Origin of the sequence: Gilliamella sp. B2887 (assembly GCF_026537015.1) — a bacterium.
GTDB lineage: Bacteria > Pseudomonadota > Gammaproteobacteria > Enterobacterales > Orbaceae > Gilliamella.
Genome location: NZ_JAFNMX010000015.1, coordinates 1 through 44,713, shown reverse-complemented (window position 1 = coordinate 44,713; position 44,713 = coordinate 1). Strand labels below are relative to the sequence as shown.

Sequence of the window (44,713 nt, the reverse complement as noted above, 5' to 3'; positions counted from 1 at the left end):
GCAATGGCAGAAGGCTTACGCTTTGCTATCCGTGAAGGTGGTCGTACTGTTGGTGCTGGTGTTGTTGCTAAGGTTATTAAATAATCTTACTAACTATTTAGAGCATTATCCTTAATGCTCTTGATCAGTATAAAAGGCGCGTATAATACGCGCCTTTTTTAGGTTTATCAGAATTCCTTTTAAAAACCAATTTGCCATTTTAATTTGAATGTACTTTACTTGTTCTTTGTAGAACAATTTTCCTAAATACCAACAGCTTTTTTGAATAAACGTTGATAAGGAGAAATCCGTTCTTTCAAATAAAATACTTTTAGTATATTAACTCAATGAGTTTCAACTTAAATAATTTTTTGCTTTCGATAGTGCCACATCAATCAACTTAACGATTCATAACCAATACCTAACTTTGTTGCTAAAAGATCACGAGCGCTAGACAATATAAATTGATGAGCGTTATCCGAACATAATATCAATAAACAAATAACCAAATGCTATTGTAAGGCGCTTAATATTAAATACCTAATATTATTATCTATTTGTTCCTATACAGTTAGTACTGAAGCATATTAATAAACCGTCGCATAATAATGGGATGAGTTTTATAAAATTGATGTAAACTCGGTTTTTCAATCAATCGTACCCAATAACCTATTTTGGCTTTAATCGACATTGGAAAACGATAATGAGGCAAAAGATAGCAGCAATTACTACTAAATGATAATGATTTAAAATACCAAACATCGTTTCATCACCTAAATGAGTACTGCGATACACATGAACCTCCCTCTGTTAAAATAAAGATGTGATTCATGGCGGATCATTTTGTCTTTAACCAATTTTTTATCGCTAGTGCTTCTATGGAATAATTTGACGGCCTCTTTAACGCTACCTAAAATAGGAATACCATGACTTAACACCGTTTTTTTGCTATAGTAAACGCCATTTTATTTAATTTGGATTAATCATACCCATGGAATCTATACCTAACTGCCCTGTTTGCCAGTCTGAACATACTTATCATGATGGTTCGTTTTATGTTTGCCCTGAATGTGCCCACGAATGGGATCCGAATGATGTTGCTTCAACAAATGAAGGTTTACAAGTGAAAGACAGTAATGGTAATTTACTTGCTGATGGCGACGATATTATTTTAATTAAAGATCTTAAATTAAAAGGATCTTCTACTGTTTTGAAAAAAGGGGCTAAAGCAAAAGGGATTCGTTTAGTCGAAGGTGATCATGAGATTGATTGTAAAATTGATGGCATGAAAATCATGCTTAAAGCCTGTTTTGTAAAAAAAGCTTAATTGATATAAATAAAATGCTGATTATATCAGCATTCCTTTCTTATTGAGTTTCCACTAATATTTTTTAATTTACGTTTAGTGGAATTCAGCCAATTTTTATATTCAAACGTATCGTTAACCTCAAATTTTTTTACAAAAAGACCTATTTGAAGGAAGGTTAGTAAGCAGACTAATTCAGATAAGAATAAAATTGATAAATTATCCAGTCATATAATCAAAATTACACTACTGAACATCACTCAAAAACCATAAAATAGCTGAAATGTGATTGAATATTTGTTCAAAAATAAACTCTGTAAATGCTGGCAACATCGAAATTAAATAGCTTAACATGATTAATCCTAACAATAGTGTTAAAGGATAACCAACAACAAAAATGGATAATTGTGGTGTAATCCTATTTAATAAGCCCAATGATATATTAATGATTAACAATAAAGTCATTAAAGGAAGAGCTAACATAATACCATTAATAAAGAGTTGGTTACTGACATCAATTAAAGATAAATAGCCATTTGCAGGCAGTGGCATAAGTCGAATTGGAACAATATCAAAGCTATTAGAAATACCATATAGTAACCATAGATGACCATCTAAACTCAGAAAAATCAGTAAAGCTATAATATTAATTAAGCGTGACAAAACTGATGTAGAAGGTCCTCCAATTGGATCAAAAAATGTAGCCATACCCAGCCCCATTTGCATGCCAATTAATTCACCCGAAATTCTGACTGTTATAAACGCCAATTGCATAGTAAAACCGATCAACACTCCAATCATTATTTGCTGAGCAAGAACCCATATCCCCGTTAGAGAATAAAGTTCTATATTCTCATCAAGATTAGGAAGAGGTAGAGGTAGAAGCATAACAATTACTAACGCTAAACCAATTTTTATGCGATTTGGCACTTCTTTTTCACCAAAAATTGGCGCGACCATAATTAATGCTAAAATGCGCACAAACGGGAAAAAGATATCTTTAACCCAAGCAAAGAAATCAATATTAAATAGACTGTTAATATTAATATCCATTACATTTAATGAGTTAAATTAGGAATATCGGTAATCACAATTTGAATGTAGTCAATCATCGTTGACAACATAGAGGGACCCAAAATAATTAAAACCACAATGACCATTAAAATTTTAGGAATAAATGATAATGTCATTTCATTAATTTGCGTAGCCGCTTGCAATAAACTAATGACCAAACCAGTAAATAAAGCGGCTAACAATAAAGGACCTGCAAGGGATGCTGCAACTTTTATGGCTTGCATTGCCAAAGTACTAATATACTCAGGTGACATACTGTTCCTAAACTAAAATTTCTTAACTAAAAAAGCTTTGTGCTAATGAACCTAGTAATAAGTGCCAACCATCGGCCAATACAAACAACATTAACTTAAATGGTAATGAAACGGTTGCCGGTGGAACCATCATCATCCCTAATGCCATAAGTGTACTAGCCACCACTAAATCAATAATTAAAAAAGGAATAAAAATCGTAAAACCTATTTGAAAAGCGGTTTTTAACTCGCTAACCACAAAAGCCGGTACCAAAACTTTCAAGGGAATATCTTCACGGCTTTGGATTTCGTTTTGATGAGACATATTCACAAATAACGCTAAATCATTTTCTCGGGTTTGAGTAAGCATGAACGCCTGTAATGGTTTAGTTGCTGTGGATAAGGCTTCTTGCATGGTGATTTGATTTTGTGAATAAGGTATATAAGCATCTTGATAAATTTTATCAGTCACCGGTGACATAATAAAAAATGTCATAAAAAGGGCAATACCTAAAATAACTTGGTTAGGGGGAGCAGATTGTGTTCCTAGAGCATTACGCAATAAACCCAACACAATAATAATGCGGGTAAAGCTGGTCATTAATAGTAATATTGCAGGAATAAACGTAAGTAAGGTTAAAAAGACCAAAGTCTCAACCGGTAACGACCAGCTTTGTTCATTATCCAAAGTAGTACGGGTAATGATAGATAACGGTGAAATTTCAGCAAAGCTATATTGGCTAATCGACAATAAGCCTAGCAAAATAACAGATTTTAACCGCACTACCAATTACTCCTTTCTCAATTTCAAAATGGACTGTAACATTTGCTCAAATAACTTATTTTTTGAAAGGTCTTTTTCTGCTGATGGTTCTGCTAGCAACATATCGGTTCGTTGTTCATTTATGGTATGCAGTAGGGTCATCTGCTGTCCAGTCACACCAACAACTAATAATTGATGATCGACATGAACCAAAACGATTCTTTCTTTAGGGTTTATATTATAAGTTGCTTTGACTTCAATTAATTGTTTATTAGGACTCTTCCAATTGAAGCGTTTTACTATCCATCCTAACAATAAGATCAGGACAATCACACCAATAAGCGATATCCCAATTGATGTAGCCATTTGTGTGTTTACTTTGAATTCCGGTGATATAGAAGTTAGCGAAATTGTATCTGTTGTTGACGAAGGCTGAGCCTTATTTTCGTGTTTTATATCCATTAACGACTCAACCTACGTACACGCTCTGATGGAGTGATAATATCGGTAATGCGTACGCCATAATTATCACCGACAACCACGATTTCGCCTTGGGCAATTAAATAACCATTAATTAATATATCTAAAGGTTCACCAGCAAGACCATCCAATGCAATGACCGATCCTTGAGTTAGATTCAATAAATCTTTAATTGCCATCTTAGTTCGACCAAGTTCGACACTCAAATCAATTGGAATATCTAAAATAAGATTAATATCTTGCTTTTGTTCTTCAGTTTGTTGCGGTGATAATGTTTCAAAAATAACGTCCTTAGTGGATAATTCATCACTTTTTACATCGACTTTTGGGATATCTTCACTATCTTGTTTGATATCAGTCATTTTGCATTCCCTCATTTAATTGTTCAATTACAGGATTAATAACCTGTTCAACTTGAATTGCATATTGTTTATTAACTTTACCGTAATGACCTTTTAATACTGGCACTCCACCAACAGTAACATCTAAATTTGTCGGTTTGTCGATGACTAAAATATCATTCGTTTTTAATGCTAATAGTTTAGAGACAGTCGTATGAATACGAGTAAAGTTAGCGACTAATTCGACAGTTGATTGTTTGATGCCAGAGGTTAATGAACTCATCCAGATATTATCATCTTGATAAGTTTGCTGCTCGATAGGTGGTTTTATTAATAATTCTTTGATTGGCTCAACCATGGCATAAGGAATACAAATATAAAACGTCGCTTTAAAACTACCAATTTCAATCTTAAATTTGGTGGTTAAAACTACATCATCAGGCGAAGTAGTAATATTAGTAAACTTACTTTGTATTTCAGAGCGGATATACTCAGTTTCAACTGAATATATATCTGCCCAAGCACTTTGATAAATGTTTAATGCTAACTCTAGTACTCGTTTTATGATTTGTTGCTCTGTATGAGTAAACTCACGATCTTCTGTTTCAACTTTGTTTGTATGCCCATCCCCACCAAATAAAGTATCAACCACAATAAATACTAATTCGGGTGAAAAGGAAAATAAGCAAGAGCCTCTTAAAGGATTGAGATGCACTAAATTCAAATGATATGTAGATGAAATATTAGAAAATTCTTTGAAAGTTTGTGTGCCAATTGGGGAAGCAATTACATCTGTATTACGACGTAATAGATTAAATAATCCTATTCTGAACTGACGAGCAAAACGTTCATTTATGATTTCTAATGCCGTTAAACGTTCAGGAATAAAGCTATGTTTGACCGATAAATCGTAAGGTTTAACATCGGCTTTTTTCCCTGATGGTAATGAGATAACATTAGTATCAAAAACGTTACCCTCAGTGGCAATGGAGCTTTCTGATACTGGCAAAGTATCATTGTCGGCATTAATGTCTGTTATCGGTTCACGCTTATCAGACATAACAATCACCGTATAATAAAATCAGTAAAGAGTACTTCGTCAATTTTTACTGAGTGTTTAATATCATATTGACGTGATAATGTATTTTTTATCTGCTCTTGTAATTCAAATTTACCTGATTCTTGTTTTAATTTATTAACATATTGTTTAGATAATAAAAGAAGTATATCACTTCTAACTTCAGGTAAGTATTCTAATAACGCAATTTTTTGGGCTTCATCGGCAACACGCAGTACCATACCAACATAAAGAATTTTATTAATATCACCATTATCTTCTGATGTAGGTAACGACACAGTAAACGGCTTTAAAGTTAAAAAAACTGGCGATACGATAGTTATTTCATCATGCTTTTTAGCCGTGGTTTTTGATTGATTTTGGAACCATAAATAAACAGCTGTACCTGATGCGAACAGCGTGATGAGAATAAGTATTAAGTTCAAAATATTCACTTTTTTAGGGGTAGTTGGCATATTTATTCTTATCTCAATAAAAAATTTATAACCATTAAATGGTAATAATAAGAAGAATAATAAATCAAACTCGCAGAATTGATTTGAAGAATAGGCAACAAAAATATTACCTATTTAACGTTTTCAATTTGTTTTTAAGATACTTGCTGACAATAAATCACAAATTAAATTTTAAGCAAATACACTCAATCCTGATTGAACAAAATGTTTTTGGTTGTTTGACTGCTCATTAATTTTGTCTACTGTTTTTGATACAACTGCATTCGATTGGTGACGGTGATTATTTTGATGATGCATCGCTGAGTGATCACCATCACTCATCATCGAAAAATCACTGATATCGGTTTGTTGTAAGTTAAAACCTTGTTCTTGCAGCGAAGTTCGTAAAAATGGTAATGCCGATTCTAACAATCCTTTTACCATATTGTGTGCAGCCATCATATGCAGATTGATATTATCATCGGTCATAGCAAGTTTAATATGTAACGAACCTAATTCTTGAGGATGTAATTTAATTTCGGCTGTTTGTATACCTTGACGATTAAACATCATGATGTGCTGAGTTAACGATTGTTGCCATTGCACAACATCAACAGGCGTAGATAAATCCATTGTGTAAGAAGAAACAGTCGAATTAGCTGGCGTTATCAAGTTGGGGTCATGGGTTATTGATGGCAAAGATGAGATTTGATGGATAGGCACCATCACATGGTGACTTCCTAAATTCATCGTAAAATCAGTTTGAGAAGGGGTCACTTTTGACATAACATCACCAATACTGGATAAATGAGTGGATGAATTAGAAAAATAATTGCTAACGTTATGACTAATATCAGAGATTTTTCGATGAATCAGTGTTGTGTTTGCTTGACGTTTTTCTTCAAATAACGACATAAAATCATTTTGTTGCATTATCGAATTAATGACCTTCCCTTCGTTATTAATGACTTCGTGAGTTGGCTTACTGTCTAATGGATTTGCGGGTAAATTGAGCAAAAAATTGGCTTCGAATATGTCAGAATTTATGTTATTCGTTGGCAGTGAATAATGGTTAATTGGTATATTTCTGTTTTCTGTAGCGTTTATTTCTGTCGCACTGATAATAGTCCACTTTTCCTGTTCAAAATATTCAATAGCACCTGGATAACAGCCGACAGTTAACTCATCATCAACAGATTTATCATCATCTAATTCTCCATTACCCCTATCACTCAATTTCGTCGAATCTGACTTATTAGCAATGTGGCTATGCTGTTCACTTTGTAACAGCAATTGCCCAAATAAATCACCATCATTATCGATAGTATCATTAGAAACAAACTCTGATTGATGCACTGGCATTAAGTTTACATTACCAATCAAATTAATACTCACTCAATATTCTCCTTGCTAATTGCTGTTGGGCAAATTCATCGGTCAGTTTTTGTTGCAAACGATTTTGCTGTTGTAAATATTTGTTATATTGCTTATTTAATAATGTTGTATAGGTATTCAAACTTTTTTGTGATTGATTAAGCTGGTTAGTAATCTGCTTTTGTTGGATATCCAAGGTTAATAACAGTTTTTTTTGCTGTTCTATTCCTTGCTCAATAGTGGCAATAAAAGCATTAAAATTATTTAATTCATATCCTTTTATGCCACCAGATAAAGCATCATTCAATTTTTGTTGATACTCAACATAGTAATCATGTAAGACATTAAGTTGTGACTGTGCTTTACCCTTATTTTCATTTGCTTTTTTTAACCTAACTAAGTTATCGTCAACAGATTTTTGCGCTAGCTTTTTTAATGTTAAAAAGGCTAATTGTGAAGGATTTTTTTTCATTAGTACTTTCCTAACCGTTTAATGTTGGCTCACAATCGCAGCCAATTGTTGACACGCCTCTTGATATCCACAGTGTTCGTAAATACCTTGTTGCAAAAATTTCTGCATAGCTGGATATAAAGTTATTGCCTTATCTAACAAAGGATCGGTACCTGACACATAGGCGCCAACATTAATTAAATCGCGATTACGTTGAAAACTGGAAAATAGCTGTTTAAATAAACGTGATTTCTTTTCATCTTCCGGTGCGGTAAGATCGGTCATTACTCGACTAATGGATGCTTCAATATCAATAGCAGGATAATGACCTGACTCAGCAAGTGCACGTGACAAAACAATGTGCCCATCTAAAATTGCTCTGGCCGAATCAGCTATCGGATCTTGTTGATCATCACCTTCGGTTAAAACCGTATAAAAAGCAGTAATAGATCCTTTACCATGTTCATCATTGCCCGCCCTTTCTACAAGTGCTGGTAATTTTGCAAATACCGAAGGAGGATAACCTTTAGTTGCTGGAGGTTCTCCAATTGCTAAGGCAATTTCTCGTTGTGCCATAGCATAGCGAGTTAAAGAGTCCATGATTAATAACACATTAAAACCTTGATCGCGAAAACTTTCAGCAATTCTTGTTGCATAGGCAGCACCTTGCAAACGTAATAATGGTGATACATCAGCGGGGGCAGCGACCACAACAGCACGTGCTAAACCGTCTTCGCCTAAAATATTTTCGATAAAATCTTTAACTTCTCGACCTCGTTCACCAATCAAGCCTACCACAATAATATCTGCTTGTGTATAACGAGCCATCATACCGAGTAAAACACTTTTACCAACGCCCGAACCAGCAAATAACCCCATTCGTTGTCCTTGTCCGACCGTTAATAACGCATTGATGGCTCTTACACCAACATCAAGAACCTGATGAATGGGAGTGCGATTGAGTGGGTTGAGTGTTTTATTAATTAAACCAGCATTTTCAATATTTTCTGGTAATGGCTTACCATCTAAAGGTTTACCCATGGCATCAACCACTCGACCTAATAACGCCATACCTACCGGTAATAATTTATGGCTAAAATGAGCTAAATCATACTGTGAGGTATAAACACGAGCGCCTAATAAAATGCCATCGGTTGCCTCAAATGGCATCAAAAACAACGTCTGACCATTGAATCCAACCACTTCACACTCAACTGCATCAAGTTGACCATGAGATTGTCGTTCAACAAAACAGTTTGAACCCAATGGTAATTTCAATCCCACAGCTTCAAGTACTAATCCCGATGCCTTAACTAACCGTCCATATTGGCGTATTAAGGACAAGGATTGAAGTTGCTGTGTAGCTTGGCTAATTTTATTGATCCATTGGGATGAGTATGTCATGTTAATGCTCACCTATCATGTAAAAAATCAGACATAATTTGCCACTGGTCCGTAACATTAGTATCAATTTCATTGGTTTCTGTAAAAATTTTACAGCCACCACTTTCAATATTGGGATCCGCAATAAGCTGCCAATGATATTGCTTAATCTCTTCATTGATTATTGGCTCTAACCACAGCAAATCATCAGGGTTAAAATGCACAGAAATCGGTTCTGATAACATTGAACATTGCTCAATAAGCCTCTGCACAGTAAAAACCAACTGCTTTTGTTTGACCTTAGAAAGTGTGCCAACGGTTTTTTGTGCAGCTAGCAATGCTAAATCAACTAATTTAGGTACTATCAATTCATCTATTTCACTAATTGACTGCTGAAAATTTTGGATTAGATCAGCTATGCTCTCAACAGCTTTTAACTTCTCATCACTCAGTTGCTGCTCTATCTTTTGACGTCCTTCTTGCTGTCCTAAAGCAAATCCCTGCTCATAGCCCGACTGTTTACCGACATCAAAACCTTCAGTTTGACCTATAGAAAACCCTTCTTGATAAGCTTGTGCTTTAACCTCTTGCTTTAACTGATCAAGTATTTCTTGATCAATATCCGGTTCTTCATTTGATTCAATTAACTCTACCTCTTGTTCAGGCTGGCAAATATCACTTTCTTGTGTACTGCTGTTGGTACTTAATTGTGGTAATCTTGCCGAAGTTAAATCCTGAAAACTAAGTGGTTTCCAGTTTAATCTACTGAGTTGATTATACATACTCATCATCACCACTACTTAAGATCACCTCACCACTTTCGGCTAAGCGACGCGCAATAACCAAAATTTTCTTCTGTTCAGTTTCAACTTGTGATAAGCGCACTGGCGGTCTATTTTCCAGATCTTCACGTAAAATAGAGGCGGCACGTTGTGACATATTACTTAACAACTTATCACGTAATGTGCTTGAGGCACCTTTCAAGGCGATAATTAATGTTTCATTATCAACATCTTTAAGTAGACGTTGGATACTTCTGTCATCGACTTCAACCAGATTTTCAAATAAGAACATTTCATCAATAATTTTTTGAGCAAGTTCGTTGTCATAATCACGCAACGCACTAATAACAAGCTCTTCTTGCTGAGATTTCATTAAGTTAATGATTTCAGCAGCAGTACGAATGCCACCCATATTATTAAGTTTAAGATTTTGTCCATGTAATAATGTTGATAATGATGTCGATAAAACTTGTAATGCTGATGGTTCAACGCCTCCAAATGTTGCAATACGTAACATAACATCATTACGTAATTCATCATCAAAAAGATTTAAAATGTCAGCAGCCAAATCCCGATTCAAATGAATTAAAATAGTAGCAATAATTTGTGGGTGTTCTTTTTTAACCAGATCAACCGCCCTTGCAGCATCAACAAAGTTAAGCATTTCAAGACCATCGGTGGCTTCTTCGCGATCCGTTTCTAATAACTCATCAAGTAAACGTTCAGTTTTTTCGCTACCAATAGATTTTTCGAGAACTGAACGTAAATAACTATCTGTATCGGAAGTTAAAACAGCACAATTTTCAAGTGTAAATTGACATTCATTAAGGACATTTTTTAATTGCTCTTGCGAAAGCTGTGGTAATGACATCATCGCACTACTGATGTGCTGCACCTCTTTAGAACTAAGATATTGCATCACCTTTGCAGCAAGATTTTCACCCAATATCATCAATACTGTGGCGGCTTTTTGAGATTCACTTAAATTCATTATTCTGTGTCCTCCTTATTAATCCAACCACGAATAATTAAGGCCATTACCCGAGGGTCTTTCTCGACAATTTTGCGAATATATTGTTGTTGCTGCATATTATCTTCAAATATTTTCTGCTGCTGCTTACTGTGTGCTTTATAATCTAATTTCTCATCCAGCGTGATTTGAGAATCAGCCGTTTTATTATTAACACTCAAGTACTGTCGTTGTAGTTTTAGCCATACTGAACGCAATGCTTTTCGCCAAATAATCCAAATGATGAAAATATAGATTAAATATTTACCGCCTGTTTTAATAGAATCGTAAAATTCAGGCGTTTTCCAAAACGCGATACCACTATTGTCATCAAATTCTTGATCGGTAAATTTCAAATTGGCAACAGTCAAACTGTCGCCGCGTAATTGAGAAAACCCCATAGCTTGACGAGCTAATAATTCGATATTAGTTAATTCATTACTATCCAGTTTTACCCATTGTTCCGTTGGAAGTAACGACTTATTTTCACCATCACTTTCATCTGCTTCATTATTTTCTAATGCATTGGTCACAAACTTATAGTTAACTAGCACCGCGACAGATAAGCGTTTAATACGCCCCTCCGGTATCTTGCTGTGTACAACTTGCCGATTAACTTCATAATTTAAAGTATTATTAGATTGCCAGTTGCTCGGCTGCTGTTTATCAGCAATGTTTGTGTCTTCATTCTTTTCATCAATAGGTGCACTCGATGTAGGTACAGGTTGATTGGATAAAGCTCCTGGCACACCACCTATTCCATAACTTTTAATCAATTGCCGATTTTCCGTTAACTGCTTACTGCGAATAGTTTGTTTAGCAATATCACTATTAGGATCATAAATTTCTGAAGTTGATTCTTGTCGACTAAAATCAACCTCAGCATTAACTTGTACCCGAACATTATGTTTACCCAAAATAGGAATAATAATTTTTTCAACTCGTTCACGAACGCTGTTTTCGATGCGCTCACTAAATTCTAATTGCGCCACATTGGCGTTTCGGTCACGATAATTTTCACCCGTTAATAGGTGACCGTGTTGATCAATAATCGTTACTTTATCCGACTGTAATTCTGGTACGCTACTCGAAATTAAATGGATAATGGCATCAATTTGACCTTGTGACAAACTGCGGCCAGGTAATAACGTTAATGCCACCGATGCGGAAGGAAATTTTCTTTCTCTGACAAATAAGGATGGTTTAGGCATCGCCAGATGCACTCTAGCATCATCAATACTACTGATAATCGAGATTGTTCTGGATAGTTCGCCCTCCAAAGCACGTTGGTAATTGATTTGCTCGTTGAATTGACTCATACCAAAACTTTCTTTATCAAGCAATTCAAAACCTACAGCGCCACCTTTAGGCAGTCCTTGTTGTGCAATACGCAAACGCGTATCATAAACTTTATCTTCAGGAATTAAGATAGTAGAGCCGGACGATGAAAATTTATAAGGGATATTCATCTTATCGAGTTGGCTGATAATCTCGCCACCATCTTTATCATTTAAATTACTAAATAAAACACTATAAGAGTCATCTTTAGCCCATAAATAGATAATACTGATAATAGCAATAGCAATAACAGCTGCAATTGACCATGCCATTTTGGCATTTTGTTTTATTTGATTTATAAAAGGTAACTTATTTAATATTGATTCGCCTTTACCATCGACTGTTTGGCTAGCCATAAATATCCTAATGCTAAACTGATTAGATAAATTCTATGGTCTATTATCTTTGTATTAATAAAAATCAATAGCTAAAAAAACACAGCATTTGTCCCTTACTTACGCCATTTAGTTTTTACTTTGTATGATAAATTGCACCTTAAAGTAATAAAATAAAACCAATAACCAAACCTTTATGACAACCATCAATACATTAAATACAAACGAACTTATGCATTTAAATGCATCATATGCAACAAAGCCTCAATTAACAACTGAGAATAATTTTATTGATGAGCTCAAAACCGCATTAGATAATATTAGCCAATTGCAAATAAAAGCCAGTAATTCTGCAAAAGCTTTTGAAATGGGAGAACCGAATGTTTCTCTAAATGAAGTAATGGTTAATATGCAAAAATCGACGGTTTCATTGCAATTTGGCATTCAAGTTCGGAATAAATTCGTTTCAGCATATCAAGAAATCATGAATATGAATGTTTAACTAATTGATAATGATGTAATTCTAAATTTGTCCTCAATGACAGTCTATCCTTTATAATAAATTGTTAGACTAAGGTAACTATGCCCAGTTTCCCAGCAACTTTTTCTAATAAAAAAGTGAATAAACAATTTATTAGCTTGTTAAAACAGTTAAATAACCTGTTTCAACACTCGTTATTTAACTGATTGTGTTATAACTTGCTTATCAGCAAATCTAATTTAAAAGCATTAAATTACCAACTTATACCAAATTAGCAACGTTTTGATAGCTGTTTATCTTTGTTTGATAATCAACTTGTTTACCAATAAGCTGGCTTAGCTCACTCCGCCGTGCTTGAATTAATTGGGTTAATTGCTGATGATAGCTAATTATATTGTTGAAATACATTTTAATAATATCTTGATATTGTAAAGGCATTTTTTTAATAACAGTAAACCCCTCAGAGAGTTTAAGTTCCTGCGTTAATTGGTGATATTTTGGTTGCCAACGAATTAAAGATTCCCAATCTTCTTTTTGAGTATCAATTAGCATTTGTTCAACAACATAATTAAGTTGTTCATATTGTTCTAATAAAAAATCAGTATTCACAGCATTCGTCCTCTAAGCTATCTCTCGCCAAGCTTGTGCAATATTATCAAGCAAATCAAAACAGGTTTGCAGTTTTTCCTTATCATTATGTAAGTTAGCTAAAACCAATTGCTGGCTAATGTAGTGATACAGCTGGTCTAAGTTTTCTGCAATTTCACCACCTTGCTCTAAATCAAGGCAACTTTTCAGTCCATTATCAATGATATTAATCGCTTTTGAGATTGCTTTTCCTTTACCGGCAATATCACCTTTTTGTATGTATAAATCAGCGAGTCGAATGGCATTAAGAGCTCCATCAAATAACAAAACAATAAGCTGATGTGGTGATGCCTGACTGACACTGGTTTCTAAATTAACTTGCCTATACGCTTGAGATCCCATTTTATACATTGTTATCCCTTATTTTTTTAAATTAGCCATCATTTCAAATTGGGTGGTTAAATAGTTGCTCATACCATTTAATTCATTGATCAAGATATCCAATTTGGTAAATTGCGTTCGATATCGCTCAATGGTTTGGTCAATGGAATTACTGACTTGGTCATAGCGTTTATCTAATGATTTTAACGTTGAATTTAAACCGTTAGTTGCAGTATCAATCATGCCATCACTATCAATAAAGCTATTGACTTTGGTAAACACTTCGTTAGCAATGCCTGTCGTTTCACCATCACCAGTAAATAGCATGGCGACTGCTTCACTGTTTTCTTTGAGGGCTTTTTCTAATTCATTTTCTTTAATTACCAGTTTGCCATTGCTGTCCATATTGATACCAATTTGTGACAATACCGATAATTCGCCTTCTTGACCTTTCGAAAAGATAGAGCGAATGCTCTGATCAATATTACGCAGTGTTGAATCTCCAATCAGTGGTCCATTATTACTATTTAATTCATCTGAGTTGGCATCACTAGCGGTGAATTGAGTTAAAGTTGATATCATTGATTGCAATTGATTAAATGCGTCCACCCACTCTTTAAGTGCTTCTTGACTTTTTTCATTATCGGCACCGATAGTTAAATTTTGTGATGTGGTTGTTACAGCTTTTAAAGTAATATCAACACCAGGAATAACATCTTTAACCGTGTTTGATTCACTATTGATTGTAATACCATTGAAACTAAATTTAGCATCTTGCGCTTTAGCCACTTCACTCATTGCCGATGATTCTGCTTGATGAATATCAAAACCAATAAATGAATTAAGCTTTTCATCATCAGATGAAATTGAAGTAATGGTTTGTTGCTCACCGGTTTCTTTTGATGTAATAACCAGCTGATAATTATCGGTTCCTGAACGCACAATTGTTGCATTGACGGTTGACTCACTGGTTGAACCATCTTCATTAACCACCTTCGCTTGATTAATCGCATTGGCAATCGACTCTAAAGACGTCTCATCTTTGGATAAAGTAACATTTAACTTTTGCCCATTGGCTTGTTCAATAGTGACGGTTCGAGTTTCATTATCGTTGCCTAACACTGCTTTTTTATCGTTTACAGCGTTGGTTGCAAGGCTGTGTGCATTAGCAAGCTGTTCCACACTAACGGCATAATTACCCAGTTGAGCATTACTTCTTACATTAGTCGTAAAATAATTATCATGACTTAATACTGTACGAGCATGAAAGAGTTCTTTTTTTTGCAGTTTTGCTGTCGCACTATTAAATGTGGATAAGGCACTTTTTAACTTACCAAAACCACTTATTTTATTATTTATTGCTTTTTGCTGAGCTTTTATTGGGGTAAGACGATTTTTTTCAACGGCTTCTAATTGATCTAATACTTCATTTAAATCAATACCAGAACCAATACCTAAAATACTCATTGCCATGATTGATTATCCTAATATAAATTCTTTCATATCTTGTTTTATCGGCCGATGTAACAAAAAGTTTAGTATTGATAATCAATTCATAGATTAAAAGTGAAAATCTGAGGTTATTTAATACAGTAGGATATATTTTGTGGAAATAATATTGATATAACCAATTGAAATATAAACATAATGTTGTATATTTTTTAAATAATTTTTTTTAAAACCAATATTCGTGGAAAAAATACTAAAGTTTCTTTTTTTAAAACCGATAACTAAATCATCAGCAAACGTTTTGAATTATTTTTCAATTTCGTGTTGATGAAACTTATCATATTAAAGGAGATAAAAATGGCACAAGTAATTAATACTAATACTATGTCTTTAATGGCAAGAAACAATCTTAATCATTCTCAAAGCGTTCTTGGAACAGCAATTGAACGTTTATCATCAGGTATGCGTATCAACAGTGCTAAAGATGATGCAGCAGGTCAAGCAATTGCCAATCGTTTTTCTTCAAGTATTCGAGGTTTAACTCAAGCAGCACGTAATGCAAATGATGGTATTTCAATTGCACAAACTACTGAAGGTGCATTGAACGAAATCAACAATAACGTACAACGTATTCGTGAGTTAACTGTTCAAGCGGCTAACGGCACTAACTCTGAAAGCGATCTTGTATCAATTCAAAACGAAATCGATCAACGTTTACAAGAGATCGACCGTGTATCAGCACAAACTGATTTTAATGGAACAAAAGTATTATCAGAAGATAAAGTTCTTAACATTCAAGTAGGTGCAAATGATGGTGAAGTCATTACTATCAACTTAAAACAAATTGATAGCAAAAAATTAGGTTTAGATGCTTTCAATGTATCAGATACTCCAACAGCAACTCCATTAAAAACCATTGATGCGGCATTATCAAAAATTGATGAATTACGTGGTGAGCTTGGTGCGGTACAAAATCGTTTTGAGTCAACGGTAACTAATATCAACAATACTGTAAATAATCTAAGTTCAGCGCGTAGCCGTATTGAAGATGCAGATTATGCAGAAGAAGTATCTAATATGACTCGTGGTCAAATCTTACAACAAGCAGGTACTTCAGTTTTAGCACAAGCAAATCAAGTACCTCAATCAGTACTTTCTTTATTACAATAAGGTATACAATTAGAATTCATGGTCACTCTAATTTGTACTATAGCAATAATGGTATTTTTTAATACCATTATTGCTAATAAGGTTAATTACCAATTTTTTTTATCTTATTCTAGCCATTAACTTAATCAATTATCGTCATAATACTTATTAGCATTTTTTTACATTGGTTCAAAAAATGAGTGATAGCCTGTATAACTCTCAAGGTATAGTGAATCAAATTGATTGGCAACAATATATCTATTTAGTTCGTAATGAAGCACTTAAATTAGCGGTTCGTTTGCCAACAACTATCGAACTTGATGACTTATTACAAGTCGGTTATATCGGTTTGTTAGAAACCATAAAACGGTATGATGCTTCCCAAGGTTATTCTTTTACCACATTTGCTGTTCCTCGAATAAAAGGTGCTATGCTAGATGAACTGCGTAGTCGAGATTGGTTGCCGAGACAAACGCGGAAAAAAATTAAAGAAGTGACAAATGCAATAAATGAGTTAGAAAAAAAACTAGGCGTCACTCCCAATGATCACCAAATAGCGGCATATTTGCAATTATCCCTGACTGAATATCGCAAAGTATTATTAGATACAAATTACAGTCAGATATTGTCCTATGATGAAATACAAAAAAAATCAGGCGATAATTTTGATGCATTAATTGAATCAGGTACGGACAATAATCCCTTTTCATCAATTATTAGTGATGAAATTCGCCATATTATTATTCAACAAATTGATAAATTACCAGAAAAAGAAAAAATGGTTTTAGCACTTTATTACCAAGAAGAATTGAATTTAAAAGAGATTGGTAACGTGATGAATATTAGCGAATCTCGAGTTAGCCAGTTACATAGTCAAGCAATTAAACGAATACAAAGTAAAATTACCTTATAACAAAACAGAATTAAAACAGTAAAACACAAAAAAATAAATTGAAAATAAATTGAAATGATTTTTTTATTGACCTTTTCCATTTAAAAATGTAATTTTAAGTACAAAAAAATTATTTTTGTTTTATTTTATTAATTATTCGTTTTTTTATACGAACATAAATGGATATGAATGGGTGATTAAATTGGGAAATATACTCGATGACGATATTTTGAAATGTATACATCATTTGAATCTTTCAACACTCTTGTTAAGTCAAAAGATGCTTGAAAAAGATAAAGTGATGGCAATGTATCGACTAGGCATTGATGAAGAAACAGCCGACATACTTAGCAGTTTAAATACTTCACAAATGTTGGTTTTATCAGAAACGAATCAATTAACATTTCAATTGCGATTTGAAAACGCAGAAATGATGAAAAAACTCACAGAAGATTCCCGCATAAGTGATATAAAACAAATGCATACGGGTATACTTTTATCAAGTTTACTTTTGGATTCATTAAATAAGTAGCGAAAAGGAATCAGGATGAAGTGTTCAAGTATCATTCAAAAATATAAGGAAGTTCAATTAGCTACCCGATTAATTTCACTTGGCGCAAGAATTCAAATGCTAGAAAGTGAAACGAATTTAAGTCGAGGTAAACTAATAAAACTGTATAAAGAGATTCAAGGTTGCCCTCCACCCAAAGGCTTATTACCATTCTCCACCACGTGGTTTATGACGTGGGAACCCAATATTCATTCTAGTATATTTTACAATGCTTACCATTTTTTGGTGAAACATGGCACAAAGCCTGGTATACAAACGATTTTAAAAGCCTATCAACTTTATTTAGAGCAATGTTCATTCTCACATGAACACGAGCCCATTTTAGGAATAACCCGTGCTTGGATCTTAGTAAAATTTGTTGAAAGTAATATCATGCAACAATCATGTTGTAAAGAATGTCATGGACGATTTATTACGCATGCTTATCAGCCATACAACAGTTTTATTTGCAGTTTATGTCAGCCACCATCAAGGGCAGAAAAAAATAATAAAACACCGAAAGAAAACCATGCAAAGTGTTTACAGGTACTATCAGTACCAAACAATTTTCATTCAGCAATTGCTAAAAAAATGACAGTTTAAAATCAGTATTAGAAACATTAATTATGGAGAAAAAGGAAAACCAATGTTAATAATTATAGGATATATTGTTGTTATCGCTTCTGCTTTAGTTGGTTATGTGCTAAGTGGAGGGTATTTAGCAGTACTTTTTCAACCATTAGAATTTCTGATTATTGGTGGAACAGCAATAGGGGCTTTTATTGTCAGTAATGAAAAGAAAGTAATAAAAGCGACACTTAAAGCATTAGGCCAATTATTTAAATCATCCAAATATAATAAAACACTTTATCTAACACTGATTAATTTAATGTACACCATTCTTACTAAAATTCGACAAAATGGTACATTATCCATTGAATCTGATATTGATAATCCAAAAGAGAGCGAGTTATTCAAAAAGTATCCAATTATTTTAGCCAATCCTCAAATCTGTGATTTTATCACTGATTATTTGCGATTAATGATCAGTGGCAATATGGATGCATTTGAAATTGAAGCGCTGATGAATGAAGAGATCGAGACTTATACTCACGAATTAGAAAAACCGGCTGATGCAATTTCCAGTGTTGGGGATGGATTACCAGCTTTTGGTATTGTGGCAGCCGTTATGGGTGTCATTAATACTTTAGCACAAGCGGACAGACCAGCGAGTGAGTTGGGTGAACTTATTGCGCATGCCATGGTAGGAACTTTTTTAGGTATTTTATTGGCTTACGGATTTGTTTCCCCATTAGCCGCATTATTAAAGCAAAGAAACACCGGTGTGATCAAAACACTAGAGTGTACCAAAGTAATACTCATTGCTAGTATGCACGATTATGCCCCACAAATTTGTATTGAATTTGGGAGAAAAACGTTATTTTCTCATGAAAGACCATCCTTTTTTGAATTAGAAAAATACATACAAGATGTAAAAGATAAAAATGCCAACTCAAATGAAAATAACGAATAATGAAAGACAAATCTGTAAGAATAATCACTAAAAAAAAATCAGGGCATGGTGGCAGTCACCATGGTGGTTCGTGGAAAATCGCTTATGCTGACTTCATGACAGCGATGATGGCACTTTTTTTGGTTATGTGGTTAATTTCCAAATCGAGTCCACAAGAATTACAAGGTATCGCAGAATACTTTAGAACACCGATTATTTTGGGGCAAAATGGCGGTAAAAACCTAAGTGACAGTGAAAGCCCCATTCCAGGTGGTGGTGATGATGTTAGTAAAAAATTAGGCGAAGAAAAAAATACATTTTTAAGCCAAAACCTGACAGAATCAGAATCCAAACAAGTTGAAAAATTACAGCTGATAAAAGTAGCTCAAAAAATCTATGAAGTCTTCCAAATTGATCCTAGATTAAAAAAATTAGCCGCCAATTTGATCATTGAATTGACCGAAATGGGATTACGGATACAAATTCTGGCAACGGATGATAATCCCATGTTTGAAGTAGGAAGCGCCGTAATTCGTTCTGATATGCAAGATATTTTGCATGCGCTTGCGCCAATTTTAAATTCTTTGCCAAACAAAATGACTTTATCAGGTCACACTGATGAGCGTCAGTATATAACCGGTGATCGAGGGTACAGTAACTGGGAGTTATCTGCTGATAGAGCAAATTCATCAAGAAGAGAACTTATTGCTGGCGGATTAGATTCTGGCAAGATTATTCGCATTATTGCTCTTGCTGATACGGTAAGTCTCAATAATCAAAATTACAGCAAAGATGCCAATCGTCGAATTAGTATTTTGATTTTGAATAAGTCGGCACAACAATATATTGAAGATGAAAATACGATGACGGGAATCGATTTTTTAAAACAAGCACAACCAATTAAATCAGAGTAATGCCAATAAAAATAATTTGATTGAGTACGCTAAAAAATGAAAATTAGAAAAAATCCAATTTTATCTAAAAAAAACTAAAGTTTTACGATTTTAGTCCGATATAAAAGATAACCCTAGGGGTGGTAGTTTGGTTATTAACGGAAATTATATTTAGGAGCTATTATGTCAAATTCATTGATGAACACAGGTATTAGTGGATTAAATGCAGCACAAAATATGCTTAATGTGATAAGTAATAACATTAGTAATGCACATACCGTTGGTTATAATCGCCAACAGCAAATTTTGCGTCAGGCAAATGGTACTAAATATAATTATGGATTTGTTGGTAATGGCGTATCGGTTTCATCCGTTAATCGAGCATACAATAGTTTTGTAGTAGGACAGTTACGTCAAGCGCAATCACAAAATGGTTCGATAAAAGCTTACTACAATGAATTATCAAAAATCGATAATTTATTGGCTGAGAACGAAAACAGTATTTCTTCACAATTAAATAATTTATTTACTAGTTTAAATAAGCTCTCCTCTGATGCGGGCAATGCTGCATCCAAACAGACAGTCATTAATGATCTTAGCTCGTTAGTTAGTCAATTCAATAAAACAGAATTAAATTTAAAAAATCAGATTGCCAATATCAATACTGAAATCGTTAATAATGTTGATACGATTAACTCATACACTAAACAAATTGCCGATCTTAATCAAAAAATCGCAAGATTACAGGCAGTGAGCGGTGGTCATGAACCCAATGCACTACTCGATGAGCGAGATCAATTGGTGAATGAGTTAAGTGAAATGATCGGAATAACGGTTACAGAACAAAATGGAGAATATAATATTTCGCTCCCTAATGGGCTAAGTTTAGTGCAAGGGTCATCGGCAACGCAATTATCTGTGCAACCATCTAAGGATGATCCTGCATTAAATACCATTATCTACACACATAATTCTGGTGCAACTCAAGAACTGACAGGCCAAAATATTGCATCAGGTCGATTAAATGGATTATTAGCTTTTCGTGATGGACAACTCGTTGAAGCACGTAATCAGCTAGGTTTAATTGCATTAAACCTAGCTGAGCGCTTTAATGAAGTGCATATGTCGGGTGTAGATATTAATGGCGATGCTGGTGAAAAATTGTTTGACTATCAGTCTCCTAGTAGTATTGCTAGCACCAAAAATCAAGGCAATGCTACGGCTAAAATTAATTACAACTCAGTGACAGATATAAAAGCGTCTGATTATAAAATTGAGTTCAATGGTCGTGATTGGGTAGTAACCAGATTATCTGATAATAAGCAAATTACCCCACAATTTGAAGATGGTAAATTATTGTTTGATGGATTATCTATTGAAATAAATGGCAATCCAGTAGCAGGTGATAGCTTTTTACTCAAACCTGTTGCAGATGTTGCATCATCATTACAATTATTAGTGAAAGATGTGAATAAATTCGCAACAGGTATAAACGATGATGAAAATGGTAATGGTGACAACCGTAATGTTGCTAAAATGCTTGAGATTCAAAATGAAAAATTAATTAATGGTACAAAAACTTTAAAAAGTGCTTATAACGCGTTGATAAGTTATGTGGGAAGTGAAACACAAACTGCTAAAATTTCAGCACAATCCAGTAAGAATATTACCCAAGAAATTTATGAGCAAAATCAATCAATCTCGGGCGTGAATATTGAAGAAGAATACATTTCTATGCAAGTTTATATGCAGTATTATCAAGCTAATGCAAAGATTATTGATGCGGCAACTACAATATTTGATACCATTTTAGGTTTGGCTAAATGATAAAAGGATTAAAATATGCGTGTTAGTACGAATGCAATGTATCAAAAAAATTTAAATAGTATTTTAAATACCAATAATAAATGGCAAAAATCAGGATTACATTTAGCAACCGGTAAAAAAATCTTATCGCCGTCGGATGATCCAATGGGCTCATCACAAGCGTTAATATTAAAACAGGCCCAATCGAGAAATAACCAGTTTCAAGCTGCGCGTGAAAGTGCTAATAACTCGTTAAGTCGCCAAGATACCGTACTAAAAGAAGCCAATACCGTTATCCAATCAATTCAAGAAACTTTAGTTTATGCAGGTAATGAAACGCTAAATGACGAAAACAGACTTGATTTAGCCAACAAACTACAGGGATTAAAAGATCAACTCATTTCGTTAGCCAATGCCAAAGATACAAATGGAAACTATCTCTTTGCGGGTAATAAAAATGACACACCTCCTTTTATTGTCGATAAAAATGGAATTGTTAATTATGTTGGTGGCTCAACAACCATCAATATATTTATTGATGAAACGCGTGAAGTATCATTGAGTTTTACGGGCGAACAAATTTTTATGACCGGTGCCAATAGCGCTGCTGAAAGTGATGTGTTTGCCAGTCTTGATTATGCAATTGATGCATTACAAATTGGTTTAGACGACAATGATCCTGATTCGATTGCGCAATTTAGAAAAGGGTTATCCAAAGCCAGCCAAGGGGTTGATAACTCGTTTGAAAACATATCCACAGTGAGATCATCGGGCGGTAATGTACTCGCAGAAGTCGAAAGATTAACTGCTCTTGGTAAGACATTGGACATCGATTTTGAAACGCAAATTAGTCAAATTGAAGACGTTGATTGGTATGAGGCAATTTCAGATTATGTGATGTTACAAGCAAATTTACAAGCAGCACAATATACATTTATGAATATGCAAAGCATGTCGTTATTTCAAATGAAATAACTGATCACCACTAAACTTTACTTATACAAAACCTTCATACCTTATATTTTAAATATACATCCTAAAAAATAGGAGGCAAAAGCCTCCTAATCATCACTTTTTTTAAACTTAAAACAGTTTATTAAATACTATTTAAAGGCAATTTGACTGAAACCAGACATGGATTTTTGTGATGTATTTTTAGCTATTGTCTCAATACGATTGATAATTTGAATCAATTTTTCACTATAATTAGGATCGGTTGCATAATTAGCATCTTGTAATGCTTTGGCCGCTGTTCTTGCATCGGGTGCATTGACTACAGCACGATAACGTGGATTTTTAGTGAGTAAATTAAGGTAATCGGTGATCGCATGTTGTTTACTGTTATACACTCTAAAATCATCTTGAATTTTAACTTTATTATTATTGAGAAATTCTTGCGTCGTTAACCGAGTAGAATTGTCTCTCCATGATGAAGATGCTTTTATACCAAAATAGTTATAACTTGGCTGATTATCAGTTGTTTTTATCTGTTTTTTACCCCAACCTGTTTCTAATGCGGCTTGAGCAATAATAACCTCATAAGGAATACCTGAAACTTTGGCAGCCTGTTTAGCGGGTTCAAACCATTCAACCACAAATTGTGTAATAGGATCTTCATCAAGACGATTAAGTGATGTTGATAGTGACAATTTATTAACATTTTTTTGGGTTATTTCATGAGTTTTATGTTGCTGGTAGAGCATTTGACCTAATGCGGCTGGAGATAAATTAGAAGAATTATTACTGAATAAAGATTGTGCCAATTGCATATTAGCTTGTTGATGATTAGCTTGAGATTGTGCATTAATGCTAACCGTAGAACGAGACTGATTAATTAATTGTTTAGCAATAATATCGGCAAGTCCAAGCCCTTTTCCTGCTGTTTGTTGTGCAATTTGCTGATCAAACATTGAGGTAAATAACTGCATGGCAGATTGATTAAATAACCCACCATTAGGAACGGCTTTTCGCATTGATTGCATCATCATATTCACAAACAATGTTTCAAACTGATCGGCAACTTGTTTGATGCTTTCCCTTGATCCACTAACGGCATTGCGTCTTAATTGGCTAATGTTTGAAAAATCATAAGCAAAACGGTTAATAGACTGATTAATTTGATTCTTCATATTAATAATTCTGCTTTAAATCGTTTCCAATGAGGCATGTAAACAACCTGCGGTTTTTAATGCTTCAAGTATCGACATTAACTCTGTGGGATTTGCCCCTAATAAATTAAGTGAATGAATAACTCGGTTTAAGTCAGTTCCTGAAGTCAAATTATGTAATGCGCCACCATCTTGCTCGATGCTAACATCATTATCAGGAACAACTACGGTGTTGCCTCCCGCTAATGGTGTATTAGGTTGATTAACTTTTAATTTGTTATTGACTACAACCGACAAGTTACCATGAGCAACGGCACAATTGTCTAATTTAACTTTTTGATTCATCACCACAACACCAGTACGTGTATTTATTACCACTTTAGCTGAAATAGGTGTATGACCAATTTCAAGATTTTGTATGCGTGACAATAACTTTACTCGCGCCTGATTATCCTTAGGCATTGTTACAGTAATGGTTGTACCATCCATCGCAACAGCTATATTTTTTTGTAACTTATTAATTGCCTCAGATATTTTTAAGGCACGGGTAAAATCAAATTGGTTAAGATGTAGATGAATCGTATCTTCTTCATCTAAACGAGTAGCAAGCTCTCGTTCGATTGTTGCACCATTAGGAATGGTCGCTCCAGCAGTTTGATTAACACTGACACTTGAACCCTTGCTGCTTGCCCCCATTCCACCAACAAACAAATTACCTTGTGCAATAGCATATACTTGATTATCCGTGCCTTTTAGTGGAGTCATAATTAATGTTCCGCCACGCAAACTTTTCGCATTCCCAAGAGAGGAAACCACCACATCAATTTGTTGTCCAACTCGTGCATAAGAAGGTAATTTGGCGGTTACCATTACGGCTGCTACATTTTTCAATTGCATGTTACTGCCTGATGGCACCGTTATCCCTAATTGCGATAACATATTTGTGATACTTTGGATAGTAAAAGGTGTTTGTGAAGTTTGATCGCCTGTGCCATCAAGTCCAACCACAATACCATAACCCACTAAAGCATTTTCTCTTACCCCTTGAATGGTAACAAGATCACGAATGGGTTTTGCATAACAAACAGGAACAACCAACAATGTCATAACAAGTAAATTGATAAAAATGCGTAAATTATTTAGCATAATGATACTCATTAAAATGGTGAAAAATTTAAAAATAGGCGCTGTAACCAGCCCATAGTTTGTGCTTCATCAATGTAGCCGTTACCGACATACTCAATACGGGCATCAGCAACTTGCGTTGAAATAACAGTATTATTACCACTAATGGTTCTTGGATTTACTACACCCGAAAATCTTATAAATTCTGTACCTTGATTAATGGCAATCTGTTTTTCACCAATGACTTTCAAATTGCCATTAATCATGACATTTTGCACAGTGACGGTGATGGTGCCACTAAAGGTATTTTTTGCATTCGCACCACCTGATCCCTTAAAATCATTACTACCTGAGATATCCGTATCGGCTTTACCTCGGCCAACCAGTCCATCTAAAAAGTGAGGAACGGTTTTTACCCCTACATTTAAAGCCCCATTACGACCGGCATTAATTGATGAGCTTTTGCTTGCACTAACGTTTTCTTGTAAGACAATTGTTAAAACATCACCAATGTTGCGCGGCCTACGATCTTCAAACATGGGTTGATAGCCAAAACTGCTCGGTTGGGCTGCCTGATAGATTGAACCACTGGTATTGACAATATCAGGCATTCTCGGCACGATACTTGTTTGCCCTTCAACCAAGGCTTTTTTAGGCAACTGAGCACAACTAAAAAGAAAAAGTGCTATGAGAATATAAAGATATTTCACTATATTTATCATGCTATTAGATTTATAATTGGTTTAAACGTTGTAGCATTTGATCCGATGCAGAAATGGCTTTACTGTTAATTTCGTAAGCACGTTGTACTTGAATCATATTAACCAACTCTTCGGCAACATTAACGTTAGACGTTTCAGTATAACCTTGATAGAGCAATCCTGCTCCATTTAGTCCAGGAGTATTTTCAGTTGGTGCACCTGAGCTTTCGGTTTCTAAATACAAGTTTTCACCCATACTTTCTAGTCCTGTATCGTTAATAAACGTATGTAAGGTTAATTGCCCAACTTGGACTTGTGTTGATTGATTGGCTAAGGTCACATTGACCACACCATCACGTGCAACGGTCATTTTAATGGCATTAGATGGAATATTAATGGTTGGCTGAATTTCATAACCAGCAGCTGTAACCAATTGTCCATTTTGATTGACTTGAAACGCACCATTACGCGTATACGCTTGTGTACCATCGGGTAATAAAACTTGGAAAAAACCTTGTCCATTAATTGCCACATCACTGCTATTATCCGTTGCTTCCAAATTTCCCTGGCTATGAATACGTTCGGTCGCAACTGGACGAACACCTGTACCAATTTGCAACCCGGATGGTAATGTTGTTTGCTCAGATGATTGTGCCCCTGGTTGGCGAACCGTTTGATAAAGTAGATCTTCAAATACCGCTCTCTGTCTTTTAAAACCACTGGTACTAACATTGGCTAAATTATTAGAGATAATATCCATATTCATTTGTTGAGCAGTTAATCCTGTCTTAGCAATCCATAATGATTTAATCATGCTATTCCCTCCTAAGTAAGTGATAAAATTTGATTCGCTTTTTGAGCATTTTCATCAGCAGTAGTGATTTCTTTCATTTGTATTTCAAATTGACGAGCATGAGAGATTAAATCCACCATAGCGGTAACAGGATTCACATTACTGCCTTCTAATACCCCTGACATTAACTGAGCTTTTGGATTATCAGGCATTACCGCACCACGTTCATTTAATGTTGCCTGTGTTAAATGAAAAAAACCATCATCGCCACGTACCATTTCTTGTGGCAAAAGATGGACTTTTTTTATTTTACCGACTTGGGCTATAGTGGTCGGTTTATCTCCTGCGCCTAAAGCAGAAAGGGTACCATCACGACTAATACTTACTTGAGATTGTTGTGGTACAGTTAAAACACCATTATCCCCCATTAATGGATGGCCTTGGATATAAAGTCCACCGTTTTCATCAATCTCAATTGCACCATTACGGGTATAAGCCTCACTTCCATCTGCTAACTGTACTGCAAGCCAATCGTCTTGAGATAGTGCGACATCTAAATTTCGACCAGTATAATTAAATGCTCCCATTGTTGAATCGTAAGTAGGTGTTGTTGCAACAACCATCGTTCGTGTTGGCATATCATTGCCTACTATTGGCACAGCTTTCATTGCTGTTAATTGAGCTCGAAATCCCACCGTTGATACATTTGCCAGATTATGTGAAGTAACCGCCTGCTGATTAAGCGTTTGGCTTGCGCCCGACATTGCAGTATAAATAACCCGATCCATAAATAATCCTTAAACTAACGCAAATTAACCAATGTATTGAGTATTTGGTCTTGAGTTTTAATGGTTTGTGAATTCGATTGATAATTACGCTGAGCGACAATCATATTGACCAACTCTTGACTCATATCAACATTAGAAGCCTCTACCGCACCACTGGCTAGTGAACCAAACGTCCCACTGTTGGCGGTACCCAACACTTCTGATCCAGAATTAAGCGTTGATCGCCAATTATTATTGCCCGCTGATTCTAATCCATTAACATTGGCAAAATCTGCCATGGCAATTTGACCTAATAACATGGTTTGTTGATTAGAATAAACACCGAAAATTGTACCGTCATCATTAATACTATAGCCAACTAGATCACCAGCGGCATAACCATCAATAATAGGGGTTTTAATGCTACCGACTTCTTTACCCATATTTTGTTGGGTACTGCTTGCAAGTGATAATGTAAAGCTGTTATCTGCCGAACCATTTAGACCATTAATATTGATCGTCATTTCTGGATCACTAATTAATTTACCGGATGAATCAAATTCCATTTTCCCTAAGGTCTGAAGCGTTGCGTTAGGATCGCTGCTATCAAGATAATGAACATCCCATTGGTTATCTGCTGTTTTAACATAAAAAAGCTGAACATTACGTTGATTACCTAAGGAATCATAAGTGGTGATGGTGGTTGAATAATTAAATGTGTCAGCATCTGTTGCACTGATCGGTTGTTTTTCAGGAACTTTACTGTTTGAATTTAAATTTGTTTGCAAAGAGGCCTTACTGGTTGCTGAAGCATTTAACATCTCTTGCGAAATTTTTAATGGACCAGGCGCAGATCCCTGTTGGATTTGTGGTGGCGTACCTGTCGCTAAATAGCCCGTTAATTGTAATCCATCGGCAGAGATAATATTACGCTCAGCATCTAATTGGAACTGACCATTACGGGTATAATAGATTTGCCCACTGCTATCCACTAACCGAAAAAATCCATTACCAGAAATAGCAACATCCAAACTATTATTGGTAGAGGTTGTCGTGCCATCATTAAAATTTTGCATAACAGATGCAACTTTAACCCCCATTCCAACTTTTGAACCGGCATAGATATCAGCAAATGAGATACTAGCACTTTTGAAGCCAACTGTTGCAGAATTGGCAATATTATTACCAATAACATCTAATTGTTTTGAAGCGGCATTCATACCACTAATTGCTTGAGAAAACCCCATATGAACTTATTCCCCTTTAAAGAATTTGACGCACTTCGTCAATACTAATTGAACCCAGTATCCCTAAATCTAGTAATACTTTATTGTTAACTTTGCTATTAATTACTCCGTACACCACGGAATAAGATAATGGTGTTGAAGATACTTTTTGTCCATCGTAGCTGGCATTAACTGAAAACGTATAGCTACCATCAGGCGCAAGTGTTCCATCATTAAGTTCACCATCCCAAGTAAAAGAACTGACCCCAGCAGGAATCGAACCGAGATCAACCTCACGCACAACATTGCCGTTTTCATCTTTTATGGTAACAACCACTGAATCAGCATCACGCATAAGTTCAAAGCCAAATGGTGTGGTAATGGTCTCTTTTTCTGTTTCTGAGCCTTCGACTTCCGATGTGGCAACCAAAATTTTATTACCTGGAACCATGACACCTTTACCAATCATATTACTTGCATTCACTGACATACTGTCGTCAATCTGACCAGAAACCATACCTAATGTCGTATTAAGTCGTTCAATACCTGCTAACGTATTAATCTGAGCAAGTTGTGAAGTCAACTGACTGTTGTCCATGGGATTGGTGGGATCTTGATTCTTCATTTGGGCGATAAGTAATGTTAAAAAATTATCTTGTAATTCCTGACTAGAATTACCATCAGATGTCCCTTTTCTGACTGGACTCGTCATATTTGATGTTTCTGACACTGCTACATTCGAAATACCCATGAATTACATCCTTCTATTGCCCTAAGGTAAGGGTTTTAAGCATTAAACTTTTTGCTGTATTGATGACTTCTACATTTGCTTGATAACTACGAGATGCTGATATGGTATTGACCATCTCTGCCACTACATCAACATTTGGTTTTTGAATGTAACCTTTTTCGTCTGCTAAAGGATGATTCGGGTCATAGATTAAATTCATTGGCGCTGGATCTTCAATCACTTGTGACACCTTTACGCCTGCTACGCTATTTTGGTAACCATTATCATCAACTTGGAAAATAACTTGTTTAGCTCGATAAGCTTGACCTGTTGTGCTGGTAATACTTTCAGCATTGGCTAAATTACTGGCACTGATATTCATACGTTGGGTCTGTGCCATCAGTGCTGAACCGGAAATGGCAAAAATAGAAAAACTCATGACAATTATCCTTGCTGTAATACTGACATCACATTTTTAAATTGTTCACCTAAAAAAGTAAGATTACTTTGATAGTGAATAGTGTTATCCATAAACGCTGTACGCTCTTGATCCATCTCTACAGTGTTACCATCTGCTGAAGCTTGATAAGGTATTCGATACAATAGATTTTGATTTGTCATCATTGGCATTGACATTGGAATATGACCATTAGAAGTAATATGAAGTGCAATATTATTTGCATTACCTTCATTTTTTATGGCTTTAGTTAACTCTGCTTTAAAATCAATATCTCGAGCTTGATAATTAGGTGTATCACTATTAGCAATATTGGCGGCTAGAATATTTTGCCGCATTTCACGCACATTGAGTGCCTGACTGTGAAAATTAACCCAGTTATCCAATTTATCAAACATAAAATCACCCTAATTTTTTTTGATAGAAAGGATTTTAAGTGAAGCTAAAAAAAATCATCGTACAAATAACGGTTAAAATTGTCCTTATTTCAACATTCAGACTTTCTGAGCATAAAGTAAAATTTACATCATAAATAATATAGAAAAAATAAGCATGATTAGAATAGTGAAATTAATAATTGGTATGTTTATCTTATTTAGCTGCCATATCGTCTTAGCTAACTCGCTTAGCAAACAGATTAACGATCTCATTACTCAGCAATTTAGCCATAATCCTGAAGCTGTAACGATTAGTTATACCAATGATATGCCTAAATTGAATTGCGACAACCCCACCTTATCTTTACTTAATACCAAAAAACCGTGGGGCAATATGACCATCAGTGTACAGTGTGATAATAAAAAAAGGTTTATGCACATTTATGTTGCAGTTAGCGGACATTACCTTATCGCCAAACAACCAATCATGGCTGGCTCAGTTATCACAGAAGATTTGATAGATTTAAAATTTGGATGGTTAGATAAGCTCCCCTCCTCAGTTATTTTAAATAAATCCGATGCCCTTAATCATATTGCTACACGTAATATCAATCAGAGTGAAACCATAAAAAAAGCAATGCTACAAAAAAATTGGCAGGTTAAAGCTGGTCAAATCGTTAAAGTCATTATTGATGGCGAAAGTTATCAAATAACCACAAATGGTAAATCACTCAATAATGCCACATTAGATGAGAAAATTAGTGTTAAACTTAATTCAGGTAATGTTATTGATGGAGTATTAACAAATCAAGGTGTAATCATTTTCAACAAATAAAATTAATGATTTTTCTATTTTTGCCGATAATGGAACTAAACAAATTATACAAATCGTAAATATGATCAAAGGTACCTTATGAGTATTGATGCAACAAAATCTATTACCGCCATTTCAGGACTTATGAGTCGTGATGTAATTTCTGAGCAACAGAAAAATCAGACAGCGGTAATACCAGCCCAAAATGATACCAAGGTAAGTGCTAATGTAAACCTATCACAAAATTCAGTAACACTATTACGCACAATCGACAATGATATTAACGTAAAAAAAGTTGATAAAATAAAACAAGCCATTGCCGATGGTTCATTAGTGATTGATTCACGAAAAATTGCTAAAGAACTGATTCAGCAAATGTTACAAAACATTGAAAGCTAATGAACATTTAAGGAATGTAAACATGTTAGAATTAGAGGATATTTTAAACAACATCACAGAAATGTTACAAACTCTCTCAGAAATTCTGCAAACAGAGCAACAAATACTGATTGATAATAAGTTAATCAATCAATTAGCTGATATTATTGATAAAAAAAGTCAGTTACTTATTCAATTAAAATTATTGGATGAAAAACGAGTTAAGTTGAGTCAACAACTGGCAATACAACCCCCTTATAATGAAAATCCAGCCGTGGCGGCTCACTGGCAATCAATTACCGATACTACCAAATTATTGGCAAAGATTAATCACGATAATGGTTTGATTATTCAAAATCGCATGAACATGACAGAACAGTCAATCAATCATCTTAAAAATTTAAATAATCCAGCAGTTTATACAAATAATGGCTATCAGCAAACTGAAGTTATTTCATCCAAACGGGCGAAAGTGTAAAATAAAAACAAACAAACTATTGATATTAAAATCCGTTAAACGAGATAAATACCCCATAAATCATCGCCTTTTCAAAGCAATAATTCTCAAATAATAAGTTCATACTGTTATCATTAAAAAATGCATTTAACAGTATAATTTTATTCCCACCATGGCTAATGAGAGTGATCTAGATAAAAGCGAACAACCCACGGATAGCAAAATAAAAAAAGCTAAGGAAAAGGGGCAGATACCACGATCTCGAGAATTAACATCCTTGTTTATTCTATTAATAGGTATTTCACTACTTTTAATAATAGGACCTTATACAGTTAATCAACTGATCACTATTATAAAAATGGCGATCAAAGTATCACACTCACCAAAAGATGATACATTAATTACTTTACATTTAGTTAATTTGATCACAGCAGGTATTTGGTCTATTGTGCCAATTGTTATAGGATTGGTAATTACTGCCATGTTTGCTCCACTTGGTGTTGGGGGATTACTCTTTAGCCTGCAATCAATCAAACCAAAATTTTCAAAACTCAACCCTATAGCTGGGTTTGGTCGACTATTTAGCATTAGAATTTTTTCGGAACTGCTTAAAAGCATACTTAAAGTTACCCTGATTTCAACCACGGTAGCTCTATTTTTATTACACTATTTTCCCAATATACTTTCCTTACCCAATATGTATTTAAATAACGCATTAACAAATGCAATAGAATTAGTCATTATTTGTGGAATTTTAAGTGTGTTATCTTTAATACCAATGGTTGGTTTTGATATTTTTTATCAAATTTGGAGTAATTTGAAAAAATTGAAAATGTCCAAACAAGAAATTAAAGATGAGTTTAAAGAACAAGAAGGTGATCCACAAATAAAAGGTCGTATTCGCCAAATGCAACAAGCAATGGCCCGACGTCGAATGATGAAAGATGTGACTAAAGCCAATGTTATTGTAACTAACCCAACCCATTACGCTGTTGCTTTACAATATGATGATAAAACCATGGCTGCTCCAAAATTATTAGCCAAAGGTACGGATAACATTGCGCTGCGTATTAAAGAAATAGCAAGCGAACATAATATACCCTTATTAGAGGCACCACCTTTAGCTCGTGCTTTATATCACCATGGTGAAATTGGTGAAACGATTCCAACCGAGCTTTATACCGCTGTGGCACAAATTTTAGCTTGGGTATATCAATTAAAACATTGGTATAAATATGGCGGTGATAAGCCAATAGCACCGAATAATTTACCCGTACCTGAATCGCTATCCGAATATAAATAACCGTAATTACTAATTTTATGATTAAATCAAAGCTACAGACATTATTGTCATTGAATACCTTAAAAAATGGTCAATATCAAATTTTAGCGGGACCAATACTCATATTATTGATTCTGTCGATGATGGTATTACCTTTGCCAGCTTTTATCTTAGATCTATTTTTTACTTTTAATATTGCCTTATCCATTATTATATTAATTGTCGCTTTATTCACTAAAAGAGTGCTTGATTTTGCAGCATTTCCAACGGTTTTATTATTTGCAACTTTATTGCGCTTATCGCTCAATGTTGCCTCTACAAGGGTAGTATTATTAAAAGGTCATACCGGCAGTGATGCGGCAGGGCGGGTTATTGAAGCGTTCGGGCACTTTTTAGTTGGTGGAAATTTTGCTATTGGTATCGTTGTATTTGTTATTCTGGTCATCATTAACTTCATGGTGATTACCAAAGGAGCTGGACGAATTGCTGAAGTGGGGGCTCGTTTTGCATTAGATGGCATGCCAGGTAAACAAATGGCAATTGATGCTGATCTTAATGCGGGGTTAATTGGTGAAGATGAAGCTAAAGCACGAAGAGCAGAAGTGACCCAAGAAGCCGATTTTTACGGTTCAATGGACGGTGCCAGTAAATTTGTTCGCGGTGATGCTATTGCTGGGTTGCTCATTATGGCAATTACCATTATCGGTGGCTTATTAGTTGGTGTTATGCAACATGGTATGACGTTTGCTGATGCAAGCCACACTTATGTATTACTGACAATTGGCGATGGTTTAGTTGCGCAAATACCATCATTAATTATTTCAACTGCAGCAGGTGTTATTGTTACTCGAGTGAACTCGCAAGATAGTATCAGTGAACAAATGCTTAACCAGTTATTCAATAGCCCTAAAGTATTGATTTTGACAGCGGTTGTAATTGGCTTACTTGGACTGATTCCAGGCATGCCCAATATTGTATTTTTAATGTTCACCGGTTTTTTAACCGTGCTGGCATGGTGGCTAAACAAACATAAAAATGCTGAGCCACAAAATACCACAAAAACCACAGAAGCACCGGCAACGACGCCAGCAAGTTTAGAAGCCACTTGGTCGGATGTAAATATTGAAGATATTTTAGCCATGGAAGTCGGATACGGACTTATCCCTATGGTGGATCAAACACAAAACGGCGAATTATTGGGTAAAATTCGTAGTTTACGTAAAAAATTTGCTCAAACGTTAGGCTTTTTACCTCCTCAAGTGCATATTCGCGATAATCTTTCATTAGCGCCTTATCAATATAAAATCTTTATTAAAGGTGGTGAAATTGGAAAAGGTGAAATTGTTAATAATAAATGGTTAGCCATTAATCCAGGTAATGTAACTGAAACCATTAAAGGCACACCTACTACTGAACCTGCTTTTGGATTGCCGGCTATTTGGATAGATAAAAACGATAAAGAAAATGCGCAGATATTAGGTTATACCGTTGTTGATACTAGCACTATGATTGCAACGCACTTTAATCACCTGTTACAACAATTTGCCAGTGATTTACTTGGTCGGTTAGAAACTCAAGAACTGCTCGATCGAATTAAGCAAGAAGTACCAAAACTTGTTGAAGACTTTATTCCAGGAGTCATAACATTAACAACGTTTCATAAAATATTGCAAAATTTGATTGCTGAAAAAGTTTCAATTCGTGATATGCGCACCATTATAGAAACCATTTGTGAACATGCACCAACTCAGAATGATGCTTATCAATTACTTAGTATGGTTAGAATTGCATTAGGGCGCGTAATCACTCAACAATGGTTTTCTGATAGTGAGCAAATCAATGTGATCTGCTTAAATGTCAATTTAGAGCGTTTGTTACTGCAAACACTGCAAAATACCAGTAACTTTGAGCCGGGTTTAGCTGAACATATCATTCAACAACTACAACAAGCTCTTCATCAGCAAGAAGCAATCGGTGCTCCACCGGTTTTATTGGTTAATCACTCGTTACGAGCCATGCTTGCTCAATTTTTAAGACCTAATTTTCCTCAATTAGCGGTATTGTCAAATTTAGAAATTCCGAATAATCGAGAGATCAAAGTAACATGTCAAATTGGCAGTGAAACCTAATAAAAACAGAAAGTTTAAACGGTCAGTTTCGATAGCCACGTAAAATTCTCTATCTCTTTTCAAAGATTGTCCCTTTTTTGAAAGGAGATTGCATAAACCTGTATTTGGTTAATAAGATATAACTTATTCCACCAACAAAAAAACCGACAATCCATGATAAACTTACTTCATAAAATGCCGAAGCAGAACCAATAAGCATCGCTAAAATAGCCGCAGGATTATAACCTGCAAACTGACCTTTATTATTGTATAAAGCATGTATATTAATTTGCTGGCGACGTAATAAATAATATTCCACCAATAGTATTGCAACAATTGGTCCTAAAAATGCGGAGTAAATGAGAATAAATAAGCCTAATCCTTGTGCTGATGTATCTTGCACTAAAATCCAAGGGAAAGAAGCGATAGCTAATAAACCGGTAATTGTTACGGATAATTGATAATTGGCTTTCGTTAACAAGGTAATCACGTAAGCTGGCGGAATAATGTTAGCGACAATATTTACCGCAATGGTACCTAACACAATAAAGGTTGATACGATAATAGTGATATAGGAATTATCTACCACGATTGCAAAGGCTTTCACTGGATTAGCGTTACCAGTGACAGAAGCCAACATCACGCCAATAGTAATAATAAAACCATAAGCAATAAAAATCGGTAGAAAATAAAGTAACGCTCTTTGACGATGGCTAAAGCCTAATTTGAGCTCTCGAGAATAATCAGCTGCACTCAGAAAAATTGCAGAATAATTGCCCAAAAACATCATAATAAAGCCATAAAAAGGCAGTCCCCAGGTTCCTTTAGGCTTCACCCATTTGTCTATAACAATATCTTGATGATTATTGAGTAGTATAATAAAAACATAAACTAATGCACAAAGAATAACAACCGAAATTAAGGTTTCAACCCATTTTATTGCATGGAACCCATATAGCGACAAGGCGATTTGGAAACATTGCAAAATAAGAAAACAGACAAATACCTGATTAAATCCGCCATTCGATAATATTTTAATGATTTCATTAAGGGCTGTTGCGCCAATCCAGCTTTGAAAGCCATACCAAACAATAGCAGGAATACCACGTAGCAACGATGAAACAACAGCTCCTTTTATTCCAAATGACATGCGCAGTTGCATCACATAAGGAATTCCAGTGCGATACCCTAACCGATCATTTAAAACAAAAATTGTGGTAATAATTAAGATTGAGATGAACATTGCAATGAAAGTTTGAAGAGTATTCATAGTCGCAACTCCTGCTACTACCAAGCTTGCGCCTAAAGTCATATTACCTAAATTCATACCATCGCCTATCCACATAAATCCATAGGTAAAACAATTCATGGTTCGATCTTTATTGGTCTTAGGTAGTAATGATCTGTTAATGGTTAGTGATTCAGATGATGATTGCTTTGTATGATTTTTCATAATCCTATCCCTTAATTACCTGAGTTTTTACTTATGTCTTTATGATTAACAGCGAATAAAGGTTCCTCTTGGTGTTGAATCAATACCAGAATCAATCTGATAAATGGTTTCTCCTCGTAACAATGTTTGTACGACTTGTGCACCAATTTGCCTACCCACATAAGGACTAAATTGATTGCGATATTCAAGATTTTGAGCTTTTAATACATAGCATGAACGAGGTTTTATAAAAATAATGTCAGCATCTTTACCAACTTGAATGGCGCCTTTGGTTGGTAAGTTGTATCTTTCGGCAGGATTTTTTGCGATAATATCGGCAAATTGCTTTAATGGCATACCCCGTTTTTGTACCGCTTCATCAAAAAATATATCCACATTATTTTGAACACCAGAAATGCCGCCCCAAGCATCAAAAGCATTGTCTTTATTTTTTAAATCATAGGTACAAGGTGAATGATCGGATACGGCGGTAATAATGTGTCCTGCAAAGAGGTATTTCCATAATCCTTCTTGAGCTTGCTGATCGCGGATTGGTGGTGAACATTTTGCAATTGGTCCAATAGCATCCAATTGGTCTGTAGTGAAATAGAGGTAATGAATACAGGTTTCACATGTCACATTCACACCGTCTTGACGAGCTTTGATTACCTCTTCAACCCCTTCAGGGCAAGCAACATGGCAAATGTGAATCGGACAGCCAGTTTGCTGAGCAAAAAAGATGGCTCGACGAATTGCTTCAACTTCAGTAAATACCGGACGAGTTGCTACATATTGTGATAATTTATTTTCCCCTCGTGCTTTGGCTTGTTGACCTAACATATCAGTAATTGCGGCATTTTCTGCATGGATAGCCAACACTTTACCGGTTTTGGCAATTTGGCGCATCCCTTCCCACAATGCATAATCATTCACATTAGCAAAATCACCTTCAAGATTTGGATCCCCACAAGTTGCCATAAAACATTTAAATGCCGCAACACCTTCTTCGACTTGTTCTGCAATACCATTATTGGTTAAGTTATAAGGAACTAATCCCCCATAGGAAGCAACATCGACATAAAGTTTTCCTTGACCAGCAGCGTATTTTTGATGAAGAGTTTCAGCACTGGTAGTGGCAGGAAGTTGATTAAGAGGCATTTCAACAAAGGTTGTTACGCCCCCTTTTGCACATGCTTTTGTTCCAGTCACATAGCCTTCCCACTCATGACGAACACCGCCAGGCTCACTAATATGCACATGAACATCAACCATACCAGGGCTGACAACTAAGCCTTGAGCATCAATAGTCTTAATAGCTTGCTCCAAATCCAAGCCAATAGCCGCAATTCTGCCATTTTTTATTGCAATATCGGTATAGACTTCACCCGATTCGAGAATAACAAGACCATTTTTTATGATCAGATCGTATTGCATAACAGTTTTTCCAAGTAAAGTAACAACGAATCAAAGACAGTACAACTATAAGAATTATGAAAAAGTGATAAGAACAGTAATGCAATAAATATGCCAATGAATCAATTGGTAAGGATCGATATTGTGATTTGAAAATTTCGATTCGTGATGCACTAAAAGGATCCAACAATGTGTAGCTATATAACATTTTGCCACATTTTTGTGATATTAGAATGAAAATAGATACACGTTATCAAAAATTTCTAATGCTTGCGGATTAAATCATTTGCCTTACATACAACCTAGTAATTTGATTATAGACCATCTTAATGTAAGGCTTAATAAACTATTGAGCAACAACTGTGAAACGTTGCTGAATATGTTTAGCATTTTCAGCTTCATCAACCATAGCAATAGCATAATCAGCATAGCTAATTTGGCTTTTGCCTTGACTATTAATCATAAACTGCTCACCACCAGTGGTATAATGACCTGTTCTTGGACCATCAGCAATAAACTCAATAGCAGGGCTTAAGTATGTCCAGTTCACATTGTTACATTTTTTGAGTGCATCTAACGCTTTTGCCATATTATTTGCTAATGGTTTAAACTCTTCAGGGAATTGGGGAGTATCAACTAAACGAATAGAATGTTCTGGATTGACATATAAACTACCTGCACCACCAACAACTAATAATCGATTAGGTTTATCCATCAAAATATCCGTAAGATGTTTTAAACTTGTTTGATGTAAAGGCAGTGACTCGAGTGTCCAGGTGGCAAATGCATCAACAATAACATCAAAAGGTCTTAAATCATCATAAGTTAACTCAAAAAGATCTTTAACCAATACGTCAGCTTTAGGATCAACTTTAGCATCAGCTCTACGGACAATTGCCGTGACGGCATGACCACGGTTAAGTGCTTCTTTAACAATTAATGAGCCTGATTTACCATTTGCACCAATTACAGCTATTTTCATTATTTACTCCTTTCCTATTATTTAAATTAAAATTCAATTTGATTCGAATAAATATCTGTTATATAAAAAATCTTTTACTCAATGGCAAGTTTTAGATTAATATTCAAAGTATCTATTGTAAAGTAGGTACCGTTATGTAATATAGTATCTTTTAGGAAACTATCATTGAATTTAAAGGAATTATTAACAATGTCATTAAATGAAAATTTGCCTCCTTGTCCTGTTGAAATCACATTAATGTTAATGGGTGATAAATGGAAAGTATTAATAGTGCGTGATTTACTGACTGGAACCAAACGTTTTGGCGAATTAAAAAAATCCCTAAATGGCATCTCACAAAAAGTTCTCACTTCTCATTTACGCATTATGGAAAAAAATGGCTTAATCACCCGCAAAGTTTATGCACAAGTACCACCAAAAGTTGAATATACCTTAACCGAAGTTGGACAAAGTTTAAAACAAGTGCATGATGCGATGTTAGCGTGGGGAAAAACTTATCAAAAATTAATATCAAACAGTGAATGAATAAAATCATAAAAACCATTTCTTATAGTAACGAGATAAATACATTGGGTAATGGCATTAACAGTCAATCGTGTAAAAATCGAATACCGTAATAAATAAAAAAGTGGATCATTTTTGCATACCATTCATTTTATTCAACAACTTATTGAAAGTACACTACTTTTTCCAACGGAAAAACAAAGTTTTTAGGATTTATTTGAACAATAATGCATGAATCATTGAAGAATGATTGAACAGATCAATTGAACATGATATCTCTATTCATAAACATCTTATTCAATCGGAATATCGCAATTTTGGTCAATCTATATTACTATGATTTCATTGATTTTCGTATAATGAAGTGATTATGAGTGCGTTGTCTAACCATCTAACCATTAAAGACATTGCTAAATTAAGCGGTGTGAGCAAATCGACCGTTTCACGGGTAATTAATCATGATCCAATGGTGAAAGAAACCACCCGTAATAAAGTGATGACAATCATTGAACAGTATCAATTTATCCCTTCTAAGTCAGCAAGAGCAATGCGTGGTTATGGAAATAAAGTGATAGGTATTATTGTCACTCGTCTTGATTCGATGTCTGAAAATCAAGCAGTGCGCGCTATACTGCCAATTTTATACCAGCATGGTTACGATCCTATCATCCTTGAAAGCCAGTTTAGTGTTAATAAAGTCCACGAACATTTAACCATATTGAAAGAAAAGCAAGCAGATGGTGTGATTGTTTTTGCTTTCACTGGGTTAGAACACTCATTATTATCATTTTGGCAAAATAAAAGTGTGATAATCGCCAGATCATTTCAGGAATATACTTGCATTTGCTACGATGACATTGGTGCAGTCACAACCTTACTGAAATATTTACATCAATCAAGAAAACATCAAAATATTGGCTTTATTGGTATTGATCAACAAGACCAAACAACAGGTGCATTACGCTATCAAGCCTATATGGATTATTGCCACAAACATCAAATCAGTACAAATGCTTACTTAGGCAATTTGAGTTATCGTTCAGGTTATGAACTTGCTGAATCAATTTTATCACACTCGCCAACAGCAATCGTTTGTGCGACTGACGCCATCGCTTTAGGATTAAACAAATATTTACAGCAGAATCAATTAGAACATATTGTGGTCGCGAGCATTGGCAACAGTGAGTTACTTAATTTTTTGTTCCCTGATACGCTTTCAGTTGAGCTTGGGTTTGATAAAGCCGGTACCTATGCCGCCCAAGCATTACTCAGCATGTTACAAAATACCGTTTCATTTAAAACCACTACCGTACCTTGTAAATTAATGATTTAAAATCAGCCTCGATTAATCAATCGCCTCACAATCCAAGTAAAAAATTGTGAGTTCAGTCACAAATAGGGAACGTTCCCATTTATTATTTATTAAAATCAATTTAAGCTTGATTCATATTAAATAATAGCCAAACTATTGATGAAACAAATCAGCTAAAGTTTTAATTACAAGGAGACTTTTATGGCTAAAGATTCAAAAATATCAACCGAATCAATAACGCAACTGGTCGATTTAATTGGTGGGAAAGAAAATATTGCCAGTGTTACCCACTGCTTAACCAGATTAAGATTTGCGTTGATCGATCCCAACATCGCCAATGTTGATGCCATACAAGCCCTTCCTTTTGTCAAAGGTTGTTTTAACAACGCCGGGCAATTTCAAGTTATCATTGGGACGAATGTTGATAGCTATTACAAAACTTTAACCCAACAATTAAATTTGGACGAAGCAAGCAAAGAACAGACCAAAGCCGCTGCTAAGAAAAATATGTCTTTCTTTGAACAACTTATTGCCAATTTGGCCGAAATTTTTGTGCCATTATTACCGGCTTTAATTGCCGGAGGTCTATTACTTGGTTTACGTAATATCATCGGTGAAATGCCAACTATTGATGATAAACCACTGATTCAAACTTACCATTGGTTAGAACCTATCTATAATATTCTTTGGCTACCTTGTGAAGCGATTTTCCACTTTTTACCGGTTGCTATTTGCTGGTCTACGGTGAAAAAAATGGGTGGTTCGCCAGTATTAGGTCTTATACTGGGTATTACTTTAGTTTCACCACAACTAATGAACGCTTATGACCTTGGAAGCAAAATACCGGAAGTCTGGGATTTTGGTTGGTCTAGTATCGAAAAAGTTGGCTATCAAGCACAAGTGATCCCATCCATTTTTGCAGGTTTAGCACTAGGGTGGATCGAAACACGATTACGCAAAATTGTGCCTGACTACTTAACGCTAGTAATTGTGCCGATTGTTGCGCTGCTAGCATCAGTATTTTTAGCTCACTTTTTATTGGGACCATTTGGACGAATGTTAGGTAACGGTATTGCTACGGTTGTTAAATATTTAATGACCGGCGATTATGCTTTTATTGGTTCAGCTATTTTTGGATTTTTCTATTCACCGCTGGTCATTACCGGTATTCACCATACTACACTCGCTATCGACATGCAGATGACCGAAAGTATGGGCGGCACTCCGCTTTGGCCAATTATTGCTTTATCTAATATTGCCCAAGCATCCGCGGTAGTGGGTATTATATTAGTAAGTAAAAAACATAATGAGCGGGAAGTCTCGGTTCCAGCTGCCATCTCGGCTTATTTAGGTGTAACTGAACCGGCAATGTACGGCATCAATTTACGCTATAAATTCCCAATGCTATGTGCCATGATCGGTGCAGCTTTAGCTGGATTAATTTGTGGTTTATTTGGCGTTTTATCTAATGGTATCGGTGTCGGTGGTTTGCCGGGCATATTATCGATTAAACCGGTATATTGGTCGATTTATGCCTTAGCAATGATTGTGGCGATTGTTGTACCGATCGTTTTAACGGCTACCGTTTATAAAATAAAGCTTAAACAAGGTACGTTAGATATTCGCTAAATAGTCTATAAAAGTTAACCGTTCTGGCATAAGAACAGTTAATCAATTGTTTAAATTAACGATTTTTAAAAATTACTATGAAGAGCAAGCAATGAATAAAATTGATATTCCTTGGTGGCAAAACGGTACTATTTATCAAATCTATCCCAAAAGCTTTCAAGCCAGCGGCGCAAGTCCAACTGGGGATGTATTAGGTATTATCAGTCGATTAGATTATCTAAAAAGACTCGGGATTAGTGCCATTTGGTTAACGCCTATTTACCCGTCACCACAAATTGATAATGGTTATGATGTCTCTGATTATTATGATATTGATCCCGCCTATGGCAGCATGGAGGATTTTGAATTGCTGGTACAGCAAGCCCATCTTCGCGGTATCCGTATTATGATGGATATGGTATTTAATCATACTTCAACTAAGCACCCATGGTTTAAATCTGCTTTAGATAAATCCAGCCCTTATCGATCTTTTTATATTTGGAAAGATGCCAAATCCGATGGTGCTGAGCCTAATAACTGGCGTTCAAAATTTGGCGGTAAGGCTTGGCAATGGCATGAACCATCTCACCAGTATTACTTACACTTATTTGCTAAAGAACAGGCTGATCTGAATTGGGAAAATCCCAACGTCCGACAAGAAATCAAAAAAGTTTGCCAATTTTGGGCGGATAAAGGAGTGGATGCCTTAAGATTGGATGTCATTAATTTAGTTTCAAAACAACAAGATTTTGCGGATGATAACAACGGCGATGGTCGAAAATATTACACTGATGGTCCCAAAATACATCAATTTCTACAAGAGATGAGCCGAGAGGTATTCCAACCTAATCAACTTATTACCGTGGGTGAAATGTCCTCAACTAGCCTTGAAAATTGCCAACACTATGCTGCTTTAGACGGTAAAGAACTGACCATGACATTTAACTTTCATCATCTAAAAGTTGATTATCCTGATGGTTACAAATGGTCATTGGCACAGCCCAACTTATTAGAATTAAAAAAAATCATGGGGTATTGGCAAACTGGCATGCACGGTAAGGCTTGGAATGCCATTTTCTGGTGTAATCACGATCAACCCCGCATCGTATCACGCTTTGGCAATGAGACCCAATATCATACCGAATCAGCTAAAATGCTGGCTATGTTGCTCTATGGTCTACAAGGTACGCCGTACCTGTATCAAGGTGAAGAAATTGGTATGACCAATCCTCATTTTACTGATATATCACAATATCGGGATGTAGAAAGCTTAAATATTTACCATGAAAAAATCGCCGAAGGCATGTCGAAAGCGGAAATGCTAGCTATTTTAGCCAGCAAATCACGCGACAATAGCCGAACACCGATGCAGTGGGATAACTCCGCTCATGCTGGCTTTAGCAAAGGCGAACCGTGGATAGCTGTTGCCAACAATTATCCACAGATTAACGTAAAAGCCGCACTTGACGATCCCAATTCCATCTTTTATTGCTATCAAACCTTAATCAGATTGCGGAAGGAGTACCCAATATTTATTTTGGGTGATTATCAAGATTTAACGCCAGATATTGCCGATTATTGGTGCTATGTTCGCAATTGGAATAATCAAAAACTTCTGGTAATAATCAATTTGACGAATAAAACAACTCACTGGACATTGCCAAAAGATCTGCAACAGATTCATTGGCAACAATTATTCGGTAATTATACAAACAGCAATGCGTTGGAGTCTGAAATAACCTTAAAACCTTATCAGGCAATGTATTTATTGCTGAAAGTGGATGGATTAAATTAGCCGTTCATCTTTCAATATCATTAACGATTAAAAAGCGTAATCTAGCCAAGATTACGCTTTAATAGCGTTGTTTGAAACTAACGACCAAAATCGACTAAATAAAAAGCATTTTTACTAAAATATGGTCCTAAAACTATAGTACTCTTTCTTCAACGTATTACTCATTCTCGTAAATTATCTATCTATTTTAATTTAAGATTTTTCAAAAAAAAGTTGCAAAATACATGAAACCGTGTATTTTATATTCACTCTTCAATGATTTTTTGACGTTAATCAATTCCG

General features: G+C 35.1%; 47 protein-coding genes and 1 pseudogene. 20 read left to right on the top strand and 28 right to left on the bottom strand.

Annotated features, from left to right (window positions below):
- Both J3U13_RS10715 and J3U13_RS10710 read left to right on the top strand, forming a co-directional pair.
- A pseudogene (locus tag J3U13_RS10715) lies at window positions 1–84 on the top strand (elongation factor Tu); the annotation flags it as partial.
- Between the two features lie 886 nt (window positions 85–970).
- Window positions 971–1,306: a zinc ribbon domain-containing protein YjdM gene (locus J3U13_RS10710; RefSeq protein WP_267342012.1), complete on the top strand. Its 336-nt coding sequence runs from the start codon at window positions 971–973 to the stop codon at window positions 1,304–1,306.
- 225 nt (window positions 1,307–1,531) lie between these two features.
- Here J3U13_RS10710 and fliR read toward each other — a convergent pair whose 3' ends face one another.
- The 13 genes from fliR to fliF form a co-directional block, all read right to left on the bottom strand.
- Window positions 1,532–2,338 (bottom strand): flagellar biosynthetic protein FliR, encoded by an 807-nt coding sequence (gene fliR / locus J3U13_RS10705; protein ID WP_267342011.1) that lies wholly within the window; start codon window positions 2,336–2,338, stop codon window positions 1,532–1,534.
- Window positions 2,339–2,343: 5 nt separating this feature from the next.
- On the bottom strand, window positions 2,344–2,613 hold the full coding sequence (gene fliQ / locus J3U13_RS10700) for a flagellar biosynthesis protein FliQ (protein ID WP_267342010.1): 270 nt from the start codon (window positions 2,611–2,613) through the stop codon (window positions 2,344–2,346).
- A gap of 22 nt (window positions 2,614–2,635) precedes the next feature.
- A complete protein-coding gene (gene fliP, locus J3U13_RS10695; protein ID WP_324123805.1) occupies window positions 2,636–3,313 on the bottom strand; it encodes a flagellar type III secretion system pore protein FliP in 678 nt (225 codons plus the stop codon).
- Window positions 3,314–3,382: 69 nt separating this feature from the next.
- Entirely contained in the window at window positions 3,383–3,817 is a 435-nt protein-coding gene (gene fliO / locus J3U13_RS10690; protein ID WP_267342009.1) for a flagellar biosynthetic protein FliO, read from the bottom strand.
- Window positions 3,817–4,197, bottom strand: coding sequence for a flagellar motor switch protein FliN (gene fliN, locus J3U13_RS10685; protein WP_416380268.1), 381 nt, complete (start codon window positions 4,195–4,197; stop codon window positions 3,817–3,819). The genes fliO and fliN overlap by 1 nt, the downstream gene beginning before the upstream one ends.
- Window positions 4,190–5,236 (bottom strand): flagellar motor switch protein FliM, encoded by a 1,047-nt coding sequence (fliM, locus tag J3U13_RS10680; RefSeq protein WP_267342007.1) that lies wholly within the window; start codon window positions 5,234–5,236, stop codon window positions 4,190–4,192. The genes fliN and fliM overlap by 8 nt, the downstream gene beginning before the upstream one ends.
- A 5-nt stretch (window positions 5,237–5,241) precedes the next feature.
- Window positions 5,242–5,709 (bottom strand): flagellar basal body-associated FliL family protein, encoded by a 468-nt coding sequence (locus J3U13_RS10675; RefSeq protein ID WP_267342005.1) that lies wholly within the window; start codon window positions 5,707–5,709, stop codon window positions 5,242–5,244.
- A 171-nt stretch (window positions 5,710–5,880) separates the two neighbouring features.
- Window positions 5,881–7,083, bottom strand: coding sequence for a flagellar hook-length control protein FliK (locus tag J3U13_RS10670; protein ID WP_267342004.1), 1,203 nt, complete (start codon window positions 7,081–7,083; stop codon window positions 5,881–5,883).
- Window positions 7,073–7,534 (bottom strand): flagellar export protein FliJ, encoded by a 462-nt coding sequence (gene fliJ, locus J3U13_RS10665; protein ID WP_267342003.1) that lies wholly within the window; start codon window positions 7,532–7,534, stop codon window positions 7,073–7,075. Before fliJ ends, J3U13_RS10670 begins: the two co-directional genes overlap by 11 nt.
- A gap of 18 nt (window positions 7,535–7,552) precedes the next feature.
- Window positions 7,553–8,917 carry a flagellar protein export ATPase FliI gene (gene fliI / locus J3U13_RS10660; protein ID WP_267342002.1) on the bottom strand — a complete coding sequence of 455 codons (1,365 nt, stop codon included), beginning with the start codon at window positions 8,915–8,917 and terminating at the stop codon, window positions 7,553–7,555.
- A gap of 8 nt (window positions 8,918–8,925) precedes the next feature.
- Window positions 8,926–9,678 carry a flagellar assembly protein FliH gene (locus J3U13_RS10655; protein WP_267342001.1) on the bottom strand — a complete coding sequence of 251 codons (753 nt, stop codon included), beginning with the start codon at window positions 9,676–9,678 and terminating at the stop codon, window positions 8,926–8,928.
- Window positions 9,671–10,669, bottom strand: coding sequence for a flagellar motor switch protein FliG (fliG, locus tag J3U13_RS10650; RefSeq protein WP_267342000.1), 999 nt, complete (start codon window positions 10,667–10,669; stop codon window positions 9,671–9,673). The genes J3U13_RS10655 and fliG overlap by 8 nt, the downstream gene beginning before the upstream one ends.
- Window positions 10,669–12,381 carry a flagellar basal-body MS-ring/collar protein FliF gene (fliF, locus tag J3U13_RS10645; protein WP_267341999.1) on the bottom strand — a complete coding sequence of 571 codons (1,713 nt, stop codon included), beginning with the start codon at window positions 12,379–12,381 and terminating at the stop codon, window positions 10,669–10,671. Before fliF ends, fliG begins: the two co-directional genes overlap by 1 nt.
- 175 nt (window positions 12,382–12,556) lie before the next feature.
- Between fliF and fliE the strand changes: the two genes are divergently transcribed.
- Window positions 12,557–12,862, top strand: a complete 306-nt coding sequence (gene fliE, locus J3U13_RS10640; protein WP_267341998.1) for a flagellar hook-basal body complex protein FliE — start codon at window positions 12,557–12,559, stop codon at window positions 12,860–12,862.
- Between the two features lie 240 nt (window positions 12,863–13,102).
- Here the strand turns inward: fliE and fliT are convergent, their stop codons facing one another.
- From fliT to fliD, 3 genes are read right to left on the bottom strand one after another with little or no spacing between them, the layout of a single operon-like run.
- A complete protein-coding gene (gene fliT, locus J3U13_RS10635; protein ID WP_267341997.1) occupies window positions 13,103–13,450 on the bottom strand; it encodes a flagellar protein FliT in 348 nt (115 codons plus the stop codon).
- 12 nt (window positions 13,451–13,462) lie between these two features.
- Complete coding sequence (gene fliS, locus J3U13_RS10630) at window positions 13,463–13,840, bottom strand: flagellar export chaperone FliS (RefSeq protein ID WP_267341996.1); 378 nt, start codon at window positions 13,838–13,840, stop codon at window positions 13,463–13,465.
- A gap of 9 nt (window positions 13,841–13,849) precedes the next feature.
- Window positions 13,850–15,283, bottom strand: a complete 1,434-nt coding sequence (gene fliD, locus J3U13_RS10625; RefSeq protein ID WP_267341995.1) for a flagellar filament capping protein FliD — start codon at window positions 15,281–15,283, stop codon at window positions 13,850–13,852.
- A 333-nt stretch (window positions 15,284–15,616) separates the two neighbouring features.
- Between fliD and J3U13_RS10620 the strand changes: the two genes are divergently transcribed.
- From J3U13_RS10620 to flgL, 8 genes are all read left to right on the top strand, one after another.
- On the top strand, window positions 15,617–16,429 hold the full coding sequence (locus tag J3U13_RS10620) for a flagellin (RefSeq protein ID WP_267341994.1): 813 nt from the start codon (window positions 15,617–15,619) through the stop codon (window positions 16,427–16,429).
- 175 nt (window positions 16,430–16,604) lie between these two features.
- Window positions 16,605–17,321 carry an RNA polymerase sigma factor FliA gene (locus J3U13_RS10615; protein ID WP_267341993.1) on the top strand — a complete coding sequence of 239 codons (717 nt, stop codon included), beginning with the start codon at window positions 16,605–16,607 and terminating at the stop codon, window positions 17,319–17,321.
- Between the two features lie 190 nt (window positions 17,322–17,511).
- Window positions 17,512–17,832, top strand: a complete 321-nt coding sequence (gene flhD, locus J3U13_RS10610) for a flagellar transcriptional regulator FlhD (RefSeq protein ID WP_086271528.1) — start codon at window positions 17,512–17,514, stop codon at window positions 17,830–17,832.
- 15 nt (window positions 17,833–17,847) lie between these two features.
- Entirely contained in the window at window positions 17,848–18,453 is a 606-nt protein-coding gene (gene flhC, locus J3U13_RS10605; protein ID WP_267341990.1) for a flagellar transcriptional regulator FlhC, read from the top strand.
- A gap of 43 nt (window positions 18,454–18,496) precedes the next feature.
- Window positions 18,497–19,384, top strand: a complete 888-nt coding sequence (gene motA, locus J3U13_RS10600) for a flagellar motor stator protein MotA (RefSeq protein WP_267341989.1) — start codon at window positions 18,497–18,499, stop codon at window positions 19,382–19,384.
- Window positions 19,384–20,277 (top strand): flagellar motor protein MotB, encoded by an 894-nt coding sequence (gene motB / locus J3U13_RS10595; protein ID WP_267341988.1) that lies wholly within the window; start codon window positions 19,384–19,386, stop codon window positions 20,275–20,277. Before motA ends, motB begins: the two co-directional genes overlap by 1 nt.
- A gap of 162 nt (window positions 20,278–20,439) precedes the next feature.
- Window positions 20,440–22,083, top strand: a complete 1,644-nt coding sequence (flgK, locus tag J3U13_RS10590) for a flagellar hook-associated protein FlgK (RefSeq protein ID WP_267341987.1) — start codon at window positions 20,440–20,442, stop codon at window positions 22,081–22,083.
- Between the two features lie 15 nt (window positions 22,084–22,098).
- Window positions 22,099–23,037 carry a flagellar hook-associated protein FlgL gene (gene flgL / locus J3U13_RS10585; protein WP_267341986.1) on the top strand — a complete coding sequence of 313 codons (939 nt, stop codon included), beginning with the start codon at window positions 22,099–22,101 and terminating at the stop codon, window positions 23,035–23,037.
- A 128-nt stretch (window positions 23,038–23,165) separates the two neighbouring features.
- Here the strand turns inward: flgL and flgJ are convergent, their stop codons facing one another.
- Genes flgJ through flgB form a run of 9 tightly spaced genes read right to left on the bottom strand, consistent with a single transcriptional unit; the run spans window position 23,166 to window position 30,367 of the window.
- Complete coding sequence (gene flgJ, locus J3U13_RS10580) at window positions 23,166–24,191, bottom strand: flagellar assembly peptidoglycan hydrolase FlgJ (RefSeq protein WP_267341985.1); 1,026 nt, start codon at window positions 24,189–24,191, stop codon at window positions 23,166–23,168.
- A gap of 15 nt (window positions 24,192–24,206) precedes the next feature.
- Complete coding sequence (locus J3U13_RS10575; protein ID WP_267341983.1) at window positions 24,207–25,316, bottom strand: flagellar basal body P-ring protein FlgI; 1,110 nt, start codon at window positions 25,314–25,316, stop codon at window positions 24,207–24,209.
- A gap of 11 nt (window positions 25,317–25,327) precedes the next feature.
- On the bottom strand, window positions 25,328–26,005 hold the full coding sequence (locus J3U13_RS10570) for a flagellar basal body L-ring protein FlgH (protein WP_267341981.1): 678 nt from the start codon (window positions 26,003–26,005) through the stop codon (window positions 25,328–25,330).
- Between the two features lie 22 nt (window positions 26,006–26,027).
- Window positions 26,028–26,810 (bottom strand): flagellar basal-body rod protein FlgG, encoded by a 783-nt coding sequence (flgG, locus tag J3U13_RS10565; protein ID WP_039126475.1) that lies wholly within the window; start codon window positions 26,808–26,810, stop codon window positions 26,028–26,030.
- 11 nt (window positions 26,811–26,821) lie between these two features.
- The gene (locus J3U13_RS10560) at window positions 26,822–27,577 is read right to left on the bottom strand and encodes a flagellar basal body rod protein FlgF (protein WP_267341977.1); all 756 of its coding nucleotides are present in this window, start codon (window positions 27,575–27,577) and stop codon (window positions 26,822–26,824) included.
- Window positions 27,578–27,591: 14 nt separating this feature from the next.
- On the bottom strand, window positions 27,592–28,803 hold the full coding sequence (flgE, locus tag J3U13_RS10555) for a flagellar hook protein FlgE (RefSeq protein ID WP_267341976.1): 1,212 nt from the start codon (window positions 28,801–28,803) through the stop codon (window positions 27,592–27,594).
- Window positions 28,804–28,819: 16 nt separating this feature from the next.
- The gene (gene flgD, locus J3U13_RS10550) at window positions 28,820–29,533 is read right to left on the bottom strand and encodes a flagellar hook assembly protein FlgD (RefSeq protein WP_267341975.1); all 714 of its coding nucleotides are present in this window, start codon (window positions 29,531–29,533) and stop codon (window positions 28,820–28,822) included.
- 13 nt (window positions 29,534–29,546) lie between these two features.
- On the bottom strand, window positions 29,547–29,951 hold the full coding sequence (gene flgC / locus J3U13_RS10545) for a flagellar basal body rod protein FlgC (RefSeq protein ID WP_267341974.1): 405 nt from the start codon (window positions 29,949–29,951) through the stop codon (window positions 29,547–29,549).
- 5 nt (window positions 29,952–29,956) lie between these two features.
- A complete protein-coding gene (gene flgB, locus J3U13_RS10540) occupies window positions 29,957–30,367 on the bottom strand; it encodes a flagellar basal body rod protein FlgB (protein WP_267341973.1) in 411 nt (136 codons plus the stop codon).
- A gap of 166 nt (window positions 30,368–30,533) precedes the next feature.
- Between flgB and flgA the strand changes: the two genes are divergently transcribed.
- The 5 genes from flgA (at window position 30,534) to flhA (ending at window position 35,406) form a co-directional block, all read left to right on the top strand.
- Window positions 30,534–31,181 carry a flagellar basal body P-ring formation chaperone FlgA gene (flgA, locus tag J3U13_RS10535; RefSeq protein WP_267341972.1) on the top strand — a complete coding sequence of 216 codons (648 nt, stop codon included), beginning with the start codon at window positions 30,534–30,536 and terminating at the stop codon, window positions 31,179–31,181.
- Between the two features lie 78 nt (window positions 31,182–31,259).
- On the top strand, window positions 31,260–31,559 hold the full coding sequence (gene flgM / locus J3U13_RS10530; protein ID WP_267341971.1) for a flagellar biosynthesis anti-sigma factor FlgM: 300 nt from the start codon (window positions 31,260–31,262) through the stop codon (window positions 31,557–31,559).
- A 22-nt stretch (window positions 31,560–31,581) separates the two neighbouring features.
- A complete protein-coding gene (locus J3U13_RS10525) occupies window positions 31,582–32,016 on the top strand; it encodes a flagella synthesis protein FlgN (RefSeq protein WP_267341970.1) in 435 nt (144 codons plus the stop codon).
- A gap of 151 nt (window positions 32,017–32,167) precedes the next feature.
- Window positions 32,168–33,298 (top strand): flagellar biosynthesis protein FlhB, encoded by a 1,131-nt coding sequence (gene flhB, locus J3U13_RS10520; protein WP_267341969.1) that lies wholly within the window; start codon window positions 32,168–32,170, stop codon window positions 33,296–33,298.
- 17 nt (window positions 33,299–33,315) lie between these two features.
- The gene (gene flhA / locus J3U13_RS10515; protein ID WP_267341968.1) at window positions 33,316–35,406 is read left to right on the top strand and encodes a flagellar biosynthesis protein FlhA; all 2,091 of its coding nucleotides are present in this window, start codon (window positions 33,316–33,318) and stop codon (window positions 35,404–35,406) included.
- 49 nt (window positions 35,407–35,455) lie between these two features.
- Here the strand turns inward: flhA and J3U13_RS10510 are convergent, their stop codons facing one another.
- From J3U13_RS10510 to J3U13_RS10500, 3 genes are all read right to left on the bottom strand, one after another.
- On the bottom strand, window positions 35,456–36,838 hold the full coding sequence (locus tag J3U13_RS10510) for an NCS1 family transporter (RefSeq protein ID WP_267341966.1): 1,383 nt from the start codon (window positions 36,836–36,838) through the stop codon (window positions 35,456–35,458).
- 45 nt (window positions 36,839–36,883) lie between these two features.
- Window positions 36,884–38,251: an allantoinase AllB gene (gene allB / locus J3U13_RS10505; RefSeq protein WP_267341964.1), complete on the bottom strand. Its 1,368-nt coding sequence runs from the start codon at window positions 38,249–38,251 to the stop codon at window positions 36,884–36,886.
- 325 nt (window positions 38,252–38,576) lie between these two features.
- A complete protein-coding gene (locus J3U13_RS10500) occupies window positions 38,577–39,212 on the bottom strand; it encodes an NAD(P)-dependent oxidoreductase (protein WP_267341963.1) in 636 nt (211 codons plus the stop codon).
- Window positions 39,213–39,401: 189 nt separating this feature from the next.
- Between J3U13_RS10500 and J3U13_RS10495 the strand changes: the two genes are divergently transcribed.
- The 4 genes from J3U13_RS10495 to treC all read left to right on the top strand — a co-directional run bounded on the left by J3U13_RS10495 (window position 39,402) and on the right by treC (window position 44,431).
- A complete protein-coding gene (locus J3U13_RS10495) occupies window positions 39,402–39,737 on the top strand; it encodes a winged helix-turn-helix transcriptional regulator (protein ID WP_267341962.1) in 336 nt (111 codons plus the stop codon).
- A 349-nt stretch (window positions 39,738–40,086) separates the two neighbouring features.
- Window positions 40,087–41,049, top strand: a complete 963-nt coding sequence (treR, locus tag J3U13_RS10490) for a trehalose operon repressor TreR (RefSeq protein ID WP_267341961.1) — start codon at window positions 40,087–40,089, stop codon at window positions 41,047–41,049.
- Between the two features lie 180 nt (window positions 41,050–41,229).
- On the top strand, window positions 41,230–42,657 hold the full coding sequence (treB, locus tag J3U13_RS10485; protein WP_267341959.1) for a PTS trehalose transporter subunit IIBC: 1,428 nt from the start codon (window positions 41,230–41,232) through the stop codon (window positions 42,655–42,657).
- A 91-nt stretch (window positions 42,658–42,748) separates the two neighbouring features.
- Window positions 42,749–44,431: an alpha,alpha-phosphotrehalase gene (gene treC / locus J3U13_RS10480; protein ID WP_267341958.1), complete on the top strand. Its 1,683-nt coding sequence runs from the start codon at window positions 42,749–42,751 to the stop codon at window positions 44,429–44,431.
- The last annotated feature ends 282 nt before the right edge of the window (window positions 44,432–44,713 follow it).

Excerpts from the sequence above, each read along its gene's own strand:
- J3U13_RS10710 (WP_267342012.1), top strand. The coding sequence starts at position 971 with ATGGAATCTATACCTAACTGCCCTGTTTGCCAGTCTGAACATACTTAT.
- fliR (WP_267342011.1), bottom strand. The coding sequence starts at position 2,338 with ATGGATATTAATATTAACAGTCTATTTAATATTGATTTCTTTGCTTGG.
- fliQ (WP_267342010.1), bottom strand. The coding sequence starts at position 2,613 with ATGTCACCTGAGTATATTAGTACTTTGGCAATGCAAGCCATAAAAGTT.
- fliO (WP_267342009.1), bottom strand. The coding sequence starts at position 3,817 with ATGGATATAAAACACGAAAATAAGGCTCAGCCTTCGTCAACAACAGAT.
- fliN (WP_416380268.1), bottom strand. The coding sequence starts at position 4,197 with ATGACTGATATCAAACAAGATAGTGAAGATATCCCAAAAGTCGATGTA.
- fliM (WP_267342007.1), bottom strand. The coding sequence starts at position 5,236 with ATGTCTGATAAGCGTGAACCGATAACAGACATTAATGCCGACAATGAT.
- J3U13_RS10675 (WP_267342005.1), bottom strand. The coding sequence starts at position 5,709 with ATGCCAACTACCCCTAAAAAAGTGAATATTTTGAACTTAATACTTATT.
- fliJ (WP_267342003.1), bottom strand. The coding sequence starts at position 7,534 with ATGAAAAAAAATCCTTCACAATTAGCCTTTTTAACATTAAAAAAGCTA.
- fliI (WP_267342002.1), bottom strand. The coding sequence starts at position 8,917 with ATGACATACTCATCCCAATGGATCAATAAAATTAGCCAAGCTACACAG.
- J3U13_RS10655 (WP_267342001.1), bottom strand. The coding sequence starts at position 9,678 with ATGTATAATCAACTCAGTAGATTAAACTGGAAACCACTTAGTTTTCAG.
- fliG (WP_267342000.1), bottom strand. The coding sequence starts at position 10,669 with ATGAATTTAAGTGAATCTCAAAAAGCCGCCACAGTATTGATGATATTG.
- fliF (WP_267341999.1), bottom strand. The coding sequence starts at position 12,381 with ATGGCTAGCCAAACAGTCGATGGTAAAGGCGAATCAATATTAAATAAG.
- fliE (WP_267341998.1), top strand. The coding sequence starts at position 12,557 with ATGACAACCATCAATACATTAAATACAAACGAACTTATGCATTTAAAT.
- fliS (WP_267341996.1), bottom strand. The coding sequence starts at position 13,840 with ATGTATAAAATGGGATCTCAAGCGTATAGGCAAGTTAATTTAGAAACC.
- fliD (WP_267341995.1), bottom strand. The coding sequence starts at position 15,283 with ATGGCAATGAGTATTTTAGGTATTGGTTCTGGTATTGATTTAAATGAA.
- J3U13_RS10620 (WP_267341994.1), top strand. The coding sequence starts at position 15,617 with ATGGCACAAGTAATTAATACTAATACTATGTCTTTAATGGCAAGAAAC.
- J3U13_RS10615 (WP_267341993.1), top strand. The coding sequence starts at position 16,605 with ATGAGTGATAGCCTGTATAACTCTCAAGGTATAGTGAATCAAATTGAT.
- flhC (WP_267341990.1), top strand. The coding sequence starts at position 17,848 with ATGAAGTGTTCAAGTATCATTCAAAAATATAAGGAAGTTCAATTAGCT.
- motA (WP_267341989.1), top strand. The coding sequence starts at position 18,497 with ATGTTAATAATTATAGGATATATTGTTGTTATCGCTTCTGCTTTAGTT.
- motB (WP_267341988.1), top strand. The coding sequence starts at position 19,384 with ATGAAAGACAAATCTGTAAGAATAATCACTAAAAAAAAATCAGGGCAT.
- flgK (WP_267341987.1), top strand. The coding sequence starts at position 20,440 with ATGTCAAATTCATTGATGAACACAGGTATTAGTGGATTAAATGCAGCA.
- flgL (WP_267341986.1), top strand. The coding sequence starts at position 22,099 with ATGCGTGTTAGTACGAATGCAATGTATCAAAAAAATTTAAATAGTATT.
- flgJ (WP_267341985.1), bottom strand. The coding sequence starts at position 24,191 with ATGAAGAATCAAATTAATCAGTCTATTAACCGTTTTGCTTATGATTTT.
- J3U13_RS10575 (WP_267341983.1), bottom strand. The coding sequence starts at position 25,316 with ATGCTAAATAATTTACGCATTTTTATCAATTTACTTGTTATGACATTG.
- flgG (WP_039126475.1), bottom strand. The coding sequence starts at position 26,810 with ATGATTAAATCATTATGGATTGCTAAGACAGGATTAACTGCTCAACAA.
- J3U13_RS10560 (WP_267341977.1), bottom strand. The coding sequence starts at position 27,577 with ATGGATCGGGTTATTTATACTGCAATGTCGGGCGCAAGCCAAACGCTT.
- flgE (WP_267341976.1), bottom strand. The coding sequence starts at position 28,803 with ATGGGGTTTTCTCAAGCAATTAGTGGTATGAATGCCGCTTCAAAACAA.
- flgD (WP_267341975.1), bottom strand. The coding sequence starts at position 29,533 with ATGGGTATTTCGAATGTAGCAGTGTCAGAAACATCAAATATGACGAGT.
- flgC (WP_267341974.1), bottom strand. The coding sequence starts at position 29,951 with ATGAGTTTTTCTATTTTTGCCATTTCCGGTTCAGCACTGATGGCACAG.
- flgB (WP_267341973.1), bottom strand. The coding sequence starts at position 30,367 with ATGTTTGATAAATTGGATAACTGGGTTAATTTTCACAGTCAGGCACTC.
- flgM (WP_267341971.1), top strand. The coding sequence starts at position 31,260 with ATGAGTATTGATGCAACAAAATCTATTACCGCCATTTCAGGACTTATG.
- J3U13_RS10525 (WP_267341970.1), top strand. The coding sequence starts at position 31,582 with ATGTTAGAATTAGAGGATATTTTAAACAACATCACAGAAATGTTACAA.
- flhB (WP_267341969.1), top strand. The coding sequence starts at position 32,168 with ATGGCTAATGAGAGTGATCTAGATAAAAGCGAACAACCCACGGATAGC.
- flhA (WP_267341968.1), top strand. The coding sequence starts at position 33,316 with ATGATTAAATCAAAGCTACAGACATTATTGTCATTGAATACCTTAAAA.
- J3U13_RS10510 (WP_267341966.1), bottom strand. The coding sequence starts at position 36,838 with ATGAAAAATCATACAAAGCAATCATCATCTGAATCACTAACCATTAAC.
- allB (WP_267341964.1), bottom strand. The coding sequence starts at position 38,251 with ATGCAATACGATCTGATCATAAAAAATGGTCTTGTTATTCTCGAATCG.
- J3U13_RS10500 (WP_267341963.1), bottom strand. The coding sequence starts at position 39,212 with ATGAAAATAGCTGTAATTGGTGCAAATGGTAAATCAGGCTCATTAATT.
- J3U13_RS10495 (WP_267341962.1), top strand. The coding sequence starts at position 39,402 with ATGTCATTAAATGAAAATTTGCCTCCTTGTCCTGTTGAAATCACATTA.
- treR (WP_267341961.1), top strand. The coding sequence starts at position 40,087 with ATGAGTGCGTTGTCTAACCATCTAACCATTAAAGACATTGCTAAATTA.
- treB (WP_267341959.1), top strand. The coding sequence starts at position 41,230 with ATGGCTAAAGATTCAAAAATATCAACCGAATCAATAACGCAACTGGTC.
- treC (WP_267341958.1), top strand. The coding sequence starts at position 42,749 with ATGAATAAAATTGATATTCCTTGGTGGCAAAACGGTACTATTTATCAA.